Source organism: Shewanella septentrionalis, assembly GCF_025370265.1.
GTDB lineage: Bacteria > Pseudomonadota > Gammaproteobacteria > Enterobacterales > Shewanellaceae > Shewanella > Shewanella hafniensis.
Genome location: NZ_JAMTCC010000008.1, coordinates 1 through 57,671 on the forward strand (window position 1 = coordinate 1; position 57,671 = coordinate 57,671).

Consider the following 57,671-nt stretch of genomic DNA (forward strand, 5'->3'; position numbering starts at 1 on the left):
ATCTTCACCTTGTCTGTTTGGAGCGAGTCATGACCTCGGCCAGAAGAATGCTTATCGATGCTAATACAACGCCCTTCTATCATGTGATAAATCGCTGTGTCAGAAGGGCTTTTCTGTGCGGTGAAGATAAACTCACAGGCCGCAGTTATGAACATAGACGTGGCTAACGAAAAACGGGGACAGCCATGTCTTTTTGTGCTTTGTCCCCTCTTCTACTAGTCTTTAGATTATCTTCACCTTGTCTGTTTGGAGCGAGTCATGACCTCGGCCAGAAGAATGCTTATCGATGCCAATACAACGCCCTTCTATCATGTGATAAATCGCTGTGTCAGAAGGGCTTTTCTTTGCGGTGAAGATAAACTCACAGGCCGCAGTTATGAACATAGACGTGGCTGGATTGTCGATAAAATCAAAGCATTATCTGCTATCTTTTGTATCGACATTTGCGCCTATGCAGTGATGAACAACCATTACCATTTAGAAAAGCGGGGACAGCCATGTCTTTTTGTGCTTTGTCCCCTCTTATACTAGCCTTTACATTATCTTGATTGCGTCTGTTTGGAGCAGATGATGACCCCGGCCAGAAGAATGCTTATCGATGCTAATACAACGCCCTTCTATCATGTGATAAATCGCTGTGTCAGAAGGGCTTTTCTGTGCGGTGAGGATAAACTCACAGGCCGCAGTTATGAGCATAGACGTGACTGGATTGTCGATAAAATCAAAGCATTATCCACCATCTTTAGACACTAAAATCCTTTGCGCTTGACGCTTAATACCCAAAAATCCACTCATGGGTGCCACTTTTTTAACTTAGCCATGCCCCAAAACCTCGCACGTTTCAGCTAAATCGGAGAATTTACCGTGAGAAGATTAAATTTAAAACCTTTATAAACAATAGATTAAGAAAAGTGGGGACAGCCATGTCTTTTTGTGCTTTATCCCCTCTTATACTAGTCTTACATTATCTTGATTGCGTCTGTTTGGAGCGGATGATGACCTCGGCCAGAAGAATGCTTATCGATGCTAATACAACGCCCTTCTATCATGTGATAAATCGCTGTGTCAGAAGGGCTTTTCTGTGCGGTGAGGATAAACTCACTGGCCGCAGTTATAAGCATAGACGTGGCTGGATTGTCGATAAAATCAAAGCATTATCTGCTATCTTTTGTATCGACATTTGCGCCTATGCGGTGATGAGCAATCACTATCATTTAGTGCTTAAGATTGACGTGGAGAAGGCTAAATCGTTAACGCAAAGAGACATTATCAGTCGCTGGTGTCAAATCACCAAAGGCCATGCGATTGCCACTAAATATATGAATGGTGATGCCTTAATCGACGGTGAACGCATGTTACTCGATGCCTTAATTGCCGAGTGGCAAGAGCGATTAAGCAGTATTTCTTGGTTTATGCGATGCCTAAATGAAGATATTGCCCGTAAAGCAAATCGAGAAGATGAGTGCAAAGGTGCCTTCTGGGAAGGCCGTTTCAAATCCCAAGCTTTGCTAGATGAGCAAGCCTTACTAGCCTGCATGATGTACGTGGATTTAAACCCTATTCGAGCAGGGATTGCCGACTCTTTGCAATCCTCTGATTTTACATCAATTCAAGAACGTCTAAATGCACTTTCCCCTAACAGCATCACACCACTGATAATCAAAACCCCAGTAGATAACTCTCAGCCAACACTACATAAATCCCTCGCAAAATTTGATGGTGCAACGCACCTTCATCGGCAAACGGGCATCCCTTTTCATTTTGCGGATTATCTGGAACTTATCGATTGGACTGGCCGCGCCATTCGCCATGATAAAAAAGGCTTTATCGATAATCAGCGACCAAAACTGCTCAATGAGTTAGGGATTGCATCAGATGCTTGGCTCAGCTCTGCTAAAGATTTTCGCCGCCAGTACAGTGGCATCAGTGGTCGTTGGGATGCGATGTGCGCTTTTAAACTTCAGCAAGGTGGTAAATGGTGTAGAGGAAAATCGAGTAGCGAAGCTCTGCATCCAAATCAACCTTTAGGATAAACGAACCGTTCCCCACTCTTTATCTGCAGTTAAATTTCGACACTAAAATCCTTTGCGCTTGCCGCTTAATACCCAAAAATCCACTCATGGGTGCCACTTTTTTAACTTAGCCATGCCCCAAAACCTCGCACGTTTCAGTTAAACCTGAGAATTTACCGAGAGAAGATTAAATTTAAAACCTTTATAAACAATAGATTAAATCGGAAGGTAAGCAGAAGGTATCTTTTCTTTGCGAAGAATAAAGTCATCATCAGAAAAGCGCTTAGCGCAGATGGCATTAGGTTCACGGAGAATGATAACAATGACAAGCTCACCTAAACTGACACGTTCACAACATCCATTATCACTTGTGGGTGAAGGCAATGGTTCACAGTGTACTGCGCAGCAAGGCTTGGTCGAGCCCGCATTGCCGTTAACCTTCTTCGAGCATGCCTCGATTGAAACGATTCAACAGTTTATTCAGCATCTAACTGAGCCTGTGATTATCGTCAATGCCCAAGGTTACATTTACTTTAGCAATAGCAAAGGTGCTGACTTGCTGACATGCCCGCAGGCCAGTTTGAAGGGACAAGATTGGCGCAACTTTTTGACCGAACACCATCAAGCTCGCTACGACAATCTGCTGAGCAATGATATTAAGCTAGGCAAAAACTGCGGCATTCCAGTGCAGCACTGCGCCGAAGAAATCACCCTCATTACCGCCTCAGGCAAAGCAAAAGATGTCGAACTCTCCATTTCCTACATCCCAAGTCATGAACCTCTGTTTGTGATGATGATGCACGATTTGACGCAGCACAAAGCGGAAAATCAAAAGCTACGTAAATTGGCCGCCACAGATTCACTGACTGGGCTGGCGAACCGCCGATATTTTGATGAAATGCTGCATCACTATTGGGAAGAATGTACAGGTAAGCTGCGCCCTATCAGCGTGGTGATTATCGATGTGGATTATTTCAAAGTGTTCAACGACCAATTCGGCCATATCCAAGGCGACGAATGCCTACGTAAGATTGCCAAAGTGATTGCTGACATAGTGCCGATAGAAATTGGCCTGGCAGCGCGTTACGGCGGTGAAGAATTCGCGCTAATTCTGCCAAGCCACAATGCCAAAATGGCACTCACCATTGCCCAAAAAGTGCAGCAAGGGATTAATGACCTGCGCTTTACTGAGCAAGGCTTGCGCGACTATGTCTCTGTGAGCGCGAGTCAAGGGATTGCGAGCGAAATCAATGGCCAGTTCCGTACCTCACTCGCCATGCTATGCGCCGCCGATACCGCATTGTATCGCGCCAAAGCCGATGGCCGTGACAGGATCAATACATCGCTTTAATACCTATTAATTGGCGACTTGTTTGCCCGCAACTGATTTACCCAAAACTGATTGACCCAAAACATAGTTACCCGCGGCTTAGTTACCCGCAATTGATTAACAACGGGATGAATGACCTCAGTAGGCGCTTTAGCGCATTGAGGAAAACACGCAAAGCACACGAAAGGACGCATGAATATGGACAAGCTTGAGGCATCAAGAAATATACGGGCAGTGATTGAAAAAAGCTTACCCGTGAGCACGTCACCCCTTGCCATATTCACTTACCAGTGTTGGTTGAAAACCAGCGCAGGTGGGCGTGTGTTCCATTATAAAACTGATAGGGAAGATACCTATTTCGCGGTGGATATTAATTCACTAGGGCATATTGAATGCGTGATTAATACCACCTTGCTGCGGGTTGAAGCAATATCAACCTTAGGTGGACTCAACGACGGTCAGTGGCACTTATTGTCTATCTGCCATGAATACCATGAAATCAGTTGTTATGTGGATGGTGAAATTACCCATACACAACTCAATAATCTGTCACTGGTTGCCGACAATGAATTTTTAATTGAAAACGTGTCTTTACCGAATCATCGCGATACACATTTCGATGGTGAAATATTTGGCATCACCATACTCAATCGATTATTAACCCGAACTGAAATCGTTGACTATTACCGTAATCCAGCGCAACAAAGATCGATTAGCGAAAATAACCTTTACATTTATCAGCATCAAGATGCACATAATATTCGTGGTGAAAACTTTATTCCACTTAAAAGACAAAAAGTGCTGCTGGTCATATTTAATGATACTGAACATCAATTCATAAAAACCACTACGGATAGCAACACCTATAATCAACAACTGCCTAAGATTATTCCGCCCCACGAACGCCGAGCCTATATTATTGAATGTAACTATAACACTTGGCCTAATTTTAGTTATTTAGTGAATTACACGGCGAGTAATCAAGCGGATATTACACTCAATATTGAAGTGTTTAAATCGCTGACGGCCTATCGCTCTAATATTAAAGTCACCGTCGCAAATGAACTGGAACGGGATTGTTTGATTATTCAATCAACCGAAGAAGAATTAAGTGCTGAAGTGCGTATTAGTGAAAACTTAGTGATCACTCAAGCCAAAAACTTTGTTAATTTCATCAATGAAGTTCGCGCACACATTCCGGCCGATAATATTATTACCGGTGGCCATTATTATAGTGAGCAGCAACTCTCGATCAGCACAGGTAAGCAAATGATTGCCTATCAACAGGCTTGCCAACTGTTCAACCGCAGGTTACAAAAAAAGCCACTGGCGATCATCAAATGCACGTCAACTGAAGAAGTCAAAATCGCCTATAAGGCGGCCATCGATTATAACTTGCCAATCAGCGTGCGCTCGGGTGGGAATGATCACGAAGGTGAAAGCACTGAAACGAATACCGTAGTGTTAGATCTGTTGAAGATGGATAGCCTCACTTTAGATCCCATCACAGGTATTGCGGCCATTGGCCCAGGCAATCGCTTTATCAATCTCACCACTGCCCTTGCGAAAAAAGGCGTGATGATCCCCCATGGCACTAGTGGCAACGTTGCCTTAGCGGGATTTATTATGGGCGGCGGCTCAGGACCTTGGACCCGCAAATACGGCATGTGCTGCGAATCCCTATTACAGGCAGAAATCGTCCTCGGCATTGGTGAAACCCAAGTCGTCTCGGTTGCCAATAAACCAGAGTTACTCTGGGCGCTCAAGGGTGGCGGCGGATTAAGTTACGGCATAGTGACCCGCTTTTTTGTGCAAACCTTTCCACTACCGCCTTGCCTTATCAAGTTTGAATTAGAGTGGAATTGCTATGATAAACAAACCCAAGAACTCATTGAGTACACCCCAACCAAAGACATTTTACAGCGCTGGGAAGCCATCATTAATGCCGACAGCACAGGCTGTTTGATTGGCACCAATCTCAAGATAAATGCCAGACATTTACCCGCAGAACAACACAAAACGACTGACATAGACACTGAGTCGATTAAGCATAACTGCTTGATGTATGGCTTTTGGGAAGGCAATTCCGCCAGTCTGAATCACTTTATCCAGACACAATTTAATGAGTTTGACCTAGTGCCCAATGAAATTCGCATCGAGGGGATGGGCGGACTCACCAAAGCCTACGGTGAAAACTTAATGGCCAATTGGGAAAGGGAATCTTTTCAACATCTGCAAGCTGACTTACAAGGCATAAGCCGCTCACCTAATCCAGCCGATGTGGATGAACCCGCGCCCCATAAAGTCACCTCACGCTTAGTCAATCAAACGGGGCTAAGGGACGGTTATAAGTCACTGCTTGAAAGCTTAACCTCTCGCTATGTGCTTGAAGGTAATCGCCAATTGGGGCTATTTACCTATGTTACCCTTGGCGCTATAACTGGTGATTATTATCGCACTATGGGTGAAGAGCAAAGGAGTCGCAGCGCCTTCCCCTACAAGGACAGACAATACACGATTCAATATCAAACTTGGTGGAATAACGCCCTGCAAGAGAAACAACAATTGCAGGATAGCCAAGTGTTTACTCGCATTAATCGTGCGCTCGATTGGATTGATGCCAGCCGAAATTATGACATCCCCAACACCTCGGGCGCTTTTATCAGTTTCAAAGATAAGGCCATTCCCACTGATGTGTACTTTGACCACAATTACGCTGCGTTAAAACGGATTAAGGCGGCCTACAGCCAAGATAGCTTTAACCATTTCCGCTCACGTAAAAGCATTATCTAAGTTAATACATCGGCATAGCCTAGGGTGAGTTTTTAAGGCAAAATCGACGCCGTCCACAGGACGGTGTCGCCCCTTAAATTCTTCAGTTACAGGTTGCCTATGCCAAGCTCAGCTTTAGCTATCATTTTTGCCCTATTGGCGGCCATTCTTATGGGCACAATAGGTGTATTAGCGCGCTTTGCCGCCCTGCCAGCCGAACACATTACCTTCTACCGCTTACTGCTCGGAGCCCTATTTCTATTGGCTTATATGCTGCTTACAGGCAAAGGACAGCAAATTCGCCATAGACCGAGTAAACGTAACTTAGTGAATGGCGCTATGCTCGCGGGTTTTATGGCGTTTTACATTGAAGCCATTCAGTACACCCAAATGGCCAATGTAATCATGATTATTTACTTAGCCCCTGTGGTGTCGGCTATTTTCGCCCATTATTTCTTTGCCGAAAAACTCACCCGCTTAAGCATGGCAAGCGTGGTCGTCGCGCTGGTGGGCTTTATGTTAATGATCCCAACAGGGCCGCAGCAAGCGAGCAATCACACTGAATTATTAGGCTATTTTTATGCCCTACTCGCTTTATTAACCTACTGCGGTTTTATGTTAATCAACCGAAAACCTAGCCTGAGTTCGCCCTACCAGAGCACTTTAGTGCAGCTTAGTGTCGGCGCTTTATGCCTACTGCCCTTAGTGATAAATGCACCGCTGACGCCAAGTTTGCCACAAATGGGTTGGTTAATTGCGATTGGATTCTTCCCCGGATTTTTAGCCATTTTGCTGGCGGTAAAAGCCCTACGCCAATTGCCTGCTGTCACTTTTGGCACCCTCGCCTATGTGGAACCAGTTATCGTAGTGACGCTAGCATGGTGGATATTTGGTGAAACCTTGAGTCCCATGCAATTAAGCGGTGTCGGCTTGATTATTCTGGCCGGCATTAGCCAAGGCTTTATCAGTCAGCGCAAAGTATTGATTACGAGCGGCTAACCAACAACACTTTGCCAAGTAGCTGAAATAATGTGAAGAAAATAGTGTAAGCTCGATAGAAGATTGATTGAACATTGCACCGAAGACGTGCGACTAAGACTTAAGATCAGGAGGTCAAATTGAGAAAGCTACTGTTAGTTATTAGTATATTTTTGCTCAGCGGCTGCTTAGGCATGCCTAAACTGGTTCAACCCGTGAATGATTTTGAGCTGAATAAATACTTAGGTAAATGGTACGAGATTGCGCGCTTAGATCATTCATTCGAAAGAGGGTTAAGCCAAGTTAGCGCAGAATACAGCCTGAAAGAGGATGGCGGTGTTAGGGTCATTAACCGTGGATTTTCCGCGGCTAAAAACGAATGGAAAGAAGCCGAAGGAAAGGCCTATTTTGTGAATGGGGATTCAGAAGGCTATTTGAAAGTCTCCTTCTTTGGGCCATTTTATGGATCGTATGTGGTCTTCGAATTAGATCATGAAAACTATCAATACGCTTTTATATCGGGACCCGACACGGATTATTTGTGGCTACTGGCTAAAACCCCGACTGTGCCAACCGAGGTACTGCAAAAGTTTGTTGAAATGTCTAAAGCCCGCGGTTTTGATACCGACAGTTTGATTTATGTGCAGCAAGAGTCAGTGCAATAACGAGCGTCGCTAACGCGCTAGAATCAAGTGCATAAAAAGCTAATCGCTAGATAATAGACAGATAACAGATACAAAAACGCCGCAATGCATTGCGGCGTTTTTATTGATGCTGCATTTAGCTGCATGCATTTACACATGCAGCTAAATAGCGAATAACCTTAGACTTCGATGCCTTTACTGGCAAGGAACTCATCGTAGGTGCCTCTGAAGTCATTCACACCAGTGTGAGTCACTTCAAGGATACGGTTTGCCAGCGATGATACAAATGCACGGTCATGACTCACGAAAATCAAGGTGCCTTCGTACATTTCCAGCGCGTTGTTCAATGATTCGATCGATTCCATATCCATGTGGTTGGTCGGTTCGTCGAGCACTAAAATGTTGGCTTTTTGCATGATGAGCTTGCCGAATAACATACGACCTTTCTCACCACCAGACAGCACTTTGACTGACTTTTTAATGTCGTCAGAACCAAACAACATACGGCCTAAGATGCCACGTACTGATTGGTCGTCATCTTCTGGTTTGCGCCATTGGCTCATCCACTCGAACAAGGTCATTTCGTTAGCGAAATCAGACTCATGATCCTGTGCATAGTAACCAATGTTGGCGTTTTCAGACCATTGGATAGTACCTGCATCCTGCGGGATGTCGTGGATCAGGGTACGTAACAGGGTCGTTTTACCGACGCCGTTTTCACCCAATACCGCAATGCGCTCGCCCACTTCAACTATCAGGTTTAAGTCTTCAAATAGCGGCGTATCGTAACCTTTAGTCAGGTTTTCAATCACTAAGGCATTACGGAATAGTTTCTTCTCTTGCTCGAAACGAATGAAGGGGTTCACACGGCTAGAGGCTTTTACTTCGTCTAACTTAATCTTGTCGATTTGACGGGCACGTGATGTGGCTTGTTTCGCCTTAGAAGCGTTAGCCGAGAAGCGTGCTACGAAGGTTTGCAACTCAGAGATCTGGGCTTTTTTCTTCGCATTATCAGACAATAAACGCTCGCGAGCTTGGGTAGCCGCTTGCATGTATTCGTCGTAGTTACCTGGGTAAACGCGCAGTTCGCCGTAGTCTAAGTCAGCCATGTGAGTACAGACTGAGTTTAAGAAATATCTATCATGCGAAATGATAACCATAGTACTGCTACGTTGGTTCAACATGTCTTGTAACCAACGGATAGTGTCGATGTCCAAGTTGTTGGTGGGTTCGTCGAGCAGCAGCACGTCTGGATCAGAGAACAGGGCTTGCGCTAATAGTACACGCAGTTTTAAACCCGGTGCGATTTCAGACATCAAACCAAAATGGCTGTCGATACCGATACCTACACCTAACAGCAATTCACCGGCGCGAGATTCGGCGGTATAACCGTCCATCTCAGCAAAATCCATCTCTAGGTTGGCAACGGTAATGCCGTCTTCTTCACTCATTTCTGGTAAAGAATAAATACGGTCACGCTCTTGCTTTACCTTCCACAGTTCGCGGTGGCCCATGATCACTGTGTCGATCAGGTTGAATTCTTCATAACCGAACTGGTTCTGGCTTAATTTACCCAGACGCTCATTCACATCTAACGAGACGTTACCGCTGCTAGGATCTAGATCACCACACAGGATCTTCATGAAGGTCGATTTACCACAGCCATTCGCGCCGATAAGACCGTAACGGTTACCACCGCCAAATTTAACTGAGATGTTTTCAAACAGTGGCTTAGCGCCGAACTGCATGGTGATATTTGCTGTTGTGATCAAAATGAACTTCCAAATCGAGTAATGTTGGCCGAGCCAGCTGGCGCCGCTTTAAATAAGCATAAACCAAATAACGCTATGCCGAAGGGGTAAAAATAAACGTGGCACTATAGCAGTTTGGGCTAAATTATCAACTACCAAGGCTGATCAAAAGCCAGAGGGAATGCCGAAATCGCCGCACTATGCCTGCGTGAGAAGCGTAATTAATTTTATCCTATTGGCTTAGCTTTCAATGTATTCGAACAGAATGACAATCTGATGACCCTTAGCGACGCAAAGCTTGCCAACGCTAAGGGCTTATGTGAATAGTAAAGACTACAACTTCTGTCGTCTTAAGCGGTTGGCGTTCGTGACGACCGTGAGTGAAGACAAGGCCATGGCGGCACCCGCGATCACTGGGCTTAATAACATGCCCGTGAGTGGATAAAGCACGCCAGCCGCAACCGGAATGCCTAAGCTGTTATACACAAAGGCGCCAAACAGATTCTGCTTAATATTGGTAATTGTCGCCCGCGACAATGCCAATAAGTTAGCAATCACTATCAACTGCTGCGACAGCAAGGTGATATCCGCACTTTCAATCGCCACCTCAGTGCCCGATCCCATAGCGATCCCCACATCGGCGCTCATCAGAGCAGGCGCATCGTTAATGCCATCCCCTACCATAGCCACCACATGTCCTTGCTTTTGCAAATCCAGCACATGCTGTTGTTTTTGCTCGGGGAGTACACCGGCAATCACTTCGGTGATGCCCACTTGGTCGGCCACCGCCTGCGCCGTTTGTGGGTTATCCCCCGTTAACAGCACCACGCGAATCCCCCTTTGCAGCATGGCCGCGATGGCGTCTTTAGCATCGGGTTTAATCGGATCGGCAAGCGCAATAGTGGCAACTAACTTGCCCGCTTTGGCGATATAAATCGGGGTTTTACCTTGGTTTGCAAAGCTTAACGTCGCTTTTGGATCTAAGGCACTGCCATCGGAATTGACAATATCCAATGCCGTCATCAAGGCGAGATTACCAATCGCCAGCGATACGCCATCGACCTTGCCCTCAATCCCCTTACCTTGATGGTTCGTAAATGCCTGTGTGTCGGGCAATTGCGACAGGGATTGCTTGGCATAACTAACAATCGCCCCCGCTAACGGATGCTCAGAGTGCTGCTCAAGACTCGCAATTTCACCCAGCAAAGTCTCTTTATCGGCATCACTCAGCGTTTGCACTAAATTAAAATCAGTGACTTGCGGCTTGCCTAAGGTAACTGTACCGGTTTTATCCAGCACCACACAATCGACTTTACTGGCGGTTTGCAAGGCCTCACCATTTTTAACTAACACGCCCATTTGGGCGGCGCGGCCAACGGCCACCATGATAGACATAGGTGTCGCCAGCCCCAGCGCACAGGGGCACGCGATGATGAGCACGCTCGTCAGCACCACTAACGCATGGCTTAAGGCGGGTGCTGGCCCCACAAAATACCAAATTGCCGCTGCCAACAGCGCTATAGCCACCACAGTCGGGACAAATACCGCTGAGATTCTGTCAGCCAATCGACCTATGGGCAATTTTGACGTTTGTGCCTGTTGCACCAATGCGATAATTTTAGCGAGTTTGGTATCTTCTTGTCCCGCCGTCACTCGGTAAACCAAGCTACCGTTGCCATTGACTGTACCCGCACTCACACTGTCGCCCCGATTTTTAAGCACGGGAATAGGCTCACCAGTGAGCATGGCTTCATCGAGTAGGGAGTGCCCTGTTTCGACCTCACCATCGAGGGCAACTCGGTCACCGGGGCGCAAACGCAGCTTATCGCCCAGTTTCAACTGACTTATCTCAACCTTTTCATCCCCCTTATCTGTGATACGAATCGCAGTGGTGGATTGCAAGCCAAGTAATCGTTGCACCGCTTCACTGGTTTTGCCCCGCGCTTTAAGCTCGAGTCCGTGACCTAAGTTAATCAAACCTAGAATCATCACACTTGCCTCAAAGTAGACATGGCGAGTATCCATAGGGAATGCGCTCGGCATAATGACCACCAGCATGGAATAAGCCCATGCCGTACTGGTGCCCAGCACAATCAGCGTATCCATGTTAGTGGTTTTGGCTTTTAGCGCCCGCCACATGCCTTGGTAAAAATGTCCGCCCGTGGTGACAAGCAAGGCCAAGGTGACGAGTCCCATAATGCCCCAGCCAAGCTGCATAGCTGGACTGTTGATCATCATCTCGCCGCCCAATAATCCCCACAGCATCATAGGCACGCCCACAACGAGCGCGGCTATGGCTTGGCGCATCCGCAGCCGATACTCAGTGGCATCTTCTAGGCGTTTTTCTTCGGCGGCGACTTTTGCATCCACCACTACCTGCGCCGGATAACCTGCTTTTTCCATCACAGTTAAGGCGGTATCGGCGCTCATCTTGCCTTCTACCGTCACTTGTTTATCGGCGAGATTAACACGCGCTTCGACGCCCGCTTGGGCGGCAAACGCCTTTTCAATTTTCGCGACGCAGCCAGCGCAATTCATATTGGCGACATAGAGTCTGGTCATAGACATGGGAGATCCCTCACTTGATGTTTTACACTATAGGTCTAAGATAAAGTCTCCCATTGCGGGAGAGTCAAGGATGAATTTGCTCAATGTGATCACATCGACAATTAATTGCTGGGCGAAAACCATTCAGTTGGAAAAATAGAGGTCAAGATGAAAATAGGCGAAGTGGCGAAACAAACGGGCTTGAGCGTTAAGAGTATCCGTTATTACCATGATATTGGCTTAGTGTGCGGCGAGCGCAATGAGGCGGGTTATCGGGTTTATCGCCATCAAGATATTGAAGCGCTTAAGTTTGTGCATCAATGTCGCGACTTAGGTTTTAGCCTAGAAGATTGCAAATCCTTGCTTGGCCTTAAGGGCAATGAAAGCCGTAATGCCGAAGACGTTAAACAGCTTACCCGTACTCACCTTGCCTATGTCGAAGAGCAAATCAATAAGTTGCAACAGCTTAGGGCGCAATTACAACACATGGTGACCCAATGCCAAGGCGGCGATCAGCCCCACTGCGCCATTATCGATAGCCTAAGCCATGAGGACCACGAAACTGACATAGACAAATCCCAAAAAGACCAAAGCCTGCAAGATGCAGGCTCTGAGTGTTGCGCTAAAAACCTGAAGTAATAACGACAAGTAAGATCAATAACCACGAGTTGCGCGGGGATGACCTTTCAAGACGGGCGGCTTTAACGCCGCAGCATTATCCAGCACCAGTGTGGCCAATTTGCCCGCGGGAATGAAATTAAACACTTGGCCATAAAATGCGAGTTCGGTCTCTAATCCTGCGGCCCTGTGTTCGGGTTTCCAACCTCCGTGTGGCTCATCTTGATAGGCGATATAAGCCGTTGGCACACCTCTGACTTTTAACGCCTCATAAATTTTTCGCGACTGCTGTGGTGGCACAATTTGATCCCGCAGACCTTGAAAAATTAACAAGGGCTCATTCAAGCCTTCAAGATGATACAGCGGCGACAGCTCCCTATATCGGGCTTGATTATTCGCATAAGGCCCAATGAGTTGATCTAAATACCCAGTCTCAAACTTATGGGTACTCTTGGCTAGCTGTTCAAAATCACTGATCCCCGCGTAACTGACACCCGCTTGAAACACATCATAAAAAGCCAAGGACGACATCACAGTTAACCCGCCTGCGCTTACGCCTCGAATCGCCAGTTTTTGTCCATCAACCCAACCTTTATCAACCAAATAACGGGCCGCATTGACCGCATCTTCCACATCTGCCTGGCCCCATTTTCCGTAAATACTCTGACGATAGGCGCGGCCAAAACCACTGCTACCGCGAAAATTAACATCGAGCACCGCAAAGCCACGGCTGGTCCAAAATTGAATGTCACTGCGATAAGCCAGACTCGCCCGCGCCGTTGGGCCGCCGTGCAACATCACTATCAGCGGCGGGCGGGTATCATGGGGCGCTGTATAGTTGGGGTTAACCGGCCCATAAAAATAACCGTAGGCTTGCTGGTTAAAGCCGGTTTTAAAGGTAATATTTTTTGCCCGGGAAATATAATTGGGATCAAGCTTTGGTAAGTTAGGCGTATACACCAACTCAGTGCCACGGCCGATGACTTTATAAATACCTTTCTCTGGCGTTGCCTTAGCGCCAACAAAATAGACGGCATCTTCGCCCCTGATCACTTGGGTGATTTCGCCGAAATCCACGGCTAAGGACTCGGTCAAACCCGAATCCAAATGCAGCCGAATTAACGCCGCCTGACTGCCAAGCATATAACTGGCAATGATGGTTTTTTCGGATTCGAAGGCGTAGTTGTGATTGCCTAAATACCAATCGGCCACGGCAAACTCGGCTTTTTTGTTCAGCACTGGGGCTAAGGTATTTTGTGCCGTGACTCGATAGATATTCCACCAGTTACTGATATCCGACACGACATACAATTGTCCATCAGGGCTGAATAATGGCTGTGTCACCGAAGAATCCGTAGGCGTGTTGACCTTACGAATATTGTGCAGTTGCCCTTTGCGGTCGAGATCGCCAAGCCAGAGAATACTGTTATCCCATGGCATATAGGGATGTTCCCACGTGATCCATGCCAGTTGGCTGTTGTCGGGCGAGATAGCGGGCGAAGAAATAAAGTCATGCCCCGAGACAAAAGTATCGCCTTCACCAGCAAAGTTAAGATTGATTGTTACTAGACTCGCCTTGGGCTCTCCGGGCTGGCGATGATCCTCGCGCACACAGATAATCCGCGACCCTTTAGGATAAGCGATACAGTCGGCATGACGGGTGCCATTAGGCGTTAACGGCAGTGGAGGTTGATTAGGGGCGAAACGATAAAACAGTTGATCCAGTGCCTTAGTGGCAAACAAACTCTGGCCTATCCCTAAAAAGGCGGCGCCGCCGTATTCATGGACGGCGGATTTAACATTAAAGCTTGGCGGCACGACGTCGGCGATATTGCCCTGTTTATCGAGACGCTTAATCCCTACTTGGCCTTGCTTATCACCATCGGATTCAGAGAAATAAATCGCCCCATCTACGCTTTGTAACTCGGCGACATTATCGGCCTGTTCAAATACATCATTCGCCGATAAGGGAGACAGCCAACTGCCATAGGGCGCAACAATACGCCCACCATTATCACTAAGATGCGGTGTTTCTTTGTTCGAGCGCTCGCAAGCCCCCAAACAAAACAAACTCCCTAGCACCCATAAATATCCATGTAACTTCATTGTTTCTCCCCAATGTTTGCCAACTGCACAAACCGAAACAAAATAGGAACTTGCAGAAATTGGTTATTTTTTAAATTTTTTTAAGAACCAATTTACCACTTGCACTTGCTGTACTTGCGTTAAGCCAAAATAAATACACACCCAAGGTGAGATAAGGAAAAACCACGGGATCACGGCCACAGAGCGACCACTGAAGAGCAGAAAAAAGAACCCGCAATAGATCACAATCAACCCTAGGACACCCACGATTAACATCATGCGTTTAGTGATTTTCTCAAGCCAGAGGGCTTTATCCTGCCAAGACATCCGGATGTTAAGCTCCGTTACATGCGACAAACATGTATGTAAAGTTATGTAAAAAAACGGGAGGGCGATTGTTGAAGGTTAACAACTAAATGTCAACTCCAACAGTGAAATCTAAATAAATCCAAAGACTGAGTTCAAAATGCCATTATGTTTCTTTACGCAATAAAAAACCGAGCCTCAGCTCGGTTTTTATGAATATCAATAAGATATCGTCATTACAGACGAATACCACCATCGATTTCGAACACGCGACCATTTACATAGTCGTTCTCAATAATAAAGCGTACGGTGGAAGCTATCTCGTCGGCATGACCAAGGCGTCCTACTGGCACTAGCTTCTCTAAACGCTCCAGCGCCTCAGGTTTCATTGCCGCTGTCATCTCAGTAGCGATAACGCCCGGTGCAACCGCTGCGCTACGGATATTGTAACGCGCTAATTCCTTCGCCCAGCCAACAGACATGGCCGCAACGCCCGCTTTGGAGGCGGCATAGTTCGACTGACCCATGTTGCCCGCTTTCGCTAGGCTAGAGATGTTGACAATCACGCCCGCTTGACCGGATTCAATCATGGCCGCTGCCGCTTCACGACCGCAAAGGAAGCTGCCCGTCAAGTTCACATTGATCACAGATTGGAATTGCTCATAAGACATACGGTCGGTGACTTTGCCGTCTTTGGCTTTGACTAACAGGCCATCACGCAGAATGCCGGCGTTGTTCACTAACACGTTCACTTGGCCAAAATCTTCGAGAATATAGGCAAAACCTGCCACGACGTCATCTTCGTCGGTAATGTCTAAGGCATAACCTTGGACTTCAGTGTCCGATCCAAGCTCAGCACAGGCTCGCTCGAGTTTTTCTTGGTCCACGTCGATAAGCGCTATCTTAGCACCCGCCTGCGCAAAATTTTGCGCCATTGCCAGACCTAAGCCACCCGCGCCGCCAGTAATGACGACAACCTTATCTTTTAAATCCATCTGGTTATCCCTTGTTAACTATGTCTATTTTTTAAGTTGTGCAAATTGTTCAAAAATACTGGAAAAATCTCGGCGGCCGTTGCCTTGTCTTGCATGATTCACATACAAGCTGCGGGCTAAAGCGCCCATTGGCGTGCTGGAGTTGCTCAATAATGCGGCTTCTTGGGACAGACCGAGATCTTTAACCATCAAATCTACCATAAAGCCGCCCTGATAGCCCTTAGAAGAAGGCACAGTCTCCATCACCCCTGGGCATGGATTGTACTTTTCGAGGGTCCAGTTACCACCACTGCTGACCTTCATAATGTCGGACAAGACTTTAGGATCGAGGCCATGGTCAATGCCCATTTGCAACGCCTCAGAAGTGCCGACCATCAACACAGATAACAGCATGTTATTGCAGATTTTAGCGACTTGTCCCGCACCTGGGCCACCGGCGTGGAATATGTTCACCCCCATAGCTTTAAGCACTGGCTGACCCCGCTCAAAAGCGCTATCGGAACCACCACAAATAAAGGTTAAAGTACCCGCCGCCGCGCCTGCTGTGCCGCCAGAAACCGGTGCATCCATAAACTCTATGCCGCTTTTAGCCGCTTCGGCCGCCACCAATTGCGCGCTTTGCGCATCTATGGTCGAGCAATCGATCAGTAAAGTATCACCCGCAACGACCTCGAGCAGGCCTTTGTCTGTGCCATTGCCTAAATATAAATTTTTCACATGCTTACCCGCAGGCAGCATAGTGATCACCACATTGGCACCCGCCGCCGCGCCGCAAGCCGTACTAGAAACAAAGGCCCCTTGCTCGGCAAGGCTTTGCATGGCTTCTGGGACTAAATCAAATACACGAACCGTCATGCCCGCTTTTAATAAATTGGCCGCCATTGGGCCGCCCATATTGCCTAAACCGATAAATGCTACTGTACTCATGCTGTCACTCCTGTGTGCTGTTCTTTTTTTAGTGTAGTGATACTGCTAGTCCATTGATTATGCTGTCGTTATCATAGAGTAAAGCGAGCTTGGCTGAGCCTATACACTCAGCACTAATCAAGTCTGCGCGAATCAACTCAACGCTTAGCCAAGTCTATGCATAATCAACTCAACGTTTAGCTCAGTTGGCTAAAGGGATGCGCCTCGCCCCAAGGGGAAGTCAATATTTGCTCAAGTACAGCGGTAGGCACTGAGTTCACATCCTTAAAGCGCCACTGGGGCTGTCTGTCTTTATCAATCAAGAGTGCGCGAACCCCTTCGCAGAAATCACCATGGGCACACACGTTAACGCTGGCGGTTAATTCCCATTTAAAACATTCAGCTAAGCTTAACTTAGTACCAAGTTGTGATTGGATATTAACCAGATGCCAGCTGATAGGACTGCCCGCAAGGAAGGTGTCGCGCGCCTTCATTAACCAAGCATCCTCCGACGCTAACGTCGACATACGCGTAACGATATCCTCCAAGCTGCCCGCCATCAGTCGATCGATATTATCTTGGCTGTCCGCCAATACACTTTCGCCCTTCGGGATATCCACTTGATTAGATAACTCGTTGATCATGCTATCTAAGCGTTGATGATTGAGCGCCGGTGTATCGCTCCAATCTAAGGTGGCCATGGCATCGAACATCAGTTCTTTGTCGTCACGGTTCAGGTAATGATCCGCAAGGCCCACATAACAGGCATCGGCGGCATTGAGTTGATAGGCCGTGAGCCCTAAAAACAGTCCCATTTTGCCCTGCATGCGATTAAGGAAATAACTGCCGCCGACATCGGGGTACAGGCCAATCGTCACTTCAGGCATAGCAATGCGCGAGGTTTCAGTGACGACTCTGTGGCTCGCGCCCGCCATCAAACCGAGCCCGCCGCCCATCACAATGCCGTCGCCCCACACCAACACAGGTTTGCCAAAGGTATGCAGTAGATAATCGAGGCGATATTCCTCTTCGAAGAAAACCTTCGCCTCCTCAGTCACTTGTCCCTTCGCGGCAATGGATGCATGGTATAGAGCGCGCACATCCCCCCCCGCACAAAAAGCCTTCTCACCGCTGCCATCTAACACGATACAAGCGATAAGCGAGTCTTTCTTCCATAGATTGAGCTGGGCCGTCATAGCGCGCACCATGTATAAATCTAAGGCGTTGAGGGCTTTTTCCACATTGAGTGTCACCACCCCAATCAACTTACCGGACGCGGTGGCTAAGGTTTGAAAAACCACGTGTTGCGTGGTCGTGGCCTGATTTACCTTATCTACTACATTAGTCATTAGCGGTTCTTCCAATCAGCTTTACGTTTGCCCAAAAACGCATTTACGCCTTCGGCCTGATCTTCGGTATCAAATAACCCGACAAATAATTCACGCTCAATCGGCAGCGCTTGGCTACGCGCCATAGTGCGGCCCGCTTGAATGAGTGTCTTGCACGCTGTGACGCTGCTTGGGCTTTGGTTAGCGACTTTGACGGCCAACGCGATTGCCGCATTGAGCGCTTCGCCCGTTTCGACCACTTCTTCAACTAAACGCAGATTCAATGCCTGAGTCGCATCGACGCGCTCACCGCATAAAATCATCCGCTTAGCCCAGCCTTCACCAACTAATGCGGTCAGATTCTGAGTGCCACCCGCGCAAGGTAATAAACCTACGGTCGCTTCAGGCAATGCCATCACAGCTTGGATTTCGGCGATGCGAATATCACAGGCCAGTGCGACTTCTAAGCCGCCGCCCATGGCATAACCGTTAATCGCGGCAATCGATACACCGCGAAATTGACTTAGGGTTTCAAAGGCTTCACCGAAGTGCTTTGCCATCGTCGCCGCATTGCCTTTGTCGCCGTCACTAAACAGCTTCAAATCGGCACCGGCAGAGAAGAACTTTTGCCCTTGGCCCGTTAACACTAAGGCATAAATTTCTTTATTCGCGTTCAGCTCAAGCACTTTGGCTTTAAGCGCCTGCAAACTCTCGGCGGTCCAAGTGTTTGCCGGTGGATTATTCATCGTCAGAATGGCCGTGTGGCCTTCGATACGTTCTACTAAATATTCCATCTGTATAGACTCCTTTTATGTTATCGCCAACCGATAAGTCACACTTCTTGCGAGTGGACTTAGAGGATTTGTCCTGCATTTTCATCGAGTAAACGACGGGCGATAATTAAGCGCATAATTTCGTTGGTGCCTTCTAAAATCTGGTGCACACGCACATCACGGAAATGACGTTCCAGCGGGTACTCCCTTATATAACCATATCCGCCATGAATTTGCAGCGCCGCATCACAGACTTGAAAGCCCACATCGGTGGCAAAACGTTTTGCCATGGCGCAATAGGCGGTGGCTTCAGGATCGCTGCTGTCGAGTTTAAAGGCCGCAAGGCGCACCATTTGGCGGGCAGCGACTAACTCAGTCGCCATATCGGCGAGCTTAAATTGCAATGCTTGGAAAGCTGCTAAAGGTTTACCAAATTGCTGACGCTCATTCATATACTGAGTTGCACGCTCCAGCGCCGCTTGCGCAGTACCGACTGAACAGGTCGCAATATTGATACGACCACCGTCTAAGCCTTTCATCGCGAAGGCAAAACCTTGGCCTTCTTCACCGAGCAAATTCGCTACTGGCACGCGCACGTTTTCAAAGGTAATTTGACGGGTCGGCTGGGCATTCCAGCCCATTTTGTCTTCGGCCTTACCGTAGATAACACCAGCGGCATCCGCCGGAATGGCAATGGCAGAAATCCCCTTAGGCCCAGCTTGACCAGTGCGGCACATCACGACTAATAATTCAGTGGCGCCCGCACCTGAGATAAACATTTTCGAACCTGAAATCACATACTCATCGCCGTCACGCACCGCTTTGGTTTGCAAAGATGCAGCGTCTGAACCCGCGCCCGGCTCAGTTAAGCAATAGGACGCTAACATTTGCCCTGTGGTTAACGGCTCAGACCAAGTCTGACGCAGCGTTTCAGTGCCCCAAGTCGTCACCATCCAAGTGGCCATATTGTGAATGGTCAGCATGGCCGTGGTCGCAGTGCAGCCCTTGGCGAGCTCTTCAAAAATAATCGACGCATCGAGGCGCGATAAGCCCATGCCACCTTCAGATTCTGGAGAATACAGAGAGCAAAAACCCAGCTCACCGGCTTTTTGGATCACGTCTTTGGGGAAATGATGTTCTTCATCCCACTTGGCGGCAAACGGGGTTAACTCTTCCGCGGCAAACTGGCGCGCAAGATCGGCAAACTGACGTTGGTCATCGTTGAAATTAAAATCCATTTGGCTCTCCTATGACTCTGTGGTCACTTTTTTATTTTATAAATTGGGCGCCGTAAAGACGCCGCTGTTTATCGATTAATCACTGAGCTTAATCACTAAGCTTAGCGAACGAGCTTAGCGTAAGTTAATGCTCATGTTTGGCGTAGACGCCACGGCGATATCGGACTCAAACCAGCGTGAAGTGATGGTCTTAGTCTCGGTATAGAAACGTACCACTTGCTTACCGTAGGCATGTTGATCGCCATAGAAACTGCCCTTCCAACCAGTAAATGAGAAGAAAGGCAATGGCACAGGAATAGGCACGTTAATCCCTACTTGGCCGACTTCGATTTCGTGTTGATATTTACGGGCCGCTGCGCCGCTGGCGGTGAAGATAGAAGTGCCGTTGCCGTAAGGGCTAGCATTGACTAATTCGATGGCCGCTTCTAAGGAGTCTGATTCCATGCAGCACAGTACAGGGCCGAAGATTTCTTCCTTGTAGATGCTCATCTCTGTAGAGACGTTATTGAACATGGTTGGGCCAATCCAGTTGCCTGACTCATAACCTTCCACAGTAAAGTCGCTGCCATCGAGTAAACACTCGGCGCCTTCATCAATCCCCTGCTGGATAAGCTTGAGCACGCGTGCCTTGGCTGCAGGGCTTATGACAGGGCCGTAACCGGCTTCTTTATCGTCCCATAAACCTGGGCGAACCTTGGCTAAGGCTTCTTTTAATTCAGGGATCCACTCTTTAGCGGCGCCAACAAACACGGCAACCGAAATCGCCATACAGCGCTGACCCGCCGCGCCCACAGAAGCACCAACTAAGTTATTGATCACTTGCTGTTTGTTCGCATCAGGCATAATGACGCAGTGATTTTTCGCGCCCGCAAAGGCTTGTACGCGTTTTAAATTATCGGTACCGGTTTTATAAATATACTGACCCACAGCCACAGAACCGACGAAGGAAATGGCTTTAATCGCAGGGTCTGCCAGCAGAATATCCACGGCAGTTTTGTCGCCATGCACTAATTGCAATACGCCCTTAGGTGCACCCGCTTCAACAAACAGTTCAACAAGGCGCTGCGGCGTCATTGGATCTTGTTCTGAAGGCTTTAAAATGAAGGTGTTACCGCAAGCGATTGCCAGTGGGAACATCCATAACGGGATCATCGCAGGGAAGTTAAATGGCGTAATACCGGCACACACACCCAGTGGTTGAGTGTAGCTATAAGTGTCAATTGAACGCGCGACGTTCTCAACGGTTTCGCCCATCAATAATGACGCTACGTTACAGGCGTGTTCAGCGACTTCGATACCGCGCCATACATCGCCCTTGGCATCTTCGAAGGTTTTACCCGTTTCATGGGCAAGAATGGTCGCAAGTTCGTCGTGATGTTCTTTTAGCAGATGTTGATAACGCAACATGACGCGCGCACGTTCAGAAACTGGCACTTCTTTCCACGTTTTGAAGGCGGCTTTGGCGCTAGCAATGGCAGCGTGAACTTCTTCGCTAGTGGCAGCATTAATCACGGCAATCGGCGAGTTATTCGCGGGATTGGTGACAATAATCTGCGATGTGCCCGTACCTTGGGTAAACTCACCGTCAATGTAATGCTTTACTTGTGTGGTCATGTTGCAATCCTTTCCTTGTAGAGTGATGGGCTGGCGGTGCGATATTATGATTATCCTCAAGGGAAGTGATTGCCCTTGCCAGCCCCGTCTTGTTGATTTAACTAAACTGTTGCGATTAAACCTCGATGGCCATCGCCGTCGCTTCTCCACCGCCGATACACAGCGAGGCAACACCGCGCTTAAGGCCGCGGGCTTTTAATGCATGAATTAAGGTCACCAGTAAACGTGAACCCGAGCAACCAATAGGATGACCTAAGGCGCAGGCGCCGCCATTGACGTTAACCTTAGCAATATCTAAACCGAGTTCAGACACGGCAAGCATAGTCACCATGGCGAAGGCTTCGTTGATTTCGAATAAATCCACCTCATCCGTTGACCAACCCACATTAGCCAGCAATTTCGCCATAGCGCCAACCGGTGCAGTGGTAAAGAGTGAAGGCTCTTGGGCGTGAGTCGTATGGCCTTTAATAGTGGCTAATACAGTTAAGCCTAAACGCTCAGCTTCGCCTCGAGAGGTCAGCATTAATGCCGCTGCGCCATCGGAAATCGAGCTAGAGTTTGCCGCTGTGATAGTGCCATCTTTGGTAAAGGCTGGACGCAGCGTAGGAATTTTTTCAGGGCGGGCATTACCGGGTTGCTCGTCGGTATCGATAGTCACATCACCGCGACGATCACTGACAGTGACGGGCGTGATTTCGGCTTTAAAGGCGCCCGAGTTAATCGCGGCATTGGCTTTTTCGAGCGAGCTTAGGGCAAAAGCGTCCATCTGCTCGCGGGTGATACCAAATTCATCGGCTGTTTTCTGGGCGAACGTCCCCATAGCGCCACCCGTGTAGGCATCTTCAAGGCCATCTAAAAACATGTGATCTAACACTTTGCCATGGCCCATGCGCATGCCGCCGCGGGCTTTATCGAGTAAATACGGCGCTTGGCTCATGCTTTCCATGCCGCCTGCGATCACCACTTTTGCACTGCCCGCTTTAATCAAATCGTGGGCTAACATTACCGTCTTCATGCCTGAGCCACAGACCTTGTTCACTGTGGTCGCACCAACGGATAAGGGTAATCCCGCACCCAAAGTTGACTGACGCGCAGGCGCTTGACCTAAACCTGCGGGTAATACGCAGCCCATCAAGACTTCATCGACATGCTCACCCGCCAATTGTGTTTCCGCTAACAAGCCTTTAATGGCCGTCGCGGCTAACATGGGTGATGCTACGGATGATAAGTTGCCTTGAAACCCGCCCATTGGGGTGCGTTTAGCCGCAACGATAACGATATCTTGATTTAACTGTTCAGTACTCATGAAGGCTCCAACCTAAATTGACCACGAAGCCTAGTACCAGCCTCGGGACGTTTAATAAAATCGACAATAAAACCACTCTGACGTTTACGCGAACGTAAAGCAAGTATTCCTTGGTCTAATGTGCAGATTTTATCAGTGGAAAATGTCAGTAAGGATTTACAGTAAAAATGGGATGAAGAACAACAAGGGGCGGTATCGATAAGGCGGTAAGAGTGGTGACTAAGATATATAGGCATGCTCAATCATAGCGAATCCGTTGAAGTAAAAAGAGGATGTTGACTCAACATAAACGACAGAATCTATCCAGCTCATGCGCTTTTATTGCACTGAGCCAACCTTGCTAAGTTAATTTAATATCAGTGAGTGATATCTAGGGCGTGTTGTCACTTAACGTCCTAGCAGCGAATGATTTATGCTCGCCATCAAGAAATGAACGCATGAGCTTGACGACCAAACCAGTTCAAGTGGACAGACCTGTTATAACATCGACATAAGGATTTGGTTGTTATCTATAAAATCGCTATGCTCAACTACACAGTTAGCATGTTATTGACCCGCTTACATAAATCCATAGTGTGCAAAGTGGGATACCTTAACTGGGTACTAAAATTTAAGAATAAAAATTCAAGCTATTGTTCCTATTTAATAATGCCAAATTATCTAACCATAAACATCCCAACCAGATAACCCTAAATAAAAGTAGGAAGGAAAGACATGCTAAATCAGATGACGCTTAAGACCCAGTTTATCGGGGTCATCGCTATTCCCTGTATTGCTCTTATCTTAATCAGCTTAACAGCCATTCAAGGCTTATCTGGTATGCAAGATCAAACTAAAACACTCGCCGAAAATACCAGCGCGCCATTAAGGTCGATGGCGGAAGTTGCGTCCCGTATTCCTCGGATGCGAGTGGGCATTGATATTATTATCTTGCAAGAAATACCGACGATGAAGGATCAAAAAGGCGTATTAACCCGTGTAACAGAAACCCGTGCTGAGGACATTCCAGAAATGGATGCGGCATTAAAAGCTGCCCGTGACGCTCAGGTAAACCCCATTACCCGTGCCGAAGTACAAAAGTTGATCGACCTCTTTGATAAAGTCAAAAGTGACGAACTTGCGCCTATGCTGACAGCGATGGAAAAGGGGGAAGTGGCAAAATCGCAAGAAATCTATCGTAACCAGTTCGCAGCTAGCTACAACATAATGAGAAAGAGTACCGATGCCATTCTTGACTCATTGCTACAACAAGGCAACGCCAGCTTCGTTGACAGTCAAAAAAACTACCAAGAAACACGCATGGAAATGTTTGTTGTTTTAACCATCGCTTTGATTATTTCAATATTTCTAGGTTTTATCATGCTGCGTCGTCTACGACTTCGCGTGGCATCGTTACAACAGCATATTTCTTCTGCCAGTGACAAACTTGATTTGCATAATATGATCGAGTTAAAAGGCCAAGACGAACTCAGTGATATTGCCCTGCACTTTAATCAGTTTGTGCTGAAGATCCGTAATGCGATTGAAGCCGTGGCTGACAACTCACGCCAACTCGCCCATACGGCAAACGATGTCGCCAGCAAAGCCCAAGCAACCCATAGAAATTGTATTAACGAGCGCGATCGCACCACGCAAATCGCAACGGCAATCCATGAGATGGGCACCACAGTGGACAATATTGCTGGCAACGCAACCCAAGCGGCTAATGCCGCCAAAGAAGCAGATAATCAAGCGCATAATGGCGCGAGTGTGGTCGCCAAAGCTCGCCAGGGTGTCAGCTCATTATCTATTGAAATTCAGCACATCAGCACTGACATTACTTCGCTCGCGACGCAAACCAATTCTATCGGCAGTATTTTGGATACCATACGCAGCATTTCAGAACAAACTAACTTGCTAGCACTCAACGCAGCCATTGAAGCTGCACGCGCTGGCGAGACAGGTCGAGGTTTTGCCGTTGTCGCCGACGAAGTCCGAAACCTTGCCAGTCGTTCAGCGTCATCGACAGATGAAATTCAAACAATGATTAACAAGCTGCAGGAGCAATCGTCCAAAACAGTGACTGCCATCAAGCGGGGCCACGAACAAAGCGGTATGGTCGTCAAGCAGGCAGATGATGCCAATGACTCGTTAACCCTGATTACTTCGCATATTAGCCAAATCAGCGACATGAACATTCAAGTCGCCACCGCGACAGAAGAGCAGTCTATGGTGGTAGCGGAGATAAGCCGTAACGTCGAAGAGATAAATCAATTAACCACCGAGACCTCTGAGATTGCCGACGAGTTAACGGCATCCAGTGCAAACTTACAAAAACTATCGGTTCACTTAGATAAATTAGTGACCCAATTTAAGTTATAAGCGGTAAAAGTCATCATATACCGCAGGACGCTTAGTGCATTCAATCAACGTAATGCTTCAAAAACATAGTGACTTTAAAAAAACAGTGACTTAAAACAGTTACTTAAAAATACAGTGCTTTAAAAACAGTGCCTTAAATCAATAAGGCACTGAAGCACTAAGCGCTATTCTGATGAGAACTCACAGAAATAACTGCATGAATTAACGCGACTCCCACGGTGTCATCGCCGTCATATCGCTTAAGTCGTAAGGGGTTAACTGATAGACGTAATAGTTGAGCCAGTTACTCACCAGCAGGCTACCGTGGCTGTGCCAGCGGGCAATGGCGTCGGCTTTAGGATCATCATTGCGATAATAATTCTGTGGCACATTCGGGTCTAAGCCTTGGCTTAAGTCTCGCTGATATTCCTCGTTTAAGGTCGACTTTTGATATTCAGGATGACCCATCACAAACAAGTTACGATTATTCCGACTTAACACCAAATAAGCCCCTGCCTCATCGGACTCGGCCAATAGCTGCAGCTGTGGATGTTGTCTAATTTCTTCGACATCCATTTCGGCAAAACGGGAATGGGGTGCAAAAAATTCATCATCAAAACCGCGCAGTAGCGGGAAATGCTGAGAAGTACGGCGATGCACAAATACGCCAGAACGCTTTTGCGGCAATACTTTTCGATTTAAACCATATAGATGATACAAACCCGCATGGGCTGCCCAGCATAAAAACAACACTGAGGTGACATGCTCTTGCGACCAGTCGATGATTTCACGGATATGATCCCAATAAACTACATCTTCGAAATCGATTTGCCCAAGCGGCGCACCTGTGATGATAAGGCCGTCGTAATTTTTATGGCGCACGGCTTCAAAGTCACGGTAGAAAGTATTCATGTGATCGATGGAAGTATGCTTGGACTCTTTGTCGTGGATGCGCAATAAATCCACATCGACTTGTAAAGGCGTGTTACCCAGTAAGCGCAGTAACTGGGTTTCTGTCTCGATTTTATTCGGCATCAAGTTCAAAATCAGCACCTTCATCGGCCTGATATCTTGATTCGCCGCCCGCGTCTCGGACATAACGAAAATATTTTCTGACTCTAACACTTCTGCTGCGGGCAGATGATCTGGAATTCTAACCGGCATACCGCGCCTCTTCTGTTCGTAAATACCAACGGATTCGGCGCGTATGTCAGCTCACTTCTGAGCAGGCTAACTAGCCACCGACTTTCTCTAGCAGTATCGTCATTGGCTCAGTGGAATTGAGGTCAATGTGATAGGCTTGAGTATTAATAAACAATAACTTATCACCGAGCATTATCCGTGCACCTATGGCATAAGTGTGCCCGGGTTGGAACTGATCGCTGCCAATCGCAAAACTGAATGGCGTGGGTGTTGCTGCACCTTGTTGTACGCGCTCCGCCATCACTATGGCTGGCACATCCATTTTTGAGACATCGAGCAGTTGCACTACGACTTTAGCCTCGGCGGGCAGAGCAATCCGTTCGCGATACAAGGTCTCGCCTTTTATCTCCACGATAGCATTGGGTGTCGCACAACCCGATAACACACCCATTAGCGCCATTAATGCTAAAGCGGTTAATCTCAACGCGCTTAAACGCAAGCATTTGTTCATTTTGTTTCTCCTAATCATACATAAAGACTTCTAGATGTCCATACGCCCAAGCTATAAATCTTGTCTTGGCGAACATATCTTCCTATCATAAGCCACCATTTCGTTGCCGAAAAACCTATGACCCAAGCAACTGCAATCATTGTGGGAGCTAGCTCACAATTAAGTCGTGAAATTGCAAAGCAATTGGCAGATCAACAGGTTGAATTAGTCTTATTCGCCCAAGATCCAGAATCACTCCGCGATTTTGCCTTATCCTTGCCAACAAAAGTACAAGTATTTTCACTTCAAATTGAACAGCCTCAAGCCATTATCACTCAACTTGAATCCGTCTGGCAGAGTCTGGGCGGTGCGCACTTAGTCTTAGTCAATACAGGCCTCAATAGTTATGATCCTGAGCTGCCTTGGCTGCCAGAGCAAGACATTATCGATGTCAATGTGCGAGGTTTCGCCGCAATCTGCAATACGGCATTTAGACTATTTCGCGAGCAAGGTTATGGACAACTGGCGGCAATAAACTCTATCGCAGGTTTGCGCGGTGGCCCAAGTGTGGCCTATCACGCCTCAAAGGCCTTTGGGCAGAATTACCTTGAGGGCTTATGTATGCACGCCCAGCGCCTCAAGTTACCCATTACGATTACCGATATCCAACTCGGTTTACTCGACAAAGCCGCCATGCAACAAAATGCAATGTGGCTTGCCCCATTACCGCACGTTGCAGCACAGATCATCAAAGCAATGAAGCAAGGCAAACGCCGCGTCTATGTGACCAAACGCTGGCGCCTCGTCGCTTGGCTCACCGTATTATTACCCGAATTTATCTATAACACTCGCCACTGGAAGGCTAAAAAGCCAAAGCGCTAAGTCGGCTTAACCTGAGTGGAACATGCGCGATAAAAAGTGCAGAAACGAAAAAGGAGCCTAAGGCTCCTTTTTTACGCTTATCTGATCCGTAGATTAGAAAGTGTAACCTACGCTGACCATATAAACCCATGGGTCAATATCGGTACCAATAACCACAGTGTCACCCGATAATTTAAACTTCACATCGCTGCTAATTTGCGCGTACCACACAGAAGCGTTCACTAACCAGTTTTTGTTAACCTGATAGTCAACACCCGCTTGTGCCGCTAAGCCCCAAGACGTGGTCATGCTTAAGTCAGTTAACGCACCACCTAAATCATTGGTGAACTCATTGTCGAAGAAATTAGTATAGTTAACACCGACACCCACGTATGGACGTAATTTAGATTGCGCATCACCAAAATAGTACTGCGCCACTAAAGTGGGTAGCAAATGTTTAGTTTCGGCAATCTTACCTACACCTTTTAAAGAAACATCGTGGCTAAAAGGTGTGGCAGCTAATAACTCAACCCCAAAGTTATCTGTCAACATATAACCGAAGTTTAAACCCACTTGAGTGTTATTGCTGATTTGGAACTCGCCGTTACCCGCAACATCATCACTTGATTCATTTGGCGCAACAACCACAGCACCCGCACGAACGATAATGTCGCCTGCTTGGTGAGCCGATACAGAAGCAGAAAAACCAGCAGCTAAAAGGGTGGCAGCGATCAGTGTAGAAACAGTGTTTTTATTCATCATCATACTCCATATGTACAACATAGGTTTTTGTTTTAAATTACATCCTTAACAATTGACGCCTACACTGCCAGAGAAGTGCGACCACTTTATTGATCCAAATCAAAGTGAATGAGTAATACTCATTTCTAGGTACTGCACATGGGAGCTGAATCACGAAATTCAAACATTTATCGACAGTGCACCTTTGTTTTCTGTGAGCTAAGTTCTTTATTAGTCATCACTAATGACTACAGCAAGAGGTAGAGAACATTAGTAAAATAAACATTTAAGTAACAATAAAAAGCACTTAGCTGAGGGGGATTTGGCCATTAAGTTCAAATTGATCGGACTAGATGAGGAAGAATAGAAGCAGACAACAGCCGAACCTAAACGGCTTAAGGATGATACCCATACTGTTAGCGGTCTTAATTAGTGAGTAACTCAATTGAATCGCTATATTGAGTCGCTAAATTACATGGGACGAATTGAGTCAGATGCTTGAGTCTGTTTAGGAGTGAGTGAGAGATAAAATGGGTGAATGAGAAAATCAGCTTTTGCGGCAACACTCAAGCAAAGGATACCGAGTAAGCCAACCCTTAGTCGCGACTCTGTGATCAAACACAGGTAATGCCCGCTTTGGATTAGCACTCAGTTTGAGTGCAAACAAGGAGTTCAGCCCAAAGGGAGCCACCAGCTCAATATCACAAGACGCGGGATGATTTTTCATCCCAACACAAGTCTGAGTCTCAGTCTTTATCTGAGTCTGATCATCAGATTCTGTATCGACAGCTTGATAGCTTACCCCGATTGCGGTTTCAAGCTCTGGCCAATAGGACATAGCATCAACACAAGATGTGTAAGCCATGTCTTGATTTCGAACATGCATGCGCGCCTGATTCTTCACCGACCAAGGTAACTCAGGGACAAGCTGATTGAGATAGGTTTCAATTGCCAAATCCCGCTCGGGACTGATATCTAACGGGCAAAAATAGATCAGATCGATATCATTCAGTGGACTCAACTCAAATCCGTGCAAGCGATCCCAGACTAGATTACGGACAAATCCCGCCGCAAGGCACCACTGCGGCATTGAGTGTACTTTGGCGCATTGGAGCGCAAGTTCAAGCGCCCTCACCCGCTCGCAATCCTGAACGATCCATTCGAGTAATCGATGCTTTAGCTCTGCTTCACACATAGCCTCATCCATAACATTATTCATAGCACCATTCAGAACATGACTCATACATTACTCATAACAGTATCGTTGGCTTCAATGTCAGATAACACCACGGGAATGACATTCGGCTTACTCCACTTCGCCATCGGTTTCTGAGCACTTTACGACCTCATGACAGAGTAGAGAAACGAGACTATAAATAGGTACCATTACCGCAAAACAAATCCAAAACCCATAGACATCTTTGTCTAGCAAATTAACGCTAACAGTAAAGATGGGCATGAACAGTAGCATCCATTTTATTACATTGAGTTTGTACCGTATTGGCTTATCACAGTGGCAGCAGCGTCCTTCCTTAATCGGCACATCCTTAGCGCCGAGTTTACCTTTGCAATACGGACATTTTTTACTGAAAAGCATTAAAACCCCATCACTAAGATAAGACTTGCAAAGCAAGCCTCATGATCCATTCTTTACTATTTGTAAACACTTCATCAGTACGATTCGTTACACCGCATCCGCTTGGCGCTCTGGGGCCGCATCGGCAAAGGCTTCAAGCTGATTACACTCAGCCCACACGCGCATGATATTGGGATAAGGCGTTAAATCTACATTAAAACGCTGGGCGTTATACACCTGCGGCACTAAACATAAGTCGGCTAATGTCACTGTATCTCCAAAGCAATAACGACCACTGTGCCTAATCAACAATGTTTCTAAGGCTGCAAAACCACTCGCAACCCAGTGGTGATACCAAGTATTTTTAGCCGCTTCATCGACCCCTAAGGTTTGGGTTAAATACTGTAATACCCGCAAGTTGTTTAATGGATGAATTTCACAGGCTACCGTGAGCGCCATGGCGCGCACATGGGCACGTTCAAGAGCCGATGCAGGCAATAATGGGGTTTGTGGATGTATTTCATCGAGATATTCAATAATGGCTAAGGATTGCGACAAAGCATCCATATCCAACTCATCATCCAACGTTAAGGTTGGCACTAACTCGAGCGGATTTAGTGCAGTATAAGCCGCTTTATGCTGCTCGCCGCCATCACGTACAAGATGCACTGACAACTGCTCGGCTGAAATCCCCTTAAGATTGAGGGCGATGCGAACTCGGTACGCCGCGCTTGAGCGCCAATAACCATAAAGTTTCATATTTTCATATCCTTATAAAAGTCAGTATAAAAACGGGGCAATTAAGCCCCGTTAGTTTGAGTCGATGTGCCCTTTAAGGGAAAGCTTTAGGCTTTGTATTCAACCACTTTTTGATCGATAGAACCGAAAATCGTTACATTGTTGTCATCAAGCATTTCGATGCGAACAGTGTCGCCAAAACGCATAAATGGTGTAGTGGCTTTGCCTTCGGCAATCACTTCTAACATACGTTTTTCCGCTAAGCAGCTAGAGCCTGCGCTACGGTCATAGTTAGAAATAGTACCAGAGCCAATAATCGCGCCTGCGCCCAATGGACGGGTTTTCGCCACATGTGAAACTAACTGGCTGAAATTAAAGGTCATATCGACGCCCGCATTCGGACGACCAAATAACTCACCGTTTAAATGGGTGATCAACGGTAAATGCACTTTAGAATCTTCCCAACTGGCGCCCAGTTCATCCGGCGTCACTGCCACAGGTGAAAAACTGCTCGATGGCTTAGATTGGAAGAAACCAAACCCTTTCGCCAACTCACCAGGGATTAAGTTACGCAGTGACACATCGTTCACTAACATCAACAATTTAATGTGCTTAGCCGCATTGTCGCTGCTCACGCCCATAGGCACATCATCGGTAATGATCGCGATTTCAGATTCGAAATCGATACCCCAGTCTTCACTCGCCAGTGGAATATCGGCTTTAGGGGCAATAAAACTGTCTGAACCACCTTGATAGAACAGCGGATCTGTCCAGAAGGTTTCAGGCATTTCTGCGCCGCGAGCCTTACGGACTAGCTCAACGTGATTCACATAAGCGCTGCCATCGGCCCATTGATAAGCACGCGGTAGTGGCGACAAGCACTTAGCTTCGTCAAACGCTTGGGCGTTATCTAACATGCCTTCATTTAACGCGTCGTACAATTCTTGCAATTGCGGTTTCAGTAAATCCCAACCGTCGAGTAATTGCTGCATTGTGTGGGCAATAGCAGGAACGGCAACCGTTTTAGTGAGATCGCGGCTAACTAACATCAACTGACCATCGCGGCGACCATTGTTATAACTTGCAAGTTTCATATTGGCTCCAGTGCTTCTAAGGCTAGGCGTACAATTTTATTGTGCTGGAAAACGCGCGGCGTCATTCAGCTTATATTCGGCGATTTTAATCGAGCTCTTTGACTCATTAAGGGCGCACACGTTACGCACTCCGCGCCAACAGAGGCACGCCCTTTTGCTTGCTTTAACGTATTTGTTGCGCGTAGAAATACCCGAAGCTGGCGCAGATTCCTATAGCGTGACCCAAATCACATTTAGGTCAATTATTTCACATTTCGTAAACTAATCATTACGTTTATAACCTAGTTGCCGCTTATCAATATCTCGGTAAGCAATATGCCTGAAAAGTCGGCAACTAAGTGGAACGAAACTGTTACATCTATCGCGTCAAGCCAGCAAGGCTCGGCTTAACGACGCTTGGCTATCTTGTACTCACGCAGCTTATTGGCAATAGCGGTGTGCGACACCCCGAGCTTTTTCGCTAACTGTCGAGTGCTCGGATAGGCAGGATATAATCTGCGCAACAGACTCGCCTCAAACTGCTTCATTGCATCGTCGAGATTGCCTTCAAACTCATTGTCAAAGTAACCAAAACCTTCGGCGTAGGACGGCAATTTTAATTGTTCGACCGTCAACTCAGCCGAACCATCCCACATAGACACAGCTCTAAATACCGCGTTCTTTAATTGGCGTACGTTACCTGGCCAAGCGTAGGTGAGCAAATGATCGCGGCACTGAGCCGAAATCCGCCGCACTGGGCTAGACAACTGTTGGCTGTAATGTTCGAGGAACATTTCCGTCAGTGGAATGATATCGACCTTACGCTCGCGCAGTGACGGTATGTGATAACTCAGCACATGGATGCGATAGTACAAATCTTCCCTAAACTCACCAGTTTGGCACAGTTCAGCTAAATTCTTCTGGGTTGAGCAGATAATTCGCACATCGGCGCGGACTTCTTCATCGCCGCCTATGCGTCTAAAGGTGCCATCTTGCAATAGCCGAAGCAGCTTAACTTGGGCAGCCTTGGACATTTCCGCTACTTCATCGAGAAATACTGTGCCGCCCTTGGCTTCTTCAAAGAAACCCCGTTTAACGACTTTACCTTGGCTGACATAACCGAATAATTCTTCTTCGGCGGCGCTGTCGGGCAGAGCGGCGCAGTTGATGGCAATAAAGGGTTTCTCGCGGCGCATGCTGGCATCGTGGCTGGCTCTGGCCATTAATTCTTTGCCAGTACCCGTTTCACCCGTGATCAATAAAGGCGCATCGAGCTGGGCCATACGCCGCGCTTGCTTTAGCACTTCCTTCATTTTGTCACTACTGGCTAATACATTTTCAAAGCCAGTGGTTTGGTTCTGCAGCGCGTTAAACTGTTTTCCAACCCGCGCGGGGGATTTTAGCGACACCACAGCGCCAACTAAGATGGTTTTTTCATCCTCATCGGGCAGGTAAATCGGCAGCATTTCGGCTAGATATTCGTTAGGACCAATTTGTACCCTCGCCGCTTGCGGTAAGACTTGGCTTTCACTCAACCAGCGGCTGAAGTTAAAACCTTGCACCCAATGATTGAGCGACTCTTCGAGCACTTCGTGCTCACCCATGCCGATATTGAGCAAGGCAGACTCGTTAACGATACGGATACGCGCTTTAGCATCGATGGAGAAAACGGAGTCGGGTAAGGTTTTGAGCAAGGTTTTAAGGGCGTAATGTTCCTGCTCTGAGGGCATAAACGACACAGTACGCACATCGTGGACACTTTCCACTTTGCGGATCTGCGGCATCAAGGCACTTAAGGTTTCAAAACTGATTTCGGCAAATTGTAAGTACAGGAAACCTTGGTTACTGGCATCAATGGCAATTAAATTAATACCATAACGCTCTAACACGACTAAGATATCTTTGGCTAAACCAACACGATCCTGACAGCTGACTTCCAAGCGCATAATGACTGATATTCCCTTTTTTGATTCGAATTTTGGGGATAAACCGTGCAGAGCTATTTTTCGCCTTGAGCTTTACAACAAAAATGACGCTTGCTAGGCAAGTCGTTACCTTAACGAAAACGTCAGCGATGAGGGGAAATAGCAGAGCCCGTATACGTTAGAAGGTTAAACAGAAAGTGGCAAGCCTAGTTTACAGTTGAATTGTAACAGGAAGAAAAAATCAGCATCAAAAAACAGGTTAAGATGCTGATTAATTTGGTGAATTAACTAAACCAATAACTGGTCTGTCTTGGCGGCCATGATGAAGTCATTCTTATGTAGGCCCTTAATAGAATGTGACCACCAAGTGACAGTCACTTTGCCCCATTCAGTGAAAATGCCTGGATGATGGAATTCTTCTTCCGCTAAATCCGCCAGCTTATTCGTGAATGCCATCGCCAGTTTAAAGTTTTTAAACTTGTAGACACGCTCAAGCTGCATTACGCCGTCACGTACTTGCACGCCCCAGTCGGGGATCATACGAATAAGTTCGGCCAATTCTTCATCGGTCACTTTAGGTGCGTCGGCTTGGCACGCTTCACATTTCATATTCGATAACGCTGTCATACATACTCCTGTTGGCAACATTGGTAGGGATATTCTGTTGCACTTTACTCATTTTCTATTAATAGCTTAAATCGCATGACTCAATATCAGATGGCTAAATTAGACGCCAGCCAAATAACGAGTCAACTCATCAACCGAATCGTGACTTAACTCGCCTTAGCTTTTGGCGGAAACTTAGGGGCAAATAAACCTAACTGACGGGCCTTAGTGACATAAGCCATAATATCCATCTTGGCAATTTCATCCAGCATATCAATGTGCTCAATCACATAATAAATCGGCTGCATAATGTCGATGCGATATGGGGTTCGCAGCACATTCAATAAATCAAAAGGTTGACGTTCTGGCGCGTCACTTTCCATTGCATACAAGGTTTCACCGGGTGAGCTTAAAATGCCGCCGCCATAAATACATAAGGGACCGTCTTTAGGCTGTAGTAAACCAAACTCAACCGTAAACCAGTACAAACGCGCTAAAAATACCCTTTCCTCTTTGCTGGCATGTAAACCTAACTGCCCATACATGTGAGAGAAATTGGCAAATGAAGGGTTGGTGAGCAAAGGGCAGTGACCAAAAATCTCGTGGAAGATATCTGGCTCTTGCAAGTAATCAAACTCTTCCTTGCGGCGAATAAAAGTGGCCACAGGAAACTCTTTATTGGCCAGCAGTTCAAAAAAACGGCCGAAGGATATCAGCGCAGGGACCGCCGCCGTTTTCCAACCAGTGGTCGCTTGTAACACCGCATCAATTTCGGCAAGTTGCGGAATGCGATCCTTTGGCATCCCTAAGGCATCGAGCCCTTGCAGATATTCCTTGCAGGCACGACCAGGGAGATTAACGGCTTGACGGGCGTAAAGCTGACGCCAAATATCGTGTTCTTCTTGTGGGTAATGGATAAACCCAGTGTCATCGGCTCTGCGAGCGATGTACTCTGTTCCTTTCGTCATAATCTTCACTCGGTGGCTAACACTCATGGCTCCATAGTGATCTAAGGCTTTAAATTTGTTAACTCCCTCACACTTTATTCTTGTGCCGCCACTGTGACGTAAACGTAAAGCAAATATTACAAGGTCATTAAAATCACCCGGTTGCTGCACGCCATGGGTGCTGGATTAGATCCACTGTGCTACCTTTGCTAAAACTTATGCCCGAATTTGCCGTTAAAATACTTAGATTTCCTCAATTTTTTAGTGTTTGTAAATAGCTTTTCTGTGTAGGTCATTTACAATATTGGCCATTAATCGCATCTCCTTGACCTAAAAGGTTCGCAATGAAACAACATCAAATTCGTAAAGCCGTTATTCCCGTCGCAGGCCTAGGCACTCGTATGCTTCCAGCGACCAAAGCGATTCCAAAGGAAATGTTACCGGTTGTCGATAAGCCATTGATCCAATACGTGGTCAGTGAAGCTATCGCTGCTGGGATCAAAGAAATTGTCTTAGTGACCCACGCCAGTAAAAACTCTATCGAAAACCACTTCGATACCAGTTTCGAATTAGAAGCCCAACTCGAACGCCGCGTTAAACGTCAGTTACTCGAAGCCGTGCAATCTATCTGTCCTAAAGACGTGACTATCATTAGCGTGCGTCAATCTCAGGCGAAAGGATTAGGCCACGCCATTTTGTGTGCAAAATCTGTCGTCGGCGATGCACCATTTGCAGTGTTGCTGCCTGATGTGATCATCGATGAAGCCAGCTGTGATCTGCGCCGCGATAACTTAGCCGCTATGGTTACCCTGTTTGATGAAACCCAAGTGGGTCAAATCATGGTTGAAGGCGTGCCACACAATGTTGTTAACCAATATGGTATTGCTGATGTGAATGGCCATGATTTACAACCTGGAGAGTCTGAACCATTAGTCGAACTGGTTGAGAAGCCAGCCGTGGATGAAGCACCATCTAACTTAGCCGTTGTAGGCCGTTATGTGTTACCTGCCAGCATTTGGCCGTTACTGGCTAAAACCCCTGCTGGCGCGGGCGATGAAATTCAATTAACCGATGCAATCGCTATGTTAATGAAGCAAGAAACCGTAAATGCTTACTACATGGAAGGTAAGAGCCACGACTGTGGTAACAAACAAGGGTATATGCACGCGAACGTTGAATACGCCCTGCGCCACAGCGAAATCGGTGAAGATTTTGCACAATATTTAAAAACCGTTGTAAAAGGGATGAAGTAATGACGATTTTAGTGACCGGTGGTGCTGGCTATATTGGCACTCACACTGTGGTAGAACTGCTCAATGCAGGCAGTGATGTGATTGTGTTAGACAACTTGTCTAATTCGAGCATAGAAGCTTTAAACCGAGTCGAGCGGATCACAGGTAAATCGGTCATTTTCTATCAAGGCGATATTCTCAATAAAGCCTTATTACAGAAAGTGTTTAACGATCATGCTATCGATTCGGTTATTCACTTTGCGGGATTAAAGGCTGTGGGTGAATCCGTCGCTAAACCCCTTAAGTATTATGAGAATAACGTCACAGGAACCCTAATCCTCTGCCAAGTTATGGCGGAGTTTAAGGTGAAAAATCTCGTTTTCAGCTCATCGGCTACTGTGTATGGCGATCCTGCAAGTTTACCTATCACCGAAGACTTCCCCACTGGAGCGACCAATCCCTATGGTCAGTCTAAGTTGATGGTTGAACATATACTGGCAGATGTTCACAATGCCGATCCGAGCTGGAATATCGCTCGTCTGCGTTATTTTAATCCGGTTGGCGCCCATGCCAGTGGCTTAATCGGCGAAGATCCTAATGATATCCCTAACAACTTAATGCCCTTTATTGCGCAGGTTGCCGTGGGTAAACGTGCCGCCTTAAGCGTGTTTGGTGATGATTATCCGACTCATGATGGGACTGGCGTGCGTGACTATATCCATGTGGTGGATTTAGCCAATGGCCATTTAAAAGCACTGGCCAAATTGGCCACTAAACCAGGTCTGGTCACCTATAACTTAGGCACAGGCCAAGGATATAGTGTTTTAGACATGGTTCACGCCTTTGAAAAAGCCTGTGGTAACACCATTGCCTACCAAATTGCGCCACGTCGCCCTGGTGATATTGCCGCCTGCTACGCCGATCCAACCCATGCACGGGAAGATCTCGGCTGGCAAGCAACACATACGCTAGAAGATATGGCCAACAGTAGCTGGCATTGGCAATCGACCAATCCCAATGGTTACAACGGCTAACAAATTGAATGGCTTGTGGAAATATCCCAAGCCATTTTTCTTTATCACTGTGAATACACCCATCACTTTAAATAACCAACCGTTCGAGGAGCAACATGACTCAAAGTATTAATCACAGTCGTCGTAACCTCTTTCGCCGCCGTAAAGATAATGCCTTGAGGCCACCTTGGGTGCGTGATGATATCGAGTTCACCGATGTGTGCACGCGCTGTTCAGCCTGTATTGAGGTGTGTGAAACGCAGATCATCATCAAAGGCGATGGTGGATTTCCTGAAGTGTCCTTTAAGGACAATGAGTGTACTTTTTGTACGCTGTGCGCTAAGGCATGCCCTGAGAAAATCTTCGATTTAGCCCAAATACCTTGGTCGTATCAAGCCCATATTCAAGAAAGCTGTTTAACCTTTCAAGGGATCTGGTGTCAAAGTTGTAAGGATGCCTGTGAGCCTAGAGCCATCCGTTTTGAGTTCAATATTGGCCAAGCTCCACGTCCGCAAATAGACCTTGAACTTTGTACCGGATGCGGCGCCTGTGTGGCTCCCTGCCCTAGCAAGGCCATTGAAATAACCCGACCGACTTAATGCAGCAAAGCCATCACATTAACCCATACAGAGCTGTGCATATCATCGATTTTACGCTAGTATCGCGCCTCTATTGAACTCTGTTAATCCCTTCTCGAATTAAGTTGATTTATGATGATGTTTGTAAAAAAACTGTTCTTCCCCCCTAAACAAAGTCCCTCTTTTAGTTTTATTTCTCGAGGCACTAAACTCACGGGGAATATCGAATTAACGGGCGATGTGCTTATTGGCGGTGATATCCAAGGTCAACTGCTTTCTGAGGCTAATATCACTATAGAACAGGGCGGTACGATTCAAGGCGAAGTCAAGTGCCATGAGTTTGTCGTGAACGGACACTTCAAAGGCAGACTCATTTGTGAACGCTTAGTGATCCAGCATAATGGTGTTGTCGATGGCGAAGTGGCGAGCACTTCAATGCAAATTTTTGAGGGCGGCCAGTTTATTGGCATGCGGATTAAAGAAGATGCGCCAACCATTTATTCCCATGCAATTGGCCACACAACTGTAACAGCCAATGGTAACTTATCGCACGTACAAAACGATGTTATAGAATCTCGCTAAAACGGCGAATAAATGATGCTCGCAAGCTCACCCACTTAGGCGAGCTTGTATTTTTAACGCATTATTTACTCAATTTTTTTAATACCCCGACTCAAAACCCTTACCAGCCAAATAACTGCCTGCGAAGTAGCACTCTTTACAATGGTTAAATAATTGTTATTTTGCCGAGAGTGATCACAGTTAATCCGCACGACTGCTGTTAATCTCACAGCTAATAGCGATGTTAGGGGGATAGCAAGGAGCAGAGTCAGGGCCACAGAATGCCCCTAATAACCCCGCAAAAAATAGTTAAGACTCATATAGGGCAACATACAAAATGAGCAACGCATTACTCAAACAAATCTGTGAACTCGATGTTTTTACCTTACTGGTATTTAAAAGTATTTTCGATACTGGGCACGCGAACAGTGCCGCCAAAGCGTTGGATGTTTCTGCACCGAAAATCAGCCGTTGTCTCAACGCATTACGCCTGACCTTTAACGATGAACTCTTCTATCGCCGACAACAGGGGCTAAAACCCACTCCTTTAGCAGAAAGCCTGTATGTGGCGATTTGCCAGTTTACTGAATCAGTTTATCACCTCGAACAATCTGCAACTCAGATACAAAATGCAGCCATCAATGCCGATTTACCACTACATATCGCCGCCTGTAATGGACTATTGAACTTTTTAGCGCCGCAATTAAGCACGCCTGAAGTCGCCCAAGCATTAGGAAAAATACGTTTACATAAATGGCAGGAAAATAGCGCAGAGTTAATTCACGCAGGTGCACTGGATTTTGGCATCACCTTAGAAAGCGCTGAAAATAAAGAATTAAGTTACACCAAACTTGGCACGATCAATGGTGTCTACATAGTGGCGGCCAAACAACATCCTCTGTGGCAAATTGAAACTGACATTAGCTTAGAGCAAATTTGTCGCCATCCATTTCTATTTATAGAAGTTAAAGGCTTTAACAGTAAAATTGACCCCTTAGAATTGTTTTGCCAACGCCAAGGTATCTTACTGCCTGCGGTGGAGAAAGTTATCGACCGAGAGGAATGGTACGCCCATTTACTCACCATGAAGAGCGTGGCTTTCTGTTCCAGCATTGATATGCACACAGTAAAACATATGCCCGGATTACACTTAGCACGCTTAAATGATAAAGAACTCAACAGGCTTCACGATTCTATGATGGCGCCACAATATTATCTCATTGAAAAACCAGCAATTCATCGGCGTTACAGTCAGAGTCAAAGCGCGCTTGTCGTGCGTTCCTTACTTGCCGCACTCGATCACGCCCGCTAACGCGAGACAATCAGCTCAACCAAGCTCGTGGAGATAACATTCACTAAACCTTGTTTATACCATTGCGATGATTCGATGTTAAACGGGGTTTAAATAGTGAGATGCCGAAGTTTAAAACATCAAAATTTCATTGGTATGTTATCTCTTAACAATACTAATCCTCAGATTACATTACCGCCTCTTTTCCCCTGTGCTTTGATGATCTAAACGTCAATTCCATTACTGAGATTTAGGCTATCTTTGCCTCAAGCATTTTGCTTAACCGAAAATGAATTCTTCACTGAAGCCCAAGTTGAAAAATAAAAATTGTGATGGCCATCATGGCTTTCCGGCTGAATTTCATTATTTAAAATATCAAAATGCAAATTTTAGAATTTCCATCCACGTTTGTTAAATCATCGTTCACATATCAGATACAAACTTGCAAATACCACTTTATAAGTAGGTGAATCCTCCTATATTAGAGGCACTGCACACGCAGTCTTATAGAAAGAAAAAGGGACGCGATGATGAAAAACTACAATAAATCTCTACTGGCACTGGCTCTCGTCAGTACCTTAAGTCTTACCGCCTGCGGGGACGGAAGCGATGGTCAAGATGGGGCACCTGGTACACCCGGAACACCAGGCACTCCCGGAACACCAGGTACACCGGGAACCCCTGCGGGATCCTTTGTTAATACTGTTGCTTCAGCAGGCGATGTGACCTTTATTATCGCCCCAGAAGACATCAATATCGCTGGTGCTGGGATATTCAAAATTAAGTTTAATGTTGAAGGCAAAAATGCCCAAGGCAAAGCAGTTCCGTTTACTGGGTTAGATATGGTGTCACTCTACTCGGTGACCGCCATGGTTAATAATTCAGGTTCGGGAGCCCCGCTGCAATGGGTTAACAACGGCGCAGCAGCAGGCAATAGTTCATCAATGTACTGTACACTGACGGGTGAATACACTTCACGCGGTCAAACCGGAAAAGCCTGTACTTTAGTTGAAGATCCAGCCTCTCCCGGCACTTATACGGGTACCTGGACCTATGACGGTGCAGCGCCAATAATGAACGCCAATGATGATTTAACGGCAGCGCATCGTTTCTTTATGCGTGCATATAACATCACTGATGCTAGTGGTACTAGTATTTCAGATAAAATTTTATCTGAACCGCTGAACTTCATTCCATCAACCAATGCAATTGTCGAAACATCAGGTAAAGATACGGTTACCGATGCAGCTTGCATCAACTGTCATGGCGCGGTCGATGGCAGAATAGCCAAAATTGAAGCCCACCATAACTATCAAAGTGTTGAAAATTGTATTGCCTGTCATAATCCTGCAAATCAACCTGATGAGCAGCAATTGGCCGATGGCTGGTTATTTGATTTAGGCCCTATGGTTCACCGCATCCATGCGGGTCATCATGTTGCCGATTATCTCAGTGGTGACGCTAAAGAATACTTCGGTGAATTAGGTTTCCCATCGGATTTGAAAGAATGTACGACCTGTCATACTACAGACCAACCTAGCTATAACACCGTTTACGCCCAAGCTTGTGTCGGCTGTCATATAACAGTCAACTTCGCCACCGGTGAAAACCATTCAGAATTTGGTCTAGCTCAAGCAGATGACACTCAATGTAGCTCTTGCCACGGCACAGGTAACTTGTCGCCCGCGGTGGTGCATAGTGTCGGTAAACGTGCTGAGTATGCTTCTCTGTTCAAAGTTGACTTTACCAGCGCAGCAGTCGCTCCATCTGCCACTCTAGGCATGAAAACCTTAACCATCAAAGCCAATGTGACCATGAATGGCGCACCAATCGCTGACGGTACAAGTCTTGCCACCTATAATGCAACGACTAATCCAACAGGTATGTTGGGCGCTAACGGTCTACTATTAGGTAATGTGACTACAGATGGCACTGTTTATGCGTGGCGCGATGTTAAACCAACTGCAATCAATCTAACCTTGGCAAACGGTACACTTGCGGGCGGCGTATTAACCTTCGTGAAAGATATTCCAGATGCGCAAGCTGTGGGCACTCTCTACGTCGGTTCAGAAGCCAACTTCTGTGCCAAAGCGGGTAAAGTGGTTAGCTGTAATACCACGGGCTTAGAGTTTGGTCCAACTAGCCCTATCGGTAACGAAGCTGCAGTGAAATTCTACAGTCTTGATGGTAGCGCAGTCACTAAAGCCCGTATGACTGACCCTACTCGTATCACAGTAGAAGAAGCTAAGTGTAATGCATGTCATGGCACTTTAGATTATGCCAAAGGCACCAGGCACGGTACTTATACCTTCGACCAGTGTATGAACTGCCATAACGATACTACAGGCTCAACATATCACCCAACAGTCGCATACAAAGGTGCTGATGGTACTAAGGTCGTCAATCCAGATGTCACTTTTGGTAACAAAGACTTATTTACTGTGGCCCACCGTTTCCACAGTGGTAACTTCGATGGTATTGAAGGCATCTTCCGTAATGCTGACGGAGAGTTAGAAGGTTATCCATCACCAGAAACTGCATGTTCTGCATGTCACAAAGACAATGCCAAACTGTTTGCAACTGACGGCGGTTTAACTTCAGGCAAACGCTCAATCAAAGTCGGTGCTTACTACATTAGCCCAGTAGCTGAATCATGCCGTACCTGTCACGCTCACTCTGATGCGGCAGCTGTCGCTCACTTTAGAAGTAACGGTGCGGTAGTTGAAGCGGATGCAATGACAGATCCTAACCTACCAGTAGAATCTTGCGCGACCTGTCATGCTGAAGGAAAAACCTACGGCGTAGATAAGGTACACGCAGAGGTAGCACACTAGTACTAGTACCTTTGGGTTGCCCCTGCACAACCCAAACTTCAACTCTGCAACTCATTGGGGACCCTTAGGGTCCCCTTTTTTATTGCCAATTCTCTTCACGTAAAAATGCAATATCAATCGTATTAATAACTGCGATAAAGACTTAATCCGCTAAGCGACTGGCTTGTGCAATACGTTGTCTAAGCAGCTTAAGAAAGTCCTTAGCTTCTCTGTCCAAACTGTCGTGGGGAATATACAAGTGATAACCTAAACGCGTATCTAACATCACGCAGCGATGCCCAAACATCGCCAATACACCGCGATAACGATCCCCTTCTATCACCAAAGGACCAAACTCTGCGCCGAGATAAGTTTCTAAAGTCGCTAAGTCTTCATCTTGCGAGGCTGCAGTCACCAATAAAGGCCGCTGCTCTGTTAATAAGCCGGTGGCTAAGCGCAGGGAAATATTGTCCAAAATAGGATTTAAGTGTTTTAGCTTAATACCTAAATAAGATAACTCTATGGTATCTAATCCATTGGTCACCCGCGGGATATCGACCCTTTGAATATTATCCCAACCGATAGACACTTTGCCGCGGCGATGAAAATAGGTCAGCCCCTTGTCATCTAGTGCTAGAGTCGTTTCCGGCTCATACACCTTGGCTAAACCGAGAATGAGTGAAATAGCGCCCAAACTAAAAAACATCAAACCAACAGCAAACAAGGCCGGCCACGTCAGAAAAAGTCCCAAACCCAGCACCAAACTTAAACCTCCTAGCCAAGTTAAGGTTAACCCATTTCGTTTTGATAAAGGACGCACAGACACACTTTCTGACTCAATTGTCATTGTTCATCTTCCTGTTAACACTCACTCTCTTTAGACCGAACTTAGCAAACCACACCTTTAACTTACGGCCTTTATCCATAACCACAAACGGCCAATGTATTCGTGAATCGCCCGCTGAGAAGCCACTAGATTATCCGCCGTCAAACGCCACCAAAAATCATCTCGGCCAATATAATCTGTCGGTGCAGCCTCTGGGTGTAAGCCTTTAGCGGCGAAAATAGCCATCGACCTTGGCATATGAGTAGCCGATGTGACTAAGCGAAAGGGCTCCTCCCCTAATTCCCACTTTAAGTATTGCGCTTCTTCTATCGTATCGCGCGCCAAGGGGAATTGGATGATCCGACGTTTATCGACGCCCAGTTCAACTGCGGCATTCGCCATCATTTCAGCATGGGAAACCTGCGGAAACTCTCCCCCCCAACCGCTGACAATCAACTTACATTCTTGACCTAATTTCAGCTGTCTGAGCCCTTCACTAAGCCTTGCAAGCGCTACTGCAGATAAGGATTGCACCGCAGTCGCGCCTTGAATATCCGAGTGTGCCGAACCTAATACCATCACAAAACAAGCGCCTGTGATGGGTGTGGAATTAATGGGGTAAGCCGACTCTAATGGCCGCACTAAGGTATTCACACCCAGTTGACTGCTTAAAAAGAGTAAGAGAAAGAAGGCGCACGATACTAAGTATTTCGCCATACTCCGACGGCGCCATACCAGAAAAGAAATTAATAATAACAATAGGATAAAGGGAATCGGCATTATCCCCTGTGAAACAACTTTCTTAACCCAAAACATGATGTCCATGCCAAGCCCCCCAAAAGAGCGCAATCATAGCATCAAAATACGGCGAAACGCATAGCAGATAACATTAGCCCAGCGTTTTGCTGGGCTAATGTTTATAAAACGTATCGGCCATTAAGCATTGATTTCAAAACCGAATAAGCTCACTAGATGAGTTCAAATATCCAAGCAAAGATCACTTTTCCCACAACCAAGCGGCACCGCGCACTCCCGATGAACAACCGTATAGATTCTGCACCACAGGCGTATGACACTCACGTCCCACCACATAATGGGCCAGCAATGCCGGTAATCTTGGGTAAATCGCCGCGACATTCGACATTCCGCCCCCCAGCACTATGGCATCGGGATCGAGCATATTGATCACATGGGCGAGTGAACGAGCGAGTCTATCCATATAACGATCAAATGCAGCAACCGCAATGGCGTCACCTTCATCGACTAACAACATAATATCGGCACCTGATTTGGCAGCAGCGCGCACTGTACCCGCAGCCGTCAAAGCCGCATTATAATCACGCACAAAGCCAGTACCTGAAATAAAGGTCTCGATACAATCGGGATTGCCACAGAAGCAACGGGTGGTATTGAACTCTTCCTTAGTCATCCAAGGCAAAGGATTATGACCCCATTCACCGCCGATACCATTACCACCACCGTGCACTTTGCCGTTAATTGCCACGCCAGCGCCACAACCAGTACCAATAATCACGCCAAACACCACAGAAGCACCAGCGGCAGCACCATCGACCGCCTCAGATACCGCAAAGCAGTTGGCATCATTGGCAACCCGCACTTCACGCTGCAACAATTCCCCTAAATCCACATCGAGGGGATGACCATTGATCCACGTCGAGTTAGCATTTTTGACTAAACCTGAATAGGGCGATACCACACCTGGAATACCCACGCCGACAGTGCCTTGCTCGCCAAGAGTCGCTTCTGCTTCCTTAACTAAATTTACAACCGCAGCAAGCGTGCCCTGATAGTCACGTGGCGTCGTCACACGTTTGCGAAATAGCTCATTACCTTCATCACTCAGTGCGACTAATTCTATTTTTGTTCCGCCTAAATCGACGCCCATGCGCATCATGAATTACTACTCCAGTGTTTAGCCCGCCCTTTCATCAACGAATATCGATGCTAGGCGGTTGTTATTTAACCCAGCCTGGGGCTGTGGCAATAAAGTAAGGGTTTAAAATGTCAGGTTTTTGATTATAAGTTAATGGTTCACCTGACTCATAACAGACAACTGTGCCGCCTGCACTTTCGAGCACGGCTTGCGCCGCCGCAGTATCCCACTCACTGGTAGGACCCAGTCTGGGGTACAGATCGGCACTGCCTTCTGCCAACATACAAAACTTAAGCGAGCTACCCACGCTTAAGATGTCATGCTCGCCAAACTGTTGTAAATATTGCGCTAAACCTGGGCTCAAGTGCGAGCGACTGCCAACAATCATCGGCATTTCGCGTGGCGTATTGGCGCCCAATAAGGGGCACTCTTGACCCGCTTGTTGACGCCATGCACCTAAATGCTTAGCGCCGTAATAATAGGTATCGAGCACAGGCGCATAAACCACACCTGCGATTGCAACCCCTTGATGGATAAGCGCAATATTGACGGTAAACTCGCCATTGCGCTTAATAAACTCCTTAGTGCCATCTAAAGGGTCAATCAACCAATAGGTTTGCCATTGACGACGCTCGTCCCACGCAATATCCGCCGCTTCCTCAGACATAATAGGAATACCGACAAACTGCTGCGCCAATGCCGCCACTATCACGTGGTGCGCGGCTAAATCGGCGGCCGTCACGGGACTATCGTCACCCTTATGGCTCACCGAAAAGTCATCTTGACCATAAACCGTCATAATGGCATCGCCCGCCGCTTTGGCAATCGCGACCACTTGTAATAGATCTTGTTTGGTCAATGTCTGTGCTATTGTCGTCTTGTCTGTCACTGAAACTTCCTTAATGCATTAAATATCTTGGCATTATGCCATTGTCATCCAAGGGGAATTTAGAACAAATTCATCATACATCAAGCAAAATAGACTAAGACTCGCGGCCTAAACCGCGGCACACAAAACCACAGATTAACAAAGTGATTACGATACTAAGGCAAGCCATTGACGCTGAGAAGGGGCTTGAGTCCAGCTGCATTCGTATTCACAGCCTATGTTTTCATATTGATAGTCTACATTTGTCGCTTAAATCTGATTATTGGCGGGCTTATGGTTTTCGACAGCATTAAACGCTGGATAACGTAAACGCTTAACGCCTGATTAAAATTGCCTAAAGCAAAATGTGAGTCACACTCAATATCGTCAAGATAACCGCCGCAACATGCGATTCAGTTGCTGACACCAATCTTGCCACTCGATCTGTTCAGGCATCGACAGTGCGTTATTGACCCCCAAAGTGGAGCGTAATTTACCACTGTTCAGCACGCTATAACTCGGCCTTTTTGCCAAATTCACGCCGCGGTTTAATGCCTGTTTAGCGTAATCAGCACTGGTAATTGGCTGGATGACCACAGGTTGACTTAACAAATTAAGCGCTAGGGCTTGTCGCTGGATTTCACAGGCAAATTCATACCAACTGCATTGGCCTTGAGCGCTGTAATGAAATACGCCCGAGCGCTGCTGCATGACTAATTGCCAAATCACCTTAGCGAGTGCATCACTCCATGTCGGGCAGCCGATTTGGTCGACTATCACCTGCAAGCTTGGCTGAGTACGCATCAAGTTGAGCATGGTTTTGACAAAATTATGCCCATCTTGACCGTAAAGCCATGAGGTGCGCACAATCGTTGCCCGCTCACCCAAGACCGCCAATACCTTCTGCTCACCGAGCAACTTACTCTTGCCGTAAGCAGACAACGGCTCGGGAGCATCGAGTTCAACAAATGGCCTTGGTAAATGGTTTGGATTTGAATTTGGAGCTAAGTCAGGGTTTTGATGCTGTTCAAAGTCAGCTTCTCTAGCATCACTTACAGCACGTTCAGTTGCATGGGCAATACCACAAACAGCATGACCACCAAACACATAATCGCTCGACACATGCAGCAAGCGCGCGCCCGACAGTAAACATTGCTGCGCCAATAACTCAGGGCCGAGTGCATTCACCCGATTCGCTTCAATAGCATCATGCTCAGCAGCGTCGACCGCATTATAGGCCGCGCAATTGATCACCCAACTGGGTCGATATTGAGCAAATACGGCTGCAATATTGGCGGCATCGCTAATGTCTAACTGACTGCGATTTAGCGCATAAAGCTTCAGTGGCGCGACTGTGTTTGCGCTCGTGTTTGCACTTGTGCTGCTATTTAGGGCTAGCTCGACAATATCGGCAGCGACTCTCAGCAAGGCCTCTGCGAGCTGACTCTTAGCGCCCGTGATTAACACCACTTGAGGAGTGTTAGCATCTGTAGCTATTGCCGCCCCGCATTGAAGTGGCGTCACTTTAGTTGCCACTATTTTCATCACTAATCATATTCACTATGCATCTATTAATTGAGCATCGTCACTAAATAAAGGGATCAAATCAGCAACGGTTTCATGACCACGGGCGGCTAAAAAAGCCAAGAGTGCAGAAGGACTGCGATTAAGTAAGCGTGATGGCGGATAAGCCACTTCATCGATGATCGCTTGCGCCCGCGCAAAACCGCCCAAGCTGAAAGCCACATGGGAATCAGAGCCCATAACTAAAATAGTGCCAAATTCCTTGGCCGCTTTAGCAATCGCAGTGCAATTGGCTTCGCTACCCTTACGGGATACTTCAAAGGAGGAATTGTTAATTTCAAGCGCTACACCGTATTCGGCAGCGGCGCGGGCAACGGCTTCAATATCAATCGGATAGGCGGGGTTTCCTGGATGAGTGATGATATCGACCTTGCCGCTTTTAATCGCATTAATCATGGCCTCTGTGTGGGTTGCCTTATCCGATGGCGGATAAACCGGTTCATGGAATCCCGCGAGCACAATATCGAGCTGCTTTAAATAATCACCAAAGAAATCAATCTCGCCGTCGATATTTTTAATATTGGCTTCGATACCCCGCAAAATCCCGACGCCATCGACCATACGCGGCAACACTCTTAAATTCACAAAGTGCCAAAAATGCGGCGCATCGGCCATCGCAGGCCCATGATCTGTGGTGGCAAATAAGCGAATCCCCTTTTGCTTTGCCACCACTAAGTAGTCATGAATCGTGCTATAAGCATGGCTCGACGCCACAGTATGGGTATGAGTGTCGACTTGGTACTGCATGGTTCACCTCAGTCAAATGATTCAATCAATTTAGAAAAACTGGCCACGATTTAGCTAAAGAGCGATAACAATTCATCGGCGCTTCCTTGCCATGTGCCCTTGCCTTTACCTTCGAGAATACTGTCCGCCAGACTTTGCTTATGCTGCTGCATTTCTTGGATTTTTTCTTCTACAGTGCCTTCGGCAATCAGCTTATAGACAAACACGGGCTTATCTTGGCCGATACGATGGGCTCTGTCCGTTGCCTGCTTTTCCGCCGCTGGATTCCACCAAGGATCATAGTGGATCACAGTATCCGCCGCGGTGAGATTAAGCCCAGTGCCGCCGGCTTTTAAACTGATTAAGAACACAGGCGTATCGCCCTCTTGGAACTTATCTATCTGCGCTTGGCGCAGGCGAGTTTGCCCAGTGAGCTTACTGTAATCGAGCCCTAAGTCCACCAGCTCTGCTTCAATCAGGCTAAGCATGCTAGTGAACTGGCTGAAAATTAATATCTTGCGCCCCTCTTGCACCATCTCGGGCAAATTCTGTTTTAGCCAGTCTAACTTAGCATTACTCTTCACTTTTTGCGCTTGCTCTAACTTCACTAAGCGCGGATCGCAGCAGGCTTGGCGTAGCTTAAGTAAAGCATCGAGAAACTCGATATGGCTGCTAGCAACACCTTGAGAGGCAAACAAATCCCGCAGTTTTTTCTCCATCACCAGTCGAATACTCTCGTAGAGATTTCGCTGATCTTTTTCTAACTCTAAGCTCTGGGAGATTTCGGTTTTAGGGGGTAATTCACCGACCACTTCATCTTTGGTTCGGCGCAGCACAAAAGGCGCAATCCGTTGACTCAAGATTTGCGCTTGTTCCCTATCGCCATAACGTTCAATTTTGTGCCTAAAGGATTTGTTAAAGAAGGCATTCGTGCCGAGTAGTCCGGGCAAACAAAAGTCCATCAAGGACTTAAGTTCACCTAAGTGATTTTCAAGCGGCGTACCCGACAGACACAATCTAAACGGCGCTTTAAGAGCTTTAATCACTTGAGTCACTTTCGCCTGCGCATTTTTAATCTGCTGCGCTTCATCGAGCACGATATGTTCAAACACCTGCCGTTGGTAATAGTCACTGTCGCGCACAATCAGCGGATAGGTCGTCACCACAATATCAAACTCACCTAAGCGCTCGAGCAAAGGCTTACGCAAGGCGCCATGAATCACGACAAGCTTTAACGAAGGTGCAAATTTCGCGGCTTCTTTTGCCCAATTACCCACTAAGCTCGTTGGGCAAATAATGAGGCTTGGAGCATGGTTAGCCCCTACGGGTTTTAGCGCTTGCTGCTTGAGTAAAAAGGCCAAGGTTTGAATGGTTTTCCCTAGCCCCATATCATCGGCTAAAATACCGCCAAGCTGATATTCCTTTAAAAAACAGAGCCAATTCAACCCTTGCTGTTGATACTGACGTAACTCAGCATTTAAGTTGTCTGGGACTGCAACCTCTAACACGCCGTTAAAGTTTTCAAGTTTAGTTGCTAAACTGCGCACCCGTTCACCATTAAGCAGGCGAATATCACTGTCGGCAAAATCATTTAATAGGTGGGCACGGTATTTAGGCAAAGACACGCTATTGCCTTTGTGACTGTCAAACAGCTCTAAAATAATGCTGATCAGCGGCTTAATCACGCTAGCTTTGACTTTTAACCAATCGCCATTTGGGCTGGGCAGCAGTAATTCTGCATCATCGGCGGGCTCACCATACTGCTTAAGCCAAGTGGCAATTAAGGGCAGCATAGGCACTATTTGACCATCGATGTCAGCATTCAGTGACAGAGAAAACCACCCCTCTTGGGTATCATCCAGTTCAATCGCCAGCGGAGTTTCAATCACATTCAAACTGAAATGGTTGGCAAAATGCACTTGGTAGCCCAAGGCCTCTAGCGCAGGGATTTCCTGTTGGATAAAGTGCAACCAAGCATCGATGGTTTCTGGCAGTGGCCCTAACCCCCAAATACTGACATAGCTGCCACTGTTAGGGATAAAAGAAGGCGCCAGCTCCACGAGCTCCAATGCCATCAAACGATTAATCGCATCCATTTCCGCATCGAGTTGACGCGCGACTTGATAGGTTTTGCCTTGATGGGTAACTAAGGATAAGGGCTCATCGGGATATTGACCGCCAAGTACCACGTCTTGATAGACAAATTCCAACAGCACCAGTGGCTGCGCCATAGCAAACTCAGGTAAATCCTGCGAGGTTAAGGTCAAACGGACTTGCAGCGGCACTTGCAGCTCGACAAAATCAATCGAAACCGGCGTAGGTACGGTTTTCGCCGAAAAGTGTTTAATCAGTTTGTGACTCACCATTTCAATCTGCGAGCTAGGCACTGGCGGCATCTGGCTGAGTAACAAGAGTTTTTCAACGCTGATCTCTGTCTCTAATGCGCCTATCTTAAAATAATCTAAATCGATATAAGTCGGCGGTTCACAGGGGATTAGCTCCCAATTGTCCTTATTGGGCAGCGTTAACTGCATCTGCTTGTGCTCGGCATCCTTATCCAGCCAAATAAATTCAGGCTTTAACGGTTCACCTCGGGTGAGCGCTAAACGGCTCTCTTCCCAAAAACATCGCCCAGTGACGAGCATTTTTTCCAGCGCCATAGCGCCTAACTGAGCTTTAAGATACAAACGCGAGGCACCGTGGCGGCGAGTCGACATAATAAGATTGATGATGAGCACGTCTTCGGCGCCAATCCAAGCGGGCATATAGTATTGCACATCGGATAACGCGATTTTAGAGCCTTTGTTATAGCCGCCCTTCTTCGCCAGCTTGCCTTTTCTTAGTTCAAGGTAAACGCCGTTATCATCTTTGGATAACACGTACAGCACGCGATCGTCATAAAGTAAATCGACATTTGAAACCGTGAGATCATCACTTTCGTCTAGCAGATGTAACCACTGGGCAATACGTTGATCTTCAACGGTTCTATCACTCAGTAAGCTGTAAAGCACGGCGGCAATATGCTTGCAATGCCCAGTGGCGGGGCATGAACAGAAGCCATTCATGATCAACTTATGGTTAACACTCACGAGGCGAATATCTTGACGATAGGGCTGGGATTCCGTACCCATGACGCGACCTTCAATATGACGAAAATCGGCATTCGCTTTGGCGCTCAAGACCCGCCCCTTCATCACATAATCACGGGCGCGCATTAAGGTTGGCGGCGTGAATAATGACTCAATCGTGGTGCGAGTCAATTGGATAGGATCTTGGGGGGACAAGCGATTCATGTAAAAACCTTGAAACTAAAAATATCAATACCTAACAATAGCAAGCCATTGCCGAGCGACATTTATCAATGAGTTGTGTGGAATTGTATTGAAAGCCTTGGCCGAAAGCCAGAATGATAGTCTCTATCGATAAACTCACCCTGCCTGCAAGATAAAAGAACAGACTTATTCGCAAGCAGGGCATGGATTTTAAATTACCAAAAAACATTAATAAATAAGGCGTTAACCTTGCATCACCCCCAAGACATTAACGGTTGCAACCAAGGGCTAAACTTTTGCTTTAGCCTCAGTACTTTTTGCATCAGTACTATTTTTATCAGCAATGTAGCGGTCGACCAGTGTTTCTAAGATATCCAAGGGCACAGCACCATTTTTCAGCACTACATCGTGGAAATCCCTGAGATCGAACTTATCACCTAAGGCCAACTTGGCTTTTTCACGCAGTTCGAGAATTTTCATCATGCCGACTTTATAAGCCGTCGCTTGACCTGGCATAACGATATAACGCTCAATCTCAGCCGTGACATCACGATCGGACATGCCAGTATTTTTCATCATATAGTCAATCGCTTGCTCGCGAGTCCAACGGCTATGATGAATACCTGTATCTACCACTAGACGCACAGCGCGGAACAACTCAGCCTGCAGACGACCGATATTATCAAAGGGATCCTTTTGAAAACCAAGTTCCCACGCCAAACGTTCGCTATATAAAGCCCAACCTTCAATGTACGCCGTAAAAGGCGCCATCTTACGAATAAGCGGCATACCTTCTAACTCCATCGCCACCGCAATTTGAAAATGATGCCCAGGGATCCCCTCGTGGTAGGCTAACGTGCGCATACCGTATTTAGGCGTGGCCTTGATGTCATATAAATTGGCATAGAAACGCCCTGGACGACTACCGTCAATCGCGGGCTGCTGATAATAGGCACCCGGTGCTGTTTTTTCTTTAAATTCAGGAATGCGCACCACTTCCATTCCCGCTTCGGGTCGAATACGGAAAGCATCACCCAGTCCCGCATTCACTTCATCAAGAATCTGTTGATAATCAACCAAGATTTGCGCTCTACCCGCATCGCTATCTTCATAGTAAAACTTAGGATCCGCGGCTAATGCTTCAATCGCGACCGAAAAACCTTGACTCACATCGTAACCTTCTGCGGCTAAGATAGTCATGATTTCACTTTGAATGCGGTCCACCTCAGCCAGCCCTTTAGCATGGATTTCATCAGCAGTGTAATTGGTGGTAGTGAAGAACTTCAGCAATTGCTCATAGGCAAGGTCGCCATTTAGCAGCGCCCAATAACCATCATCCGTCCCCGCTTTGGCTTGTAACTGGGTGAAGTAGTCGATAAATAATTGATACGCTGGATGCACATAACCTTTAATGTCCGCTTCGGCGGCGGCCAATAACCGTGCTTGTTCATCGGCACTGATATCCGTGTCAGCCAATTTGGTTTTAAATGAACTATATAAAATATTGTCTTGAATCGGCGTCGCGACAAAATCATTCATCTCGGTGAGCACCCGCTCAATCACAAACTTAGGCGGAATAATCCCTTTCGCTTCACGGATTTTTAAGCCTTCGAGAGTTTGCGCAAACTTAAGTTTCACCTTTTGTAAACGCGACAGATAGTTTTCTGCATCGCCCACCGAGTGCACTTGGTGCTGCGCCTGCATAAAGCTGGGATAACCGTTTTGCACGCCAAACAACTGATTAAGCGGATAGTTATGGTAACGATACGGCTCAGAAACCAGCGCGAAATCGGCGAGATATAGGGCAATATCCTTGGAGATACGTTGATTTTCATCTAAATCCGCATCGGAATAGCTCAGCAAGGTTTCACGCAAATCTCGCACTTGCCCGAAAGTCTTATCCATCGCCTCTGGACTATCGTCATCCAACTCGGCGTTATGGCCTGTAATCCCTACCGATTCTAAGAAGCCCAATGAGGTCAAGGTTTCAGGGCTTTCGAAAGCCATCTTGACCACACTTCTGTCTAGAAATGCGCGAAAGAAAAACGGCTTTTTCGCAAACCATTCATGGGCGGTCAGCGCCACTAATAACAGCACTAAGACTAAGCTGCCGAGTCCAATCCGTTTTAGTACTGTTTTCAACGTCATTCTCCATTCTTATTATATTGGGTCTACAGTTATCGCACTGAATCTAAAGCTCAAGCACGCTGTTATTTTGCTGACGAGAATATCATCAACACAAACAAGCAACAATTTAATAACATAACTAAGCGTGACTGAATCCTTTTTCTGGCATACAGGTCGCCTCCCACACTCCACAGACACCTAATAGGTAAACTGTCACTAAGTCGCGACAAACAGACAAAATATTTTTTACGCTCGATAACTTTTAAACTAGCTCCGTATCCAATTGAATATAAACAGTTATAAAGAATAACTTCCCCAAAATCTTTCCATAATTCTCTCAATAGATGAAAGGTATTTCAAAATAAAGCTATACAAACCCCTAGAGTGTGTTAATCTGCACTCCGGCCTGTGATTCAGACCTATTTATAAGCAATATTATGTATTTGAAAACCTTCGCTACGCCTGTAATATTTTTTGCTGTCATGAAGCTTTCCACTCATAACTTATCATCAATGTAAATAATTCTATTTCTGGCTAACATCCCGCATAATTGCGAATTATTTGTTTGAAAATTTTGGAGACATTCATGTCTAAAACTACTGGTGTAGTTAAATGGTTTAACGAAGATAAAGGTTTTGGTTTTATTTCTCCTGACAATGGTGGCGCTGACGCATTCGTTCATTTCCGCGCAATCGTTTCAGAAGGCTTTAAAACTCTTGCTGAAGGTCAAAAGGTTTCTTTTGATATCGAACAAGGCCAAAAAGGTCCTCAAGCTGCGAACGTAGTTATTCTGTAATTAGACTTTGTCTAATTTAAGTTAACAAGTTCCAGACAAAAATGCCGACACTATGTCGGCATTTTTATATCTGCAATTCAGCTGTATCTAAAAAGCCAGCCTTTGGCTTTAGCCGTGCAAGAGTTTAGCCTCGGCTTTCTCAAGTCTTCGTGGTTTACCCACTATCAGTAAAATATCCCCCGCACGAAAAACCCAGTCCTGCTCAGGATGTTCCACTTCGGCGCCACTGCGACGAATCGCCCTTAACTCAACTCTTAAGGTTTCCCACATAATATCGGCAACGGTTTTACCAATCGCATCTGCACCACGCGGTAACGCCACCGCATGCAATGACTCTAAGGTGAAGTCGGTTTCAGTACCGGAAAAAAAACCATGTAAAAATTGATAATGATTGCGCCGCTCTGACTCTAAACGTTTTAAAATCCGCGCTAATGGCACACCGCATTGATGCAATACCTGTGACACTAGCATCAAGCTACCTTCTAAAGATTCTGGGATCACTTGATTGGCACCCGCTTTTTTCAGCAAGTCTAGATCACTGTCGTCTTTAGTTCTGACTAAAATTTTAGCTTCTGGCGCCAATAACTTACATAAGGGTAGGACTTCTTCTAAACTACGTGACTCACAAAAAGTGATGACGATCATCTTAGCCTGCTTAACGCCTATTTGTTTTAAAATCGCCCGCTTACACACGTCTCCAAAATAAATCGGTTCGCCAGCACGGCGTGCCTCAGAAACACGAGTCGGATCGAGATCCATCACCAGATAAGGTACGGCTTCGGTTTTCAAAAAACGGGCAATGGTCTGCCCGACTCGGCCGTAACCAAAAATCATCACCAGATCATGCTCATCCATCAAGAGTGGCACAGCTTCATCCACATGTTTTGCCTGCCTTATTCCTAACACCCACTTAGCAATATCCACGCTATGGCGAACTAACCACGGGGCTATCGTCATGGAAAGCACGGCGACCATGACTAACATGGTACTGATTTCATTATCTAGAAGTTGATAGTTAACCGCTAAAGCCAACACCACAAAACTAAATTCGCCCACTTGGGCTAGGCTCATGGCGGTGCTCATGGCAATCCGAAAGGGTTCGCCAACTAATCTTAAGATCCCATGAATGATCAGCGCCTTACCGAGTACAACGGCCACTAAGATCAACAATATCTGCCACCAGAAACGCATTACTAAGGTAAAGTCCAGCATCATGCCTATGGAGATGAAAAACAGCCCCATCAATAGATCGCGAAACGGCCGGATATCCGCCTCAAGTTGGCGACGGTACTGGCTTTCCCCCAGCAGCATGCCCGCCATAAATGCCCCCAATGCCATAGATAACCCCAACCATTGGGTAAATGCGCCTGTCACTAAAGCCACCACCAGTGTTGATAACACGAAGAGTTCGTTAGAGCGGGAGCGGGCAACTTCGTCAAAAATCCGCGGCAGTGCCCATTTGCCAAAAGCCATCAAGAGGAAAAAAGCCAAAATACCTTTGAGCAAGGCAAAGGCGATGTCTGCGAGCATCAAAGGTTCGCCACCATTGGCCAGTAATGGCAATAGGATCAACAGCGGCACCACCGCTAAATCCTGGAATAATAAGACACTGACGGATAGCTCACCATGACGACGACGCAACCACCCCTGTTCATTGAGTAATTTAAGGACTATGGCTGTAGATGATAAAGCAATGGCAGCCCCGATAACTAAGGCTTCGACCCAATTAAGACCACACAACAGGGCCACGCCCATAGTCAACAGGGTGGTTATTACCATCTGTGCACTGCCTAAGCCAAATACGGTACGGCGCATGGCCCACAGCCGCGGCACAGAGAACTCTAAGCCTAAGGTAAACATCAGTAGCACTACCCCAAGTTCAGCGACAGATTGCATTTGATGCTGGGTAAACCAGTGAAAACCACTCGGGCCACTCACAACACCAGTGAGTAGATAAGCCAGAATTGCGGGTAACCCCAAACGACGCAGCACAGCAATGGCCACAATGGCAATCACTAGCATAAGTAGTACTTGGATTAAAAAGCTATGTTCCATTGGGGCTATGACTCCTGTCAAAATGCTGACGTGTCAAAAAAACTAACGCTGAGTTTTAAGCTTAACTGAATGACTAACAAAGACAAATTTTATTAACAAATATTACGGCACGGTATTTGCTTAGACTAGGTAAGAGATGTATCGCACTAACATTTGCTGGAGTGATGATTATGGACTTTGGCCTAGCTACCGAGCTATATCCCGACGAATATCGCTATCAAACAGAACATTATAGTCCCAATGATAATCCATTGGACTTGGTACAAGTGATCCAACAACTGCACGCCAGTTTAGATCCAAGGACAGTCTTTGCCTGCTATGGCAAAGTGCTGGGACAATACTTGCCGATCCAAGGTGTGCGCTTAAGTTATGGCGAACATAAATTAAGCTGG

The 57,671-nt window shown here is 46.7% G+C and carries 47 protein-coding genes and 1 pseudogene (1 of these 48 running past the window's edge); 19 read left to right on the forward strand and 29 right to left on the reverse strand.

Annotated elements, in window-relative coordinates:
- Window positions 1-258: 258 nt before the first annotated feature.
- From NE536_RS05970 to NE536_RS06000, 7 genes and pseudogenes are all read left to right on the forward strand, one after another.
- A pseudogene (locus NE536_RS05970) lies at window positions 259-480 on the forward strand (transposase); the annotation flags it as partial.
- A gap of 90 nt (window positions 481-570) precedes the next feature.
- Window positions 571-753, forward strand: a complete 183-nt coding sequence (locus NE536_RS05975; protein WP_342455072.1) for a hypothetical protein — start codon at window positions 571-573, stop codon at window positions 751-753.
- Between the two features lie 242 nt (window positions 754-995).
- The gene (locus tag NE536_RS05980) at window positions 996-2,033 is read left to right on the forward strand and encodes a transposase (RefSeq protein ID WP_261272115.1); all 1,038 of its coding nucleotides are present in this window, start codon (window positions 996-998) and stop codon (window positions 2,031-2,033) included.
- A 301-nt stretch (window positions 2,034-2,334) separates the two neighbouring features.
- Window positions 2,335-3,363, forward strand: coding sequence for a sensor domain-containing diguanylate cyclase (locus tag NE536_RS05985; protein WP_261272116.1), 1,029 nt, complete (start codon window positions 2,335-2,337; stop codon window positions 3,361-3,363).
- 177 nt (window positions 3,364-3,540) lie between these two features.
- On the forward strand, window positions 3,541-6,135 hold the full coding sequence (locus tag NE536_RS05990) for an FAD-binding oxidoreductase (protein ID WP_261272117.1): 2,595 nt from the start codon (window positions 3,541-3,543) through the stop codon (window positions 6,133-6,135).
- Between the two features lie 99 nt (window positions 6,136-6,234).
- On the forward strand, window positions 6,235-7,113 hold the full coding sequence (locus NE536_RS05995; protein WP_261272118.1) for a DMT family transporter: 879 nt from the start codon (window positions 6,235-6,237) through the stop codon (window positions 7,111-7,113).
- Window positions 7,114-7,232: 119 nt separating this feature from the next.
- Window positions 7,233-7,757, forward strand: a complete 525-nt coding sequence (locus NE536_RS06000) for a lipocalin family protein (RefSeq protein ID WP_261272119.1) — start codon at window positions 7,233-7,235, stop codon at window positions 7,755-7,757.
- A 158-nt stretch (window positions 7,758-7,915) separates the two neighbouring features.
- On the opposite strand, the gene NE536_RS06005 is transcribed toward NE536_RS06000, so the two are convergent.
- Together NE536_RS06005 and NE536_RS06010 are read right to left on the reverse strand one after the other, a co-directional pair.
- Window positions 7,916-9,508 carry an ABC-F family ATPase gene (locus NE536_RS06005; RefSeq protein WP_080514475.1) on the reverse strand — a complete coding sequence of 531 codons (1,593 nt, stop codon included), beginning with the start codon at window positions 9,506-9,508 and terminating at the stop codon, window positions 7,916-7,918.
- A 312-nt stretch (window positions 9,509-9,820) separates the two neighbouring features.
- Complete coding sequence (locus tag NE536_RS06010) at window positions 9,821-12,055, reverse strand: heavy metal translocating P-type ATPase (RefSeq protein ID WP_261272120.1); 2,235 nt, start codon at window positions 12,053-12,055, stop codon at window positions 9,821-9,823.
- A 147-nt stretch (window positions 12,056-12,202) separates the two neighbouring features.
- On the opposite strand from NE536_RS06010, the gene NE536_RS06015 reads away from it, so the two are divergent.
- Window positions 12,203-12,673 (forward strand): MerR family DNA-binding protein, encoded by a 471-nt coding sequence (locus tag NE536_RS06015; RefSeq protein ID WP_261272121.1) that lies wholly within the window; start codon window positions 12,203-12,205, stop codon window positions 12,671-12,673.
- A 15-nt stretch (window positions 12,674-12,688) separates the two neighbouring features.
- Here the strand turns inward: NE536_RS06015 and NE536_RS06020 are convergent, their stop codons facing one another.
- The 9 genes from NE536_RS06020 to NE536_RS06060 form a co-directional block, all read right to left on the reverse strand.
- Window positions 12,689-14,758: an alpha/beta hydrolase family protein gene (locus tag NE536_RS06020; RefSeq protein WP_261272122.1), complete on the reverse strand. Its 2,070-nt coding sequence runs from the start codon at window positions 14,756-14,758 to the stop codon at window positions 12,689-12,691.
- A gap of 63 nt (window positions 14,759-14,821) precedes the next feature.
- Window positions 14,822-15,064, reverse strand: a complete 243-nt coding sequence (locus tag NE536_RS06025) for a hypothetical protein (protein ID WP_006081033.1) — start codon at window positions 15,062-15,064, stop codon at window positions 14,822-14,824.
- A gap of 215 nt (window positions 15,065-15,279) precedes the next feature.
- The gene (locus NE536_RS06030) at window positions 15,280-16,038 is read right to left on the reverse strand and encodes an SDR family oxidoreductase (RefSeq protein ID WP_261272123.1); all 759 of its coding nucleotides are present in this window, start codon (window positions 16,036-16,038) and stop codon (window positions 15,280-15,282) included.
- 24 nt (window positions 16,039-16,062) lie between these two features.
- Window positions 16,063-16,965, reverse strand: a complete 903-nt coding sequence (gene mmsB, locus NE536_RS06035; protein ID WP_106650064.1) for a 3-hydroxyisobutyrate dehydrogenase — start codon at window positions 16,963-16,965, stop codon at window positions 16,063-16,065.
- A 176-nt stretch (window positions 16,966-17,141) separates the two neighbouring features.
- Window positions 17,142-18,293, reverse strand: coding sequence for an enoyl-CoA hydratase/isomerase family protein (locus NE536_RS06040; protein WP_261272124.1), 1,152 nt, complete (start codon window positions 18,291-18,293; stop codon window positions 17,142-17,144).
- On the reverse strand, window positions 18,293-19,066 hold the full coding sequence (locus NE536_RS06045) for an enoyl-CoA hydratase (RefSeq protein ID WP_006081029.1): 774 nt from the start codon (window positions 19,064-19,066) through the stop codon (window positions 18,293-18,295). Before NE536_RS06045 ends, NE536_RS06040 begins: the two co-directional genes overlap by 1 nt.
- Window positions 19,067-19,125: 59 nt before the next feature.
- A complete protein-coding gene (locus NE536_RS06050) occupies window positions 19,126-20,283 on the reverse strand; it encodes an acyl-CoA dehydrogenase family protein (protein ID WP_006081028.1) in 1,158 nt (385 codons plus the stop codon).
- 114 nt (window positions 20,284-20,397) lie between these two features.
- Complete coding sequence (locus NE536_RS06055) at window positions 20,398-21,897, reverse strand: CoA-acylating methylmalonate-semialdehyde dehydrogenase (protein WP_261272125.1); 1,500 nt, start codon at window positions 21,895-21,897, stop codon at window positions 20,398-20,400.
- A 115-nt stretch (window positions 21,898-22,012) separates the two neighbouring features.
- Window positions 22,013-23,203, reverse strand: a complete 1,191-nt coding sequence (locus NE536_RS06060; protein ID WP_261272126.1) for a thiolase family protein — start codon at window positions 23,201-23,203, stop codon at window positions 22,013-22,015.
- Between the two features lie 714 nt (window positions 23,204-23,917).
- Here NE536_RS06060 and NE536_RS06065 point away from each other — a divergent pair.
- Window positions 23,918-25,564 (forward strand): methyl-accepting chemotaxis protein, encoded by a 1,647-nt coding sequence (locus tag NE536_RS06065; protein WP_006081024.1) that lies wholly within the window; start codon window positions 23,918-23,920, stop codon window positions 25,562-25,564.
- Window positions 25,565-25,765: 201 nt separating this feature from the next.
- On the opposite strand, the gene metA is transcribed toward NE536_RS06065, so the two are convergent.
- The gene (metA, locus tag NE536_RS06070) at window positions 25,766-26,707 is read right to left on the reverse strand and encodes a homoserine O-acetyltransferase MetA (RefSeq protein WP_259526837.1); all 942 of its coding nucleotides are present in this window, start codon (window positions 26,705-26,707) and stop codon (window positions 25,766-25,768) included.
- Between the two features lie 70 nt (window positions 26,708-26,777).
- Window positions 26,778-27,197: a YbaY family lipoprotein gene (locus NE536_RS06075; RefSeq protein WP_261272127.1), complete on the reverse strand. Its 420-nt coding sequence runs from the start codon at window positions 27,195-27,197 to the stop codon at window positions 26,778-26,780.
- 117 nt (window positions 27,198-27,314) lie between these two features.
- Here NE536_RS06075 and NE536_RS06080 point away from each other — a divergent pair, with 117 nt between their 5' ends.
- Entirely contained in the window at window positions 27,315-28,058 is a 744-nt protein-coding gene (locus tag NE536_RS06080; RefSeq protein ID WP_107946982.1) for an SDR family NAD(P)-dependent oxidoreductase, read from the forward strand.
- 93 nt (window positions 28,059-28,151) lie between these two features.
- Here the strand turns inward: NE536_RS06080 and ompW are convergent, their stop codons facing one another.
- Both ompW and NE536_RS06090 read right to left on the reverse strand, forming a co-directional pair.
- Complete coding sequence (gene ompW, locus NE536_RS06085) at window positions 28,152-28,799, reverse strand: outer membrane protein OmpW (protein ID WP_261272128.1); 648 nt, start codon at window positions 28,797-28,799, stop codon at window positions 28,152-28,154.
- Window positions 28,800-29,325: 526 nt separating this feature from the next.
- Window positions 29,326-30,021, reverse strand: a complete 696-nt coding sequence (locus tag NE536_RS06090; protein WP_261272129.1) for a nucleotidyltransferase family protein — start codon at window positions 30,019-30,021, stop codon at window positions 29,326-29,328.
- 214 nt (window positions 30,022-30,235) lie between these two features.
- Here NE536_RS06090 and NE536_RS06095 point away from each other — a divergent pair, with 214 nt between their 5' ends.
- On the forward strand, window positions 30,236-30,397 hold the full coding sequence (locus tag NE536_RS06095; RefSeq protein ID WP_261272130.1) for a hypothetical protein: 162 nt from the start codon (window positions 30,236-30,238) through the stop codon (window positions 30,395-30,397).
- 65 nt (window positions 30,398-30,462) lie between these two features.
- On the opposite strand, the gene maiA is transcribed toward NE536_RS06095, so the two are convergent.
- From maiA to phhA, 5 genes are all read right to left on the reverse strand, one after another.
- Window positions 30,463-31,113 (reverse strand): maleylacetoacetate isomerase, encoded by a 651-nt coding sequence (maiA, locus tag NE536_RS06100; protein ID WP_106650053.1) that lies wholly within the window; start codon window positions 31,111-31,113, stop codon window positions 30,463-30,465.
- Window positions 31,114-31,199: 86 nt separating this feature from the next.
- Complete coding sequence (locus NE536_RS06105) at window positions 31,200-32,186, reverse strand: fumarylacetoacetate hydrolase family protein (RefSeq protein WP_261272131.1); 987 nt, start codon at window positions 32,184-32,186, stop codon at window positions 31,200-31,202.
- A 386-nt stretch (window positions 32,187-32,572) separates the two neighbouring features.
- Window positions 32,573-34,111 (reverse strand): transcriptional regulator TyrR, encoded by a 1,539-nt coding sequence (gene tyrR, locus NE536_RS06110; RefSeq protein WP_006085271.1) that lies wholly within the window; start codon window positions 34,109-34,111, stop codon window positions 32,573-32,575.
- 267 nt (window positions 34,112-34,378) lie between these two features.
- On the reverse strand, window positions 34,379-34,717 hold the full coding sequence (locus NE536_RS06115) for a 4a-hydroxytetrahydrobiopterin dehydratase (RefSeq protein ID WP_006081014.1): 339 nt from the start codon (window positions 34,715-34,717) through the stop codon (window positions 34,379-34,381).
- 146 nt (window positions 34,718-34,863) lie between these two features.
- Window positions 34,864-35,664, reverse strand: a complete 801-nt coding sequence (phhA, locus tag NE536_RS06120; RefSeq protein WP_220592490.1) for a phenylalanine 4-monooxygenase — start codon at window positions 35,662-35,664, stop codon at window positions 34,864-34,866.
- A 323-nt stretch (window positions 35,665-35,987) separates the two neighbouring features.
- Between phhA and galU the strand changes: the two genes are divergently transcribed.
- The 6 genes from galU to NE536_RS06150 all read left to right on the forward strand — a co-directional run bounded on the left by galU (window position 35,988) and on the right by NE536_RS06150 (window position 43,152).
- Complete coding sequence (gene galU, locus NE536_RS06125; protein WP_261272132.1) at window positions 35,988-36,896, forward strand: UTP--glucose-1-phosphate uridylyltransferase GalU; 909 nt, start codon at window positions 35,988-35,990, stop codon at window positions 36,894-36,896.
- A complete protein-coding gene (gene galE / locus NE536_RS06130) occupies window positions 36,896-37,909 on the forward strand; it encodes a UDP-glucose 4-epimerase GalE (RefSeq protein ID WP_261272133.1) in 1,014 nt (337 codons plus the stop codon). The genes galU and galE overlap by 1 nt, the downstream gene beginning before the upstream one ends.
- A 95-nt stretch (window positions 37,910-38,004) precedes the next feature.
- Entirely contained in the window at window positions 38,005-38,487 is a 483-nt protein-coding gene (napF, locus tag NE536_RS06135) for a ferredoxin-type protein NapF (protein WP_261272134.1), read from the forward strand.
- Between the two features lie 111 nt (window positions 38,488-38,598).
- Window positions 38,599-39,048: a bactofilin family protein gene (locus NE536_RS06140; protein ID WP_261272135.1), complete on the forward strand. Its 450-nt coding sequence runs from the start codon at window positions 38,599-38,601 to the stop codon at window positions 39,046-39,048.
- A gap of 316 nt (window positions 39,049-39,364) precedes the next feature.
- A complete protein-coding gene (locus NE536_RS06145; protein ID WP_261272136.1) occupies window positions 39,365-40,339 on the forward strand; it encodes a LysR family transcriptional regulator in 975 nt (324 codons plus the stop codon).
- Between the two features lie 506 nt (window positions 40,340-40,845).
- Window positions 40,846-43,152: an OmcA/MtrC family decaheme c-type cytochrome gene (locus tag NE536_RS06150; RefSeq protein WP_261272137.1), complete on the forward strand. Its 2,307-nt coding sequence runs from the start codon at window positions 40,846-40,848 to the stop codon at window positions 43,150-43,152.
- 142 nt (window positions 43,153-43,294) lie between these two features.
- On the opposite strand, the gene NE536_RS06155 is transcribed toward NE536_RS06150, so the two are convergent.
- From NE536_RS06155 to NE536_RS06190, 8 genes are all read right to left on the reverse strand, one after another.
- Window positions 43,295-43,978 carry a DUF2982 domain-containing protein gene (locus NE536_RS06155; protein ID WP_261272138.1) on the reverse strand — a complete coding sequence of 228 codons (684 nt, stop codon included), beginning with the start codon at window positions 43,976-43,978 and terminating at the stop codon, window positions 43,295-43,297.
- Between the two features lie 57 nt (window positions 43,979-44,035).
- Complete coding sequence (locus NE536_RS06160; protein WP_261272193.1) at window positions 44,036-44,737, reverse strand: YdcF family protein; 702 nt, start codon at window positions 44,735-44,737, stop codon at window positions 44,036-44,038.
- Between the two features lie 217 nt (window positions 44,738-44,954).
- A complete protein-coding gene (gene mak / locus NE536_RS06165) occupies window positions 44,955-45,872 on the reverse strand; it encodes a fructokinase (RefSeq protein ID WP_261272139.1) in 918 nt (305 codons plus the stop codon).
- 61 nt (window positions 45,873-45,933) lie between these two features.
- On the reverse strand, window positions 45,934-46,740 hold the full coding sequence (gene cysQ / locus NE536_RS06170) for a 3'(2'),5'-bisphosphate nucleotidase CysQ (RefSeq protein ID WP_261272140.1): 807 nt from the start codon (window positions 46,738-46,740) through the stop codon (window positions 45,934-45,936).
- A 366-nt stretch (window positions 46,741-47,106) separates the two neighbouring features.
- Window positions 47,107-48,264 carry an SDR family oxidoreductase gene (locus NE536_RS06175; protein ID WP_261272141.1) on the reverse strand — a complete coding sequence of 386 codons (1,158 nt, stop codon included), beginning with the start codon at window positions 48,262-48,264 and terminating at the stop codon, window positions 47,107-47,109.
- A 15-nt stretch (window positions 48,265-48,279) separates the two neighbouring features.
- Window positions 48,280-49,050, reverse strand: coding sequence for a phosphatase (locus tag NE536_RS06180; RefSeq protein WP_261272142.1), 771 nt, complete (start codon window positions 49,048-49,050; stop codon window positions 48,280-48,282).
- 50 nt (window positions 49,051-49,100) lie between these two features.
- Entirely contained in the window at window positions 49,101-52,322 is a 3,222-nt protein-coding gene (locus tag NE536_RS06185) for a DEAD/DEAH box helicase (RefSeq protein ID WP_261272143.1), read from the reverse strand.
- Window positions 52,323-52,589: 267 nt separating this feature from the next.
- Entirely contained in the window at window positions 52,590-54,449 is a 1,860-nt protein-coding gene (locus NE536_RS06190; protein WP_261272144.1) for a DUF885 domain-containing protein, read from the reverse strand.
- A gap of 565 nt (window positions 54,450-55,014) precedes the next feature.
- On the opposite strand from NE536_RS06190, the gene cspE reads away from it, so the two are divergent.
- Complete coding sequence (gene cspE, locus NE536_RS06195) at window positions 55,015-55,224, forward strand: transcription antiterminator/RNA stability regulator CspE (protein WP_006080998.1); 210 nt, start codon at window positions 55,015-55,017, stop codon at window positions 55,222-55,224.
- Window positions 55,225-55,332: 108 nt separating this feature from the next.
- Here the strand turns inward: cspE and NE536_RS06200 are convergent, their stop codons facing one another.
- Window positions 55,333-57,279, reverse strand: coding sequence for a monovalent cation:proton antiporter family protein (locus NE536_RS06200; RefSeq protein WP_261272145.1), 1,947 nt, complete (start codon window positions 57,277-57,279; stop codon window positions 55,333-55,335).
- Window positions 57,280-57,449: 170 nt separating this feature from the next.
- Between NE536_RS06200 and dgcS the strand changes: the two genes are divergently transcribed.
- Window positions 57,450-57,671, forward strand: the beginning of a protein-coding gene (gene dgcS, locus NE536_RS06205) for a diguanylate cyclase DgcS (RefSeq protein ID WP_261272146.1). Its footprint extends 669 nt past the window's final position; 222 of the gene's 891 nt are visible here — the first part of the coding sequence; it begins with the start codon at window positions 57,450-57,452; its stop codon lies off the right edge, out of view.

Coding starts and splice junctions, on each gene's coding strand:
- mmsB (WP_106650064.1), bottom strand. CDS start 16,965: ATGAGTACAGTAGCATTTATCGGTTTAGGCAATATGGGCGGCCCAATG.
- NE536_RS06190 (WP_261272144.1), bottom strand. CDS start 54,449: ATGACGTTGAAAACAGTACTAAAACGGATTGGACTCGGCAGCTTAGTC.
- NE536_RS06185 (WP_261272143.1), bottom strand. CDS start 52,322: ATGAATCGCTTGTCCCCCCAAGATCCTATCCAATTGACTCGCACCACG.
- NE536_RS06105 (WP_261272131.1), bottom strand. CDS start 32,186: ATGAAACTTGCAAGTTATAACAATGGTCGCCGCGATGGTCAGTTGATG.
- galU (WP_261272132.1), top strand. CDS start 35,988: ATGAAACAACATCAAATTCGTAAAGCCGTTATTCCCGTCGCAGGCCTA.
- NE536_RS06010 (WP_261272120.1), bottom strand. CDS start 12,055: ATGTCTATGACCAGACTCTATGTCGCCAATATGAATTGCGCTGGCTGC.
- tyrR (WP_006085271.1), bottom strand. CDS start 34,111: ATGCGCTTGGAAGTCAGCTGTCAGGATCGTGTTGGTTTAGCCAAAGAT.
- NE536_RS06160 (WP_261272193.1), bottom strand. CDS start 44,737: ATGCCGATTCCCTTTATCCTATTGTTATTATTAATTTCTTTTCTGGTA.
- NE536_RS06040 (WP_261272124.1), bottom strand. CDS start 18,293: ATGACTAATGTAGTAGATAAGGTAAATCAGGCCACGACCACGCAACAC.
- NE536_RS06150 (WP_261272137.1), top strand. CDS start 40,846: ATGATGAAAAACTACAATAAATCTCTACTGGCACTGGCTCTCGTCAGT.
- phhA (WP_220592490.1), bottom strand. CDS start 35,664: ATGACGAAAGGAACAGAGTACATCGCTCGCAGAGCCGATGACACTGGG.
- NE536_RS06090 (WP_261272129.1), bottom strand. CDS start 30,021: ATGAGTCATGTTCTGAATGGTGCTATGAATAATGTTATGGATGAGGCT.
- mak (WP_261272139.1), bottom strand. CDS start 45,872: ATGATGCGCATGGGCGTCGATTTAGGCGGAACAAAAATAGAATTAGTC.
- NE536_RS06145 (WP_261272136.1), top strand. CDS start 39,365: ATGAGCAACGCATTACTCAAACAAATCTGTGAACTCGATGTTTTTACC.
- NE536_RS06025 (WP_006081033.1), bottom strand. CDS start 15,064: ATGTCTTGGCAGGATAAAGCCCTCTGGCTTGAGAAAATCACTAAACGC.
- NE536_RS05985 (WP_261272116.1), top strand. CDS start 2,335: ATGACAAGCTCACCTAAACTGACACGTTCACAACATCCATTATCACTT.
- NE536_RS05990 (WP_261272117.1), top strand. CDS start 3,541: ATGGACAAGCTTGAGGCATCAAGAAATATACGGGCAGTGATTGAAAAA.
- NE536_RS06020 (WP_261272122.1), bottom strand. CDS start 14,758: ATGAAGTTACATGGATATTTATGGGTGCTAGGGAGTTTGTTTTGTTTG.
- NE536_RS06175 (WP_261272141.1), bottom strand. CDS start 48,264: ATGAAAATAGTGGCAACTAAAGTGACGCCACTTCAATGCGGGGCGGCA.
- NE536_RS06075 (WP_261272127.1), bottom strand. CDS start 27,197: ATGAACAAATGCTTGCGTTTAAGCGCGTTGAGATTAACCGCTTTAGCA.
- NE536_RS06050 (WP_006081028.1), bottom strand. CDS start 20,283: ATGGATTTTAATTTCAACGATGACCAACGTCAGTTTGCCGATCTTGCG.
- NE536_RS06200 (WP_261272145.1), bottom strand. CDS start 57,279: ATGGAACATAGCTTTTTAATCCAAGTACTACTTATGCTAGTGATTGCC.
- NE536_RS06180 (WP_261272142.1), bottom strand. CDS start 49,050: ATGCAGTACCAAGTCGACACTCATACCCATACTGTGGCGTCGAGCCAT.
- NE536_RS06140 (WP_261272135.1), top strand. CDS start 38,599: ATGATGATGTTTGTAAAAAAACTGTTCTTCCCCCCTAAACAAAGTCCC.
- NE536_RS06155 (WP_261272138.1), bottom strand. CDS start 43,978: ATGACAATTGAGTCAGAAAGTGTGTCTGTGCGTCCTTTATCAAAACGA.
- NE536_RS06015 (WP_261272121.1), top strand. CDS start 12,203: ATGAAAATAGGCGAAGTGGCGAAACAAACGGGCTTGAGCGTTAAGAGT.
- NE536_RS06095 (WP_261272130.1), top strand. CDS start 30,236: ATGAACAGTAGCATCCATTTTATTACATTGAGTTTGTACCGTATTGGC.
- NE536_RS06080 (WP_107946982.1), top strand. CDS start 27,315: ATGACCCAAGCAACTGCAATCATTGTGGGAGCTAGCTCACAATTAAGT.
- metA (WP_259526837.1), bottom strand. CDS start 26,707: ATGCCGGTTAGAATTCCAGATCATCTGCCCGCAGCAGAAGTGTTAGAG.
- galE (WP_261272133.1), top strand. CDS start 36,896: ATGACGATTTTAGTGACCGGTGGTGCTGGCTATATTGGCACTCACACT.
- cspE (WP_006080998.1), top strand. CDS start 55,015: ATGTCTAAAACTACTGGTGTAGTTAAATGGTTTAACGAAGATAAAGGT.
- napF (WP_261272134.1), top strand. CDS start 38,005: ATGACTCAAAGTATTAATCACAGTCGTCGTAACCTCTTTCGCCGCCGT.
- NE536_RS06030 (WP_261272123.1), bottom strand. CDS start 16,038: ATGGATTTAAAAGATAAGGTTGTCGTCATTACTGGCGGCGCGGGTGGC.
- NE536_RS05995 (WP_261272118.1), top strand. CDS start 6,235: ATGCCAAGCTCAGCTTTAGCTATCATTTTTGCCCTATTGGCGGCCATT.
- NE536_RS06065 (WP_006081024.1), top strand. CDS start 23,918: ATGCTAAATCAGATGACGCTTAAGACCCAGTTTATCGGGGTCATCGCT.
- maiA (WP_106650053.1), bottom strand. CDS start 31,113: ATGAAACTTTATGGTTATTGGCGCTCAAGCGCGGCGTACCGAGTTCGC.
- NE536_RS06115 (WP_006081014.1), bottom strand. CDS start 34,717: ATGACAGCGTTATCGAATATGAAATGTGAAGCGTGCCAAGCCGACGCA.
- ompW (WP_261272128.1), bottom strand. CDS start 28,799: ATGATGAATAAAAACACTGTTTCTACACTGATCGCTGCCACCCTTTTA.
- NE536_RS06060 (WP_261272126.1), bottom strand. CDS start 23,203: ATGAGTACTGAACAGTTAAATCAAGATATCGTTATCGTTGCGGCTAAA.
- NE536_RS05980 (WP_261272115.1), top strand. CDS start 996: ATGACCTCGGCCAGAAGAATGCTTATCGATGCTAATACAACGCCCTTC.
- NE536_RS05975 (WP_342455072.1), top strand. CDS start 571: ATGACCCCGGCCAGAAGAATGCTTATCGATGCTAATACAACGCCCTTC.
- NE536_RS06045 (WP_006081029.1), bottom strand. CDS start 19,066: ATGGAATATTTAGTAGAACGTATCGAAGGCCACACGGCCATTCTGACG.
- NE536_RS06055 (WP_261272125.1), bottom strand. CDS start 21,897: ATGACCACACAAGTAAAGCATTACATTGACGGTGAGTTTACCCAAGGT.